This is a genomic window from Sphingobacterium paucimobilis HER1398, assembly GCF_000416985.1.
In the GTDB taxonomy this organism is placed as follows: domain Bacteria; phylum Bacteroidota; class Bacteroidia; order Sphingobacteriales; family Sphingobacteriaceae; genus Sphingobacterium; species Sphingobacterium paucimobilis.
The window spans coordinates 57672-115342 of the sequence record NZ_ATDL01000001.1; the positions used below are offsets into that span (position 1 = coordinate 57672).

The following is a 57671-nucleotide window of genomic DNA, read 5'->3' on the forward strand; positions in this document are numbered from 1 at the left end:
AGACACCCCACTTTTAAATGATTGAAAATAAGGATTAAGATGTTGAGGATTATAATCCGAGTACGAATAGCCCAACCCCACACCTAGCTGCTTTAGTCGACGATTGATCCGCTGAACCAATTGCACTGTTCCTCTACGGTTCCCTGGGAAATAGCCTGTACTATAATAATTGTCGCTACTAAAATCCCATCCCCGACTACGTTTGTTCAACTTCAATCCGCCTGCAAACGAAGGCATACTTTCTTCATTATAATATACGCCATGATATTGTTGTACACCTGCTCCTATAAAACCCTCTAATCGTATCGCATCAGCTCCCGATGGACGAAGAATATCAAAACGATTAGTCCATAAAATAGAACTAACACTATCCATCCGATTATTGTCAAACAGAATCTGACCTTCATATCGCTTTCCCTCTAAATGCCCCTCCCCCAACTGTAACCTAGCAAATGCAGTCAAACCAGGGTTATGGTTTCCATAACCTCCAATCAAGTCAGGCCTACGTTCTACTGCCCCCACTGAAATACGCTGTCCCAAAGCCGTATCCCGATAAGCATATGTCCCACCTCGTCCATAAAACGGAGCCTCTAAGCTTTCCTGTATGTTTCCTACGGTCACATTGTGGGCTCCCTTTTCATACTCTAAAAAAGTATTGTTGACATTCCATCGTGAATCTCCTCCCCAACGGTTTATAGCAGTTCCATATCGAATACGTCCTCCCATCAAACGATAGGTACCTTCAGAGAAAATATTATACGACGGCTGTTCATCCAAAATATTAGATGCACGAAACTCCACATAGTTCGGATTATAGCTAAACGACGAACGATCAGGAGCAAAAATCTGCTGAAAATTTCGACTCGATGCTATATTTGCATAAAGAATTCCCAAATTCCCAAAAACATCGTTGTTATCATAGATACCGGCTACACGTACGGTATACTGAGGCAATGTCAACATATAGCGTTCCACCGGAAAAGTATATCTTACAATACTATCCATGCCCGAAGGAAGAGATAGATCGATCTGCTGGAAGACAACTTTACCTATCCGATCTGGAGACGATAATAGAATCCTTACATTCTCATCTGTAGTCCCAGTATTAATCACCCGCAACAACATTTCTACAGAGTCGCCGACCTGACGCAAGTACTGAATACCAGAATTATCCTGAAGCTGAACAGAACGCTTATCGGTCACTTGTAGATTCACTCTTTTCTCCCATATCCGCCCTCTCTCCTTCTCATGCAACAAGACTTTCAGACTTTTTCCTTTAAGTACACCTAGTGCCTGCGGTCGTAATTTGAGCGAAAGAAATCGCTTTTTTCCCGGCGATATAAGTACTGGAATACGCGAAGCACTTAAACTGACCAAATCAGGAGGTAACTCTAACGTTATGTATCCTTCAAAAACAGCTAATCCCTCATTTTGCAGTTCAACTTCCAGGTTGTTAACACCTGCTTGAAGAGCCATATCAGATACAATCCCCCATCGAATCGGGTCAGATACTTGAGCATATGATCGTACCAGAGTCAAGCAGACAAGCAGAGAAACCAATATACCCTGACCGATATATGTATAAATAATCCCAAAACGAGGAAACATCTTCACTATTTAGGCATTAAAAGATACAGTAAAGAAACGGTGTAATTACCCGGACGGGCGGTCAACGACTGTGACCGTGTCAAATTTGCCTCATACTGTATATTAAAAGTTCGTACCACATTTTTATCTTTCGACTGCCCAGCATAGGCTACCTGTTCTATCGTAGACAACTGTATCTTTGGATTAGTAATTGTTCCTGCTCCTCCCAAAGCTGGAATAACCTGCAAAGACAGCAAAGACAGGGGGAGTCCTTCTCCTGTAGTCCTGCGGATTTCAGGGTCCAATGACTTTACGCGGAGTTCATAATCGGTATTCGAATTTACTCGGATAGCATTCTGGACCAATAACTTCACCCCATCAATGTAATGTTGACGGGTAAAAAACTGCAATGAAGCCTCTATCGCCCCCGCATCAACTTGCAAACTATAGTCGGGCTCAACTTCCACGGCTCCACCATCCGTGAGCTTAGGAGGGATATGCAATTGATAGGTAAGAACATGACTTTCTATAACTTTGCGATTAGCTCCATATAAAGTAAATTGCAAAGGAATATCGTACACAATGCGCGTATTCTCACTCACCCCACTCACAAAACCTTCCAGATATTTGCCTTGGGCTATTTTGACCATACCAAATAATAAAGCCGAAGAGTGGTAATTCATTTCCGCACGTAGTGGCTGATTAGACTTTTCAATCAGAAAAACTTCACCGCTATTTGCCAAGAATATGTCATTGCGGCTTGCCCCAATCCCATTCAGATTCAGATGAGCTTGGTTATCGTCTTCTGTCCAACGTAAACTTATCTTATCTGCTGGAAAAGGTTTACCACTTTTATTGGGACCTCCCGAAACGGGAATTATAGGACTCAATAGCCGTACTGACAAAGACCAATTCGGAATATTGATATTACTTTGACTGCCCATCTGAAACTGGAAAGTATTAAACTGGGGAAGAGTGCTCTTCCCTAAATAAGAAGTAAGCTCTATATAGTTGTTGGACCAAGGCCTAAAAGAAATCTGTGCTTTACCAGACAAAGAAGCAGCAAGCAGAATCAACAATAGTATATAGGAACTACATCTTCGGCACATAATCAAATTCGATCTCTGCGATCTTAACGTCATTATCTTCTCCATAAAACAACATTGTTGTCGCCAAATAATTTCCAGCAGTCATTTCTTTAGGAAGCAGTATATACTGCTTACGTTGATCTCCAGGCAAACTATAAAACTGAATATCATCGATTTTATACCGATTTCCTGTATCTTGATTCAAAAATTCAACACGCAATTGCCCCTCGACCCAAGTGTTTCCTCCAGTTTCAAAACTCAGTTCCAAATAGCGCCCAATACTGTCAACAGCTTGGTATTCTAGGTTACTGATCTCTATATCAGCACGAGATCGTCCATTGAAACGCTGATAGATCTTTATACCAGATCGTACTGCCAATCGGATATTCGCACCTTCTCTTTCCTCGCTGATACGAGGGTTGAGTTGGGTGACGAACAACATCGTAGTATGCACAGGCAGTTCTTCAGTATATTTCTTACTCACAGGTACACTCATCTGCAATTGCAAGCGTTTGGTTTCTCCGGGTTTCAATGAAAAAAATGGTTCTGAAACAGTCAACCAGTCGGCACAACTTGTCTTTAGGCTTCCTTTTGGACCCAGAACATTGTCACCCAACACAGAGTACTCCCAGTCCTCGAAAGAAACAGCAAGATCCAAGGGATAGTCCTTACTGGGATTTGTCACATCTACATACTGTGTTTGGTTCTGTCCACCATCCGCAACAAAATAGACACGAGGAGGACCGACGGTAAGCCCTGTTTGTGCATTACCCGACAAAAATATAAATGTATTCAGCAAAAAAGTAAACAGGCAGTATCGCATAGGATGTAGATTTTGTACGGAAAATTAACAAAAATTTTCGATAGCTCAGGTATAAAAACAAACTCTAGGACAATAAAAATGTGTTGACAGTATTCCTGACTTAGACGCGTCTATATATAATCAGAAAAAAGCAAGTGTATATACACTTGCTTTCCTTATTCCTTGTATTTTATAGTCTAGTTTGTCGTTATGGTATACACCACATCAATAGTATATTTGGCTGTAGAATTTGCTTGATTAGTGGTAGTACCAAACATTTTGCCCAACATGTCCGCATTCAATGACTTACCGAAATACTTGACATCCAACTCCTGATCCAATACCGAAGAAGCGCCAGAACCAATGACACCGAAACCAGTAAAAGTCATTTTTGCACCAGCATTTTGCGGCGTACCGTATCCAGCACCACTTTTTGCAATTGCTACCTGCAGAAGATCTTTAGCTTCTACTGTAGGCGCTCCATTACCCAGCTCTTTGCCAAAAACTCCAGACTGACCACTATACATCAAATCCGCTTTGATATTATATCCTGTACCTACAGATGATACTTTCAATTGCTTGGGCACTTCTACTGACACTCCGTTTTTGTAATCATTGACTGTTTTATACTCCAAAGTCACTTGATCAATATCTTTTCCGCTACCAAGTTCAATAGACTGAAACGGATTAAGCACAACATTAACCTTTACTTTAGCTGATGTCACTTGAGCATTTACTCCCAATACTGTTGCGAAAACTGCTGTTAACGCTAAAACTACTTTTTTCATATTTCTTTTAGATAAACTTTTTCTTACTTTTTTTGTGTTCTATCTCATGGAGAACAGAACAAAAGTAGTCACGGAAAAGGGCCATAAAATATGATTTTAGGCGCAAAAGATATGAAAAAATGCAGTAGTTGTTATTTGTAGTTTTTACACTACAAGATGTGGCTTAAAAGCTACAGAAATGGGCTGGTTATCCCTTAACGGGTCTCAATACTGTAAAGAACATCGTTAGTAAAAACGACACTTTTGTTTTGTTCGGCATAGCGAATGAGTTCCTCGCCACCAGGCCCTTGATAAGTCACATCATAGGCGACATCAAATGCAGGTCCAGCTGACGAGATAATCCGTCCACCGACTGTACTTAGCTCACCGGTAGTCAAACTGACCTTTTGACCTGCTGCAACTGGTCTGGCCTTTATCTTTATATGTGGCATAAGCAGTCGGTCGGTCGGTTGTCCCCCTAGCTTTACGAACTCTTCATTGGCAAGCTTGACCTTGACTTCATATGCCCCAGTACTAAAAACAGTCAAATGTGAGTTTTTGACCACCTCAACACCTCTCCTATAATCCTCCAAATCATTATAGGTCAATGTAACTGCATTCTGCTCGGGATGTACAGTAAGATTTTGCACATGATTAAGGACAATGTTAAGACGGACATTAGTCTGGGCACCGACCGTCCCAACAACAGTTGCAAGAAGTAATATCGTGGTCAATAAAGCTTTCATAGTATAGCACTTTGTGTAAAAATAACGCTAAAATCAGACCAAAAAGAATTTTTAACCCATTATTTTATAGACTGTGATACAAATCATAAAATTAAATACGCTTCGCTACTTTTTCCAGTTATTACGATACTTTTTGGGACTCTCCCCTGCTTCTTTTGAAAAAAAAGCGCTAAAATTATTTTCATCAGTATAGCCAAGTTGCCAAGCGATCTGCTTTATACTGAGCTTTGAATTAGCCAACAGACGTTTAGCGACACGCACCAATCCATCCGTGATGAGTTCTTTCGGAGTCTTCCCTGCCACCTCTTTGGTATATGCAGCTAGCTTTCTCGGACTTACCTTAAGACAGTCGGCATAATAGGACACATGTTTCTCTTTAGAAACATGCTCTATGATAAGCTGTTGAAAACGATTCACAACCATAGCGGACTCACTTTCCCCCATGAATCTTGCGCTATCCCGATCTCCCAAATAGACTTCCCCCAGTAATAAGATTTGCTTAATGATATTAAATGCCAAAACATGCTGGATGGATTCAGGACTTTGCTTCCTAGCCATTTCCAGATGCGTACGCACAAATTCATAATAAAAAAGGTATTCATCTGGGACCGACAAAAACCGGTAAGTAGAGCTATCTACTGACGTACTGAAGAAATTTTGAAGAAAGTTACAATCCCATTCACTACGACAAAAAAACGATTCTGTAAAATAAATAAGTACAAATTCCCGAGATTCTTTTGGGTTACTCTTGAGCAAGGTACCGAAAGGAACAAATATTAAGCTATTAGCCGGAAAATCCAAAAGAACCTGATTGAAATAAAGACTACAACCGGCATCCTTAATAAACAATAAAGTATAATGTTCCTTTTTTAATGCAAGATCATTTGCTTTGGGGCTTAAATCCGCCCCCACAACATATCGTATGCCGTATTCCATTAATAATGCTTTTAACAGGTACTGCAAAACCATAAAGGCCTTACATAACATAAAAGTAAAAAACTCTTTTAAGTTTAACGAAAACCAAGCGCAAAATGACAGAAATAAAACCGAGCTGCCGACATACAAGGCGCTTGCCGACATAAAAGCAACAGACCTATCGCCTATCTAGAGCCGCGCATCCACAATCGTGCGATCCAATACAGATTTACAATCAAAGACCACTGCTTTATCCGCTAAAAGAGAGCGAACATCCAAGTCCAAGAACTCCGTGTGTGCAACAGCCAAAATAACCGCATCATAGCACCCTTCGGGTCTAACCAAGAGCTCTATCAAATACTCACGTCTAACTTCTTCTGCATCAGCCCAGGGGTCATACAACATAGGGACGGCTCCATACTCTTTGAGCTCTTCATAGATATCCAGGACTTTAGTATTACGTACGTCCGGACAATTCTCTTTGAATGTGAGTCCCAGGATCAACACCTTAGCATCTTTGACCGCAATATGCTTTTGAGACATCAACTTGACTACTTTAGAAGCGACAAACTCCGCCATTCGGTTATTGACCCGCCGTCCAGAAAGGATTACCTCTGGGTGATATCCCAACTGTGAAGACTTGTGTGCCAAATAGTAAGGATCCACTGATATACAATGCCCCCCCACCAAACCTGGCTTATATTTAAGAAAATTAAACTTCGTCGCAGCAGCATCCAGCACATCATGCGTATCGATTCCTATCCGATCAAAGATCAGCGCCAACTCATTGACAAACGAAATATTAACATCCCGCTGTGCATTCTCGATTGCCTTAGCGGCCTCTGCGACCTTAATTGACGGAGCTTTATATGTACCAGCGCTGATTATGGTACGGTAAAGCGCATCAATCTCTTCGGCTGCTGCAGGTGTCGAGCCAGAAGTTACTTTTACAATCTGCTTCAAAGTATTGATCTTATCTCCTGGATTGATCCGCTCCGGGGAATAGCCCACAAAAAAGTCGATATTAAAACGAAGTTTAGAAGTCTGTTCCAAAATAGGCACACACTCCTCCTCTGTACATCCCGGATACACGGTCGACTCATAGATCACAATATCTCCAGGCTTCAACACCTGACCAATCTCGAATGATGCCTGTTGTAAAAAGCTAAGGTTTGGAGCATTAAACTCATCTATAGGCGTGGGTACCGTGATGATATAAACTTTAGCATGCGCTATATCACGCAGTTCACTAGTAGCTTGATAGCCTCGTCTTCCTGGTTGTTCGACAGCTAGCGCTAACATCTCCCGCAGGAGTAGTTCTTCCACCTCTAGTGTACGGTCTTTGCCCTGATTGAGAGCCTCTACGCGAGCAGGAGAAATATCGTATCCCAATACCGAATAGTAAGCTGCAAAAGCCAATGCAAGGGGTAGTCCTACATACCCCTGTCCGATAACGGCTATTGTATCTGGATACGACATCTAAACTATAACAATGGTGAGGCTCCGTGCTCTAACTCTTCATACAAATGTTTGACATCCTGAGAGGCCTGTTTTTTGACCACAAGAAGAGCATCTTCTGTATAAACCAATATGGTATCCTGTACCCCGACAAACGAGACATACTTGTCCGTTCCTATTACCATATTCCCCGCAGAATCTACAGCATGACCTTTTACTTTAAGATAATCGTACAGTGAGTCGTAAGACCCCATATCAGACCATACAAACTGCGAAGGGATAACCTTGATCCGCTCGCTACGCTCCATCACAGCATAGTCTATACTTTTGGAAGGAATCTTTGCAGAAAGCTCCTCTGATAGTACCCCATGATGCGAGGCTTCAAACACTTCTTTGGAGGCACGAAACACTTTCGGTTCAAAACGGAAAAGCTCCTCCAAGTAAATAGAGGCTTTAAAGCAGAATATTCCCGAATTCCACAGAAAATTCCCTCTCTTTAAAAACTCCTTTGCTGTCTCCAAATTGGGCTTCTCCCTAAAAGACAGCACATAATTATCTTCGTATTCGATATATCCATAACCAGTCTCTGGACGATTCGGCTGTATGCCAAATGTGACCAAATAGTCTTGCTGAGCCATCTCAACCCCTTGCTTCAGTACGGCTTCGTACTGTGTTTGATTTTCGATAAGATGATCCGAAGGGGTCACAATCAAAATATCATCGGGATTACAAGCAAAAGCAGCAAAAGCAATTGCAGCTGCAGTGTTACGAGGACTAGCTTCGACAATCGTCTGACTCTTGTGCTCAGGCAAGTAAGGCTTTGCAAGATCCACGTTTTGTATACTACCGACCATAATGGTACGATCGACAACGCCTTGATTCCGAGCTACAGTCAATTCGAATAAAGACTGCCCCTCAAATAGTGGGATGTACTGTTTAGGGCGTGCCTTACGAGACAACGGCCACAATCTAGAACCAACTCCCCCGGATAATATAACATTAATAATACTTGCCATAATCTGATATAAACTATCCCCCTGAACTATAGTAAAAGTGCTGGAGGAATAAAATCTTGTTTTAGAAAAAGTAAAGCTGATGCCCGAGCATCAGAAAGAGCATCGTGATGTTCCAAAGGAATTCCCATTAACTCACAACAAATACTAAGTTTAGTTTTAACAAATCCTTTCTCACGGTAGATATTACTAGTACAAGCCCAAGTCTCTGGAAGCTTGAGTTTTTTATAATCCAAATTATACAGACTCATGGTCCGTTGTAGGACAGCTCTATCAAAAGACTCGTTGTGCGCAACCATAAATTGCCTAGTGAGCAACGGCTCTAGACTGGGGTACAAATCTAAAAAGCTAGGCGCCCCTGCCGTATCTTTTGCTTTGATACCATGCACGCGGGTTGTTTGCCACATATACTTGTTCTGAGGCGGCCGCACAAGACTATAAAACTCATTACTAATCTGCCCGTCAACGACATTGACGACCCCCACTGCACATACACTCGTATAATCCGAAGTTGCCAACTCAAAGTCAATCGTTGTAAATGTATTCATCTCTGACAAAAGTATAAAGTAATCTGCGAAAATAAAATCAATATCGGTATTTCTCTTTCCATTTCGTCCGCAACGAAAGCCGCAATTTATCTTCAGCAGCATTGTTTCCAGGCTCATAGAGCTTATTCCCCTGGAGCTGATCAGGCATAAATTCCTGCTCTACAAAATTCCCGGGATACGCGTGCGAATATTTATATTCCGTCCCATAGTCCAGTTCCTTCATCAATTTGGTAGGAGCATTACGCAGATGCAGCGGCACAGACAGATCTCCCGTCTGTCGGACCAATGCTTGCGCCTTGTTGATGGCCTCATAAGATGCGTTACTTTTCGCAGAAGAAGCCAGATAGGTAACCGTCTGCCCCAGTATAATACGAGACTCAGGCCATCCGATTACATTTACCGCTTGAAAGCAACTGTTTGCCAGTAAAAGTGCATTCGGATTAGCATTACCAATATCTTCCGAAGCCAATATCAGCAGTCGTCGTGCAATAAACGAAGGATCTTCTCCGCCTTCGATCATTCGTGCCAACCAATACACCGCAGCATTGGGATCAGAACCTCGAATAGATTTGATAAATGCGGATATAATATCATAATGTTGCTCCCCCGTCTTATCATAGCGTGCCATATTCTGTTGCACCTGTTTAAGCACAAAGTCGTTAGTAATCGGCGTATTATAAGGTACCGCAGCATCCACCACCAATTCGAAAACATTCAACAGTTTTCGTGCATCCCCGCCCGACAAGCGCAATAAAGCGTCATATTCTTTTATTACGATATTATCCTTTTTAAGGAACTCATCTTCCGCAATCGCTTTCTGAAGAAGCCCAATCAGATCTTCGGCCTCCAAATTTTCTAAAACATAGACTTGACAGCGGCTCAAAAGTGCTGATATCACTTCAAAAGAGGGATTTTCAGTCGTAGCACCGATCAATGTCACCAATCCACGCTCCACCGCCCCCAACAGAGAGTCCTGCTGACTCTTCGAAAAACGATGAATCTCATCAATAAATAAAATGGGCTGCTCTTGATTAAAATTCATCAATTGATCAGCCTTGTCAATCACCTCGCGAACTTCTTTTACTCCAGATTTGATAGCACTGAGGCTAAAGAAAGGTCGCCCCAACTCTTTTGCAATCAAATTAGCCAAACTGGTCTTTCCAACACCAGGAGGCCCCCAAAGAATCATTGAAGGAATATTTTTTCGCTGCAATGCATGATAGAGTACTGCATCTTCACCTATAATATGTTGTTGACCTACATAATCCTGTAATTTACGAGGTCTAAGCCGTTCTGCCAGAGGTATTCGTGTTGCCATAATCGCTCTATTTTGATCCACAAAGGTACGGAATTTGTAGAAAGGCATAATCATTGCCCTACTTTGACGATTTAACTGTTTTACAATCCAAAGAATTTAATTACGTTTGAATAATGACACATATATATAACGCTATAAAACTGACATTTCTGTCTATACCCCTACTCGGGACTTTAATAGCGACTCCGACATTCGCTCAACACAAACCCTTGGATCCTGCCGGCTTCATACTCAAATACGATATTAACTTTGATGGTATCGGACCAAAGGTATACGTACTGCCTCCTCCACGGACCAAAGAAGAAAAAATAAGAGACAGCTACATGGAGATTGTGAACTTTCAGGACTCTATACAGCGTGCCTTACAGTACCTTAGACTGATCGAGGCGTGGAAAAGTACATCCAATAATGCCACTGTCCTACAACTGTTGACCCCGATGCCACGAAGTACATCCGACTGGAACACGATAGTCAACCAATATACTGAACAAAAGAACTATGCCATCACCACGGGAATCCTCAACGAGTATGCCAAACTACGAGTGCTCAAAAAAGAAACAAGCCAAGCTGTAGGTATATTAGAATCAGCATTACTACAGGCCTTAGCTCAGCAAAACACCAACGAAGTAGGCATAATACAGTCCAATCTATCATCTTTGCTAGTGTATAACCAAAACTATGTAGAAGCTGGAGCCCATGAAGAAGCTTATTATAATCAAGCTGTCTTCAATAAAAGCATTGTCGACCAAGCCAGCTCACTGGTTAAGATCGCTTTAATACAGGCTTACGACAAAGATTACCAATCCGCCGAAAACACAATCATTCGAAAAGCAGTACCTCTTTTCAATAAAGCCAAGTCTTATGAAGGCAAAACCATTGCGTGGCTCATACTGGCTGAAATCTATCAAATGCAGAATAAGCACACTGAAGCACAATGGTTTCTTATTCAAGCCCGCGACCTGGCCGTGAACAAGGAATTTAAAAACGATCTGGCCGAGATAGAGTTCATGTTAGCCTCGTCCAAGTATGTACAAAAAAACCTAAGTATCTCCAAGAAAGAACTAGTCTCAGCCTATGAGTTGGCCAAGAAAGAAGACAACAGATATTTACAACTTGCCATAGTAGAAAAACTGGGGCGAATTAGTTTACAAGAGAATAAAATTGATGACGCTGAAAAACAATTGGAGCACTATTGGAAGATCAGAAAAGAATTATTTTAGAAAAGTCACATGCTTTTTACCTTGTTTATAAATTAATTACAGCAATGAGGCCTCCGCTTGTGTATTTTTTTAACTATTTTTAGCCTTCGCAAGATCTTTACCATTTTTTGCGTTATTTTTTGACGATGAATCTTAATAAAACAATCTATATGTTTAGAAATTTAATAATTGGATTAGCATTGATTTCAGTTGTAGCCTGCGGTTCAAAACCACGCGTACAGCTCGAAGAAGGGGGGATCAAGATCAAACCAACCTTGCAGCATGAGGTTATTGCAAAAGAAGTGGTTGGTATATTAGAGAACTTTAGTTATAAAAAAGTCGGAGCCAGTGATTCGCTTTCCAATATCGTTTTCAACAACTTGATAAAAATGATCGACCAGGGCAAAAATTACCTGCTCCAGTCTGATATTGAAGACATTAACAAATACAAAAACACCATTAGTCAAGACATGAAAAAAGGGGATCTTTCTGCTCCCTTCTATATTTTCAACATTTACTCCCAGCGCTACCTAGATGCTATGGAGTATGCACTGACTCAGGTAGATGTTGTCCATAATTTTGACAAAGACGAAAACTATACCAATAATCGGGAAAAACTGAACTGGTTTAAGTCCGACGCAGAACTCAAAGATCAGTGGCGTAAAAGGGTAAAGCTAGACCTCTTGAATCTTAAAATGACGACTGCGGATGGGAAAAACGAAGATGACAAACACAAAGAGACACTTCGCAAACGATACAATAATTTGATTTCTCAAGCAAAGAAAACGAATGCCAATGATGCATTCCAACTGATCATGTCCTCATTTACAGATGCCATCGACCCTCACACCACCTACTACAACCCTTCGTTTGCACAAGCATTCAATGAAGGCATGTCCAACACCTTGGAAGGAATAGGAGCACGTCTACAAATGGAAAATGAAATGGTCACCATTAAAGAGATCATTGCAGGTGGTCCAGCATTCAAAGAAAAAACCTTAAAAATGGATGACCGTATTATCGCTGTAGCTCAGGGCAATGATGGTGAGTTTGAAGATATCGTAGGCTGGAGACTAGATGCTGCAGTAGCAAAGATCAAAGGCTCTAAAGGTACGATCGTACGTTTAAAAATCCTTCCTGCAGGACAAGATATATCGGCCCAACCGACTATTGTAAAGTTGACCCGAGAAAAAATCGTCTTGGAAGAAGAATCTGCTAAAAAAAGTATTAAAACCGTAAAAGGAGATGATGGCAAAGATTACCGCATCGGGGTCATCAACCTACCTAAATTCTATATTGATTTCGAAGGATATCGTAAAGGAGATCCAAATTACAAAAGCACGACACGTGATGTTCGTTTGATATTAGATTCTCTACGTAAAGAGAATGTAGATGCTGTAGTTTTAGATTTACGCAACAACGGAGGAGGCTCCCTACAGGAGGCTATCGAACTTACAGGGCTATTCATCGACAAGGGTCCTGTTGTACAAGTGCGTAGCACAAACAACCGTGTAGAAGTTGAACAAGACAAAGATCCTGGTGCTATATGGACAGGTCCATTCGGTGTAATCATCAACCGCTTCTCAGCTTCAGCCTCAGAAATTTTTGCAGGCGCAATCCAAGATTATGGTCGGGGGATTATTCTAGGCTCCACGTCTTACGGAAAAGGAACCGTACAATCCGCGGTACAAATGTCCCGCTTTATCAGCCCTACAAATAAGTTGTTATTAAAAGCTGCAGGCGCTGACAAAGATGCAGACACGCCAACAGGCGCTCCCGAATTTGGGCAGATCAATGTTACTATTGGCAAGTTTTACCGTGTTAACGGAAGTAGTACACAACATAAAGGAGTCGATGCTGATGTCACATTTCCTACCCAATATGGAGCGGAAAAGTTCGGCGAAAGCTCAGAACCAGCAGCTCTTCCTTGGGATCAGATCAAAGGCACGACATTTAACAAGCTTGCAGACCTGAAAGGCACAACCAAACAACTTCAGGATATCCATATGAAACGTATGGAAAAATCTCCAGAGTATAAGTTCTTATTAGAAGATATCGAAGAATTCAACAAATCTGACTCTATAGCGCAGATCAGCCTGAATCAAGAAAAACTCAAGAAAGAACGTGATGCCAACAAGGTAAAAAACAGAGCGCGTATCAACAAATTATTGGAAATACACAACATGCCACTTTGGAAAGAGGGACAGCCACAGCCAAAAGTCGAATTTGATTTCATATTGGACGAGAGCATGAAAGTGATGAAGGATTATGTACAACTTGTAAAAAAATAAAGTTAAATCTCATTTATAGCGAAAAGGGCATTTTCTGAAAATGCCCTTTTTTTATCGTGTTCTTCTCAACATAACAAATCCATATGACTAAACCCGCTACAACTACTAGCCAAGTAAATATTGCATCATCTACAATTATATATTTTATTTTTTTAAAAAAAATATATACTTTTGACAAGGAAAGAAGGTTCCAAAAGGCAAACAATGAGCATTCCTAGGCACCTATATGAAAAACGTATATTATTAACTACTTCGTTTATTTTTTGAAGAGCGATATGCAAAGAGTGCGCATATGTAATAACTACATGATTATACTTACTTTGCTATTATACGGGCCCCAGATGGGGCGTGGGCAAACAAGAGCGTATTTGACTGGAGCTGTAAACCCTAGCAGCAATAGCGGAATATACAACAGCGGCCTGTTAGGCACTGGCGGGGCTAAATTAGATAATCCTGAACATGCTGCCAACGCAACAGAAAATACATATGCATCCTTAAGAGCAGAGAAGGTGATTGCGTTAGGTTTACCTCTAGGACAAGGTGATGTGAGACTCCATATAAGAAATACAGGTAACAATCATCTACAAATCAATAAGCCAGTTTATTTTAAGCTGAAGGAAAAACCAACAACACAAGGTCTTTCTATTGACTTGGGTACTTTATTAGGACTCGTCGAAGGGGTTTCAATAAAAGGTGAATTATTTGCTGGTGCTACCAACCCTACTTCAGGCATTTTTCCCAACCCTAATTTTGGTACACCTCTGCCAAACACGAAAGATCAACTCTTGATAGATAAACATGGTGAATACTATCTATCGGTCATTCCGCCAATGGGACAGACATTTAACGCCGCTCGTCTAAGTGTAGAAATGCCAAATACTGTTCTTACGGTGGTAGATATATCATCTACTACACTTAGAGTATACAACGTATTTCAACTTGAAACAGGAACAGTTTGTGATCTTAAACCAATATTCACCGATCCAGGAGAACAAAGTGGCCTCAATGTTAATTTATCTGCTATAAAACTATTGAATCTTGGTAAAATTCTAACTAATCCATCAAACGCTATTGATGACGATAAAACCTCGTTTTCAGCATTAACCCCTGGATTATTATCTGTTGGCAACTACGTTTCACAAACTTTCTTTTTCAATCATTTAGCAACTGCTATTGACAAGGTGAGGTTTAGAGTGTCATTACCAGTAGGCTTGTTGAATGTTGCTCTATTAAATAGCATTAGCTTTCAGGCATACGATGTTGAATCATCAGTTGGATCGCCAATCCAATTAAGTGAAGATATTCTTGGATTAGACTTGTTGGGTATTCCTGTATTAGGTGATAATTATACCATTCCTATGGAGTTTACTATTAGACCAAATCAGAGGTTTGATAGAATAAAAGTCAGATTTAATACAACATTGGACATTGGAGGTGGCATTTTAGCCGGAAGTTTGAGAATCCACGATGTTTCTCTTGCTCCCTCTGCACCAGAAGTTTCAGGAATGGAATCCGCTCAACCTAAAAACACCACTATATGCGAAGGAGATCAAGCAAAGTTCTCAGTTATTGCTGTCCAAACAGGAGACAGAACACTAACCTACCAGTGGCAATATTTAAATGAAAAAACTTGGTCAGATATCTCTGGAGCGAATTTACAGGAAGTAACATTGCCTAATGTGTCATTAAGCGATGATGGAAGAAGGTACAGAGTAGCAATTACCGGAGGGAATCAAAGTTGTCCGCAAACAATTTACTCCGCTGATGCTGTGCTCAATGTTACTCCCAAGCTAGGCAAACCGCACGTTACTATAACAAATGTAATAAACTAAGACATTACCAAACTTCAAAAATAACCCCTATGAAAACAATGAAAATGATTAAAACAGGGCTAGTGGCTTTGTTTTTATCGACAACAGGTAGCACCTTTGGACAAACAAACAACGGAACAATTGATAAAGGCCCGTTAAAGGTTGGCCCGACATCTCCACACGGAGCTACTGAAAGAGAAACATTATTAGGATTAAGTGGTAACGCTTCAAATGCAAATTTCACTAATCAAACAAAAAAACAATATGAGGAAGCAAATGCTGTACTTTTCTATAACCCAAATAACCCTGGCTCGGGATTGACGCTCGTTGCTAGTAGACAGGAAGATTTTACTGGAATTACGCCGGCGCCGACGAGAGCGGCACAGGATTTTACGCATTATCGTTGGACATATATGGGACAGGATAATAGTGTAATAAAAGATGGAACAACTTATAATGCAGAACTTAATGCAACAGAAGGTTGGCTGAAAGAATATTTAGCTACAAATGACAACAAACTTTCTGTTACAGGCTTAACACAAGGCTATCATTATTTCAAAGTGCAGGGATATATTGTTCCAGCTGGAACTACTCTAAATGAAACCTGTATGCAATACTCAGAAACATTTGTAGTATTCGTTCTTCCGCAATTAACAGTTGATGCCAAGCGTGCTGATGGAGGAAAGGGTGTCTTACAATATTGTGAGACAGAAGCTTCAGACCAAGACAATGTGGAGCTCCAAGCAGATATTAAATATGATGGGTATACTGGCTCTCCTACTTTAGAAAGCTTCGAATTAAAATATACTTGGTATTCTGTAAAAGCGGATGCTAGAGGAAATTACTCTACCATTGATGCCACCAAAGTTGATCTTGCAGGAGCTGAACAACGAGCAAGCAATGATGTTACAAGTATAAGTAATAGCTTCTCTCCTAGCATAGCAGAAGTGGGAAAATATAAATTTTTTGTGGAAGTAGAATACACAGTAAAAGAAAGGACTTATGATGGGGCTGAAACATCTAATGCTCGTAAACGTACTTATGCACTTTACCGTGGATGGGTCGGTGGGACTGATCAAAATAGCGCGACCGAAGTATTTGTTACTCCTGCTCCAGGTAAACCACACATTACTATTGAAGCTGTTCAAGATTAATACTGCACTTCAATTCTAATTTACTATATGCATCGTCTGTCCTTAATCCTAAACATTTTGATACTGCTATTTTTAGCAGCATCAAAATGCCTTATGGCACAACAAGGACAGACCCTGCGTATTATAAAAGGTAAAAAAGTAACCCTGCGTGCAGATGCCACACATGCGGCCTCCTTCATCTGGTTCAAAAATGGTGAACCTATAAATGGTTCGCATGACCAGCGTATTATCGTGACTGATGCCGCTATATATACCGTTATTGCTCTCGGTGAAGACTGCAACTCCGATATTTCCGATCCGGTTGAAATCATCTTCGACCCTACAGAAGAAGAAAAGCTAGTCGACATCGAGATCCGTAATCTTCCCGACAAGACAACTATATGGAAAGATCAATCCTTCAACCAACAGCTACTAGTGCTGAATAACAGTGACAACACCGCCAATGAACTGATTGTTGAATTCGAAATCCCCAAGCAGTTAGTCTATGTGGATGCTTTGTCTGTTCTAGGCACCTCCATTTCTTTCGATAACCAAAGAGGTCGGTTAGTTTGGAAAATCGATGAGCTCAAAGCTCACGCAGCCCTTAGCCAATGGATACAACTAAAAGGTGTGCAGGCTGGTGAAGCCATAACTATAACTAAGGTAAGCGCTAAGCAAAAGGAAGGTAACCTCAACAACAACCAATCACACGCTACTATAAAAATAGTCAATTTCTTTATCCCCAATGTTTTTACTCCGAATGGTGATGGCAAAAATGACACCTTCGAGATTATTGGTCTTGAATTGTTCAAAACAGCTGAATTACGCGTTTTTAACCGATTCGGGTTCGAAGTATATTACGCTCAAAACTACAGAAATAATTGGAACGGGCAGGGATTGAATGATGGAACTTACTTCTATTACCTAAAATTTGAAGATGAAACTAGGCAAACCCACATCAACAAAGGATACGTGACCATACTTCGCGATCGATATTATTAACCTCTCTAAGCGAATCACACTGACAACACATGGCTTCTGACAGAAAGCCAGATGGCATTAGAGTCTTATTGAAATTAGCTAAAAGTAGCTGTTAAAACAAAAGAGAGAACTAGCTTAAAGAATCAGTATATACCAATAAGTTTAAAACAAAAGCTCCAACGCTAACACTTATCACTGGAAAGACATATTCAGGGCTTACCGCCTAACATAACTACTTACGCTGGGTTATGGAAAGGCTTGGACGAAAAATCCACCGAGGCCCTTTAAAATTAATTTATATAAAACTAATCCCTCCAACTCTTATATTGGTTAATAAGCCCGTTGGTTGAACTGTCGTGACTAGACACTTCTTCGTCCGATTTCAATTCAGGAAGAATCGTATTCGCAAGTTGCTTACCCAACTCCACTCCCCACTGGTCAAAGCTGTAGATATTCCAAATAACTCCCTGTACAAAAATTTTATGCTCATAAAGAGCGATCAGAGTGCCTAAAGAACGTGGTGTGATCTTCTTCAATAGGAAAGAATTCGTTGGTCTATTCCCTTCGAAAACTTTATAGTTCTTCAACGCTTCTATGGCTTCCTTATCCATACCTGTTTTCTCAAGCTCGGCCACGACTTGGTCTTCCGACTTTCCATTCATGAGAGCTTCCGTCTGCGCGAAGAAGTTTGATAATAGCAACTGATGATGGTTACCTATAGGATTATGCGAAATCGCAGGCGCAATAAAGTCACAAGGAATTAGTTTCGTCCCTTGATGTATCAGCTGGTAGAAAGCATGTTGTCCATTAGTCCCCGGTTCTCCCCAAATAATAGGCCCCGTCTGATATTCAACCCGATTACCGTTACGATCGACATATTTCCCATTACTCTCCATATCACCCTGTTGAAAATAAGCGGCAAAGCGGTGCAGATACTGGTCATAAGGGAGGATAGCATGGCTCTCTGCATCGAAGAAATTATTATACCAAACACCCAAAAGACCTAAAACTACTGGAATATTCTGTTCGAAATCAGTATTTTTAAAGTGTTCGTCGGCCACATAGGCTCCTTCCAAAAGATGTTCAAAGTTTTCAAAACCTATTCCCAATGAAATCGACAAACCAATAGCAGACCATAACGAATAACGTCCACCTACCCAATCCCAAAACTCAAACATATTGGCTGTATCAATCCCAAAGGCAGCTACTCCCGATGAATTGGTACTCAGTGCTGCAAAGTGCTTGGCGACATCCCCCTCTTTCGCCCCAGATTTCAGAAACCATGCTTTGGCAGACATCGCATTGGCCATAGTCTCTTGTGTGGTAAATGTCTTGGAAGCAATCAAGAATAAAGTTGTCTCTGGATTCAATCCCTTCAAAGTCTCTGCCATATGCGTACCATCAACATTAGAAACAAAATGGATATCAAGCCTTGTTTTATAAGCTTTTAAAGCCTCCGTCACCATTACTGGTCCCAGATCAGATCCTCCAATACCAATATTAACGACATCGGTGATCTCCAGCCCCGTATACCCACGCCATTCTCCAGAGAGAATTCGATTGGTAAAGTCTTTCATATGAGCCAATACCGCGTTCACTTTGGGCATCACATCTTCACCTTCAACCAAAACAGGACGGCCAGACTTGTTCCGCAATGCCGTGTGTAACACCTCACGTCCTTCCGTTACGTTTATCTTTTCTCCGCCAAACATAGCCTTAATAGCCTCCTCCAGGTTACACTCCTTAGCTAGCTGGACCAACAAAGCCATAGTACGCTCATTCACCCTATTTTTAGAATAATCCAAAAGGATGTCCTCTAAGCGAAGAGAAAACTTGGTGAACCGTTGTGAATCCGCGCCAAATAAATCCCGTAATGTATATTCATTAATAGATATATAATGATCCGCCAGATATTTGTAGGCCTGTGTCTGAGTAAAGTTGATTTTCGGGAACATAAGTCTGCTTTTTTTGTTACTCCCAAACTTAGATAAAATGGCTCTAATTCTCGAATACAGAATTGCTTTTTTTTAATTACACACCCTCCATTAATCCTTAACCATTAACAATTAATCCTTACCTTTGAATCTATGACCAGAGAACAAATTCAGGACTTGAGGGATAGAGTAACTTCCCTAAGGAGGCATCTTTGACATCGATGTCAAAAAAGCAGAAATAACAGATGCCACAGAAATAACATTACAACCAACTTTTTGGGATCACCCAAAGGAAGCAGAAAAAGTGCTTCACGGGATTAAAAACCTAAAAATATGGACAGACCATTTTGACCAAGTCTTGGCTTCTGTCGAAGACCTCGGCATTATGTTTGAATTCTTCCAAGCGGGTGATGCCAGCGAACAAGACGTACAAGAACAATATGAGATCGCATTAAACAATGTCGAGGAACTCGAGTTCAAGAACATGTTAAGTGCAGACGAAGACCAATTGGATGCCATTCTACAGATTACCGCTGGTGCTGGTGGAACCGAATCCTGCGACTGGGCCGCTATGTTGATGCGTATGTACATTATGTGGGGAGAAAAACACGGCTGCAAAGTCACAGAGCAAGACTATCAGGAAGGTGATGTAGCGGGTATAAAAACCGTAACATTGCAGTTTTCCGGCAACTTCGCCTATGGATATCTCAAGGGAGAAAATGGCGTACATCGGCTAGTCCGGATCTCACCCTTTGACTCCAATGCCAAACGCCACACTTCGTTTGCCTCCGTGTATGTCTATCCTCTTGTTGATGACAACATCGAGATCGACGTAAAAGACTCTGAGATAGAATGGGACACGTTCCGGGCAGGCGGAGCCGGAGGACAGAATGTCAACAAAGTGGAAACAGCGGTAAGATTACACCACAAACCAACAGGCATCATCATCAAAAATCAAGAGTCCAGATCGCAGCTACAAAATAAAGAGAACGCTTTTCGTTTACTAAAATCTCAACTCTATGAAATAGAAATGCGAAAACGTCAAGAAGCAACCGCTGCTATCGAAGGCTCGAAGAAAAAAATAGAATGGGGATCGCAGATACGCAACTACGTACTACATCCCTACAAGCTCATTAAAGATCTACGCACCAATACAGAGACATCCAATACACAGGCTGTACTCGATGGTGACCTTGATGAATTCCTAAAAGCTTATTTGATGGAATTTGGAGGATAAAGATGCGGAAGGATGCTAAAAAGCATTCTTCCACATCATACTTTCCACAGGACGGATCGTCTTATTGTTATACTTAGCATTACCTTTGCTATTGTAGAATGTTTCTATATCTCCCTCTACAACAAAGTAAATCAGCTGCCCTATAGGCATTCCCGCATAAACGCGGACAGGCTGTGCAACCGAGATCTCTAACGTCCACGTATTGCAAAAACCCACATCACCTTTTCCCGCGGTAGCATGTATGTCGATTCCAAGGCGGCCCGTACTTGACTTACCCTCCAAAAAAGGCACATGCCCATGCGTTTCTGTATATTCTATAGTAACCCCTAGATACAGGGTGCCCGGCTCTAGGACATATCCCTCTTCGGGGATCTCAAAATGAGTAATCTCATTATGCTTTTTCGCATCCAGCACCGTGTCTTTATAAGTTGCCAAATACTTGCCCAGATGTACATCGTACGAGTTTGTACCCAAACATTTACGATCAAAAGGTTCGATAACGATGGTTCCGTTTTCGATTTCCTCTAATATTCTTTTATCCGATAATATCATATAGAATTGTCAAACAGTCAGGATTACCGACTGGACACCAAAAATACGGTATTGCCTGACATCTAGCAAGTTTTTTCCGATAGACTTTTACAAGAAGACTCTTGCTCTTTATTTTTTTACTTCCTACTTTTGATTTCTAACCCCTAATTTTTAAAATATGGCTTTGGTATATCTCCGTGAATTAGACAGTGCGACAAAGTTTGCAATATGGAAAATTGAGGAATCCGCCGAGGAGCTATTAAGCAAATTGCAGCTGGATGACAATGAAAAGGAACGCCTCCGCAATTTAAGTAAAGGAAAAAGAACACTACACTGGTTAGCCACGCGTGTATTATTGCGTTACCTTTTACAAACCGATGAATATATACATTGTCCCTCAGACTCAAACGGCAAACCCTATCTGCCAGATTATCCGTACAAAGTTTCACTGACGCATTCCTTCGACTATGCAGGAGTCATGCTCAGTACCAAAGGCGAGTGCGGCATGGACCTCGAAATTGTAAAAGACAAGGTACTCCGTATAAAAGAGAAATTTTTAAAACCAAACGAACTGACCTTCATCAGTACAGAGCAGGAAATCTTACAGCTATACGCTTGCTGGTGCGCAAAAGAAGCAGTCTACAAGCTTCAGGGCAATAAAGGAGTATCCTTTTTGCACGATATGACAATACGCCCGTTCAATTATAAAGCACAAGGGGTAATGACCCTTGATTTACATAAAGACGGTAAGACATCTACCTTTCAGGTATATTACGAACAGTTTCAAAATTATATGTTAGGGTACGCTGTAGGATAGGATTACTCTAATCTTTCTTCCAGTATCTTCTTCTGCAGAGATAATCGCTTATTGGCCTTATATATTCTTACAGCAATCAGAAAATAGGCCAGTAGCAAAGGGCCGTATACCAAGCCCATAATACCAAATAAAGGAATACCAATAATAACACCTACAATCGTAATAATAGGATGGATATCCCCAACCCTCTTCGCAATAATCAGACGCAGCACATTATCAATATTGATAACCAACCCAAATCCCCACACCAGCATGCCGACCCCTTGCCAGGCGGCTCCCTGAGACCATAAAACCGCAGCCGCCGGAACAAAGATCAATGGTGGTCCTAACAGTGGAATAAACGACAGGATGGCACAAATTACACCCCAAAATAAACCATCTTTAACACCAAAAATATAAAAACCTATAGCTAGACAAATCCCCTGTACAATAGCAATAAAAGTCTGACCTATAATGTTAGAATAAGTAATATTCTTTAATTCTTCACCAAAGACAGTGGCACTAGCATCATCAAATGGCAGATAATGTATTAAGCTGCTCTCAAATCCCTTGTAATTCACAAATAAGAAATAAAGTAAGAAATACATGACCGATATCTCCAAAAAAGCATTAGCCGCCCCACCAATAATAGCCGTCAACATCCCTCCAAAATAGGCCGCACTCTCTTGAATTTGTTCTTTCAAGAAATCAGGTTTCCCCAATTTATCACCCGCAAATGTATTGATCGCATTAATAATATCATTGATCCAAGCGGGATTCCGTTGCAATTCAAGCGCTTTATTGACCAACATCGTCCCGATCCCAACAAAAGGAAGAACAATAATAAAAACGGATAGTATTATTACGACCACTGAAGATAATGGCTTCGGCCATTTCCATCGCTCAATCAAAAATATATTCAAGTTACGGAACAGGGTATACATCACCATCGTACCCAATATCGCACCAAAAATACCCTTCATGGCATATAAAATAATCGCACCCAATACGAGTATGATTATTAAAATGATAATATTCCTCTCCTTCTGCGAAAAAACGTCTTTACCAATCATTATTCTATTCTTTACCGCAAATAATACCTTCCTAAAAATTAGGTTTTCTTTTTTCTAAAAATGCTTGAATACCTTCCTTCGCTTCGTCGGTATCGAACGAAGCTCCAAAAAGTGCTATCTCCTGCTGAAACCCAATTTGCGGCTCTGCTAAACCTGTATTTACAGCCTTGATCACCTTTGCAATCGCTTTGGGAGAACGTAGATACGTACGTTCCAGTAATGTAAAACATTTTTTGAGAAGCTCTGATTCTTCCGCCACATAATTGACCAATCCATAATTCAGCGCCTCTTCTGCTCCGATCATATCTCCCGTCATAATCATTTCAAGGGCTCTCCCCTTTCCAACAAGCTGTGGTAATCGTTGTGTACCGCCATATCCCGGTATCAACCCAAGAGATACCTCTGGAAGTCCTAGCTTAGCACGGGGACTGGCAATACGTATATGAGCAGCTAGCGCCAGTTCAAGCCCCCCTCCAAGTGCAAAGCCATTAATAGCAGCCACAATCGGTTTCGAATAATCAGCAATCTTATTCATTACCTTTTCTTGCCCTTTCGCAGCCAGCTGTACCGCTTGAGATCCGTCCATTCCAACGAATTCCTGGATATCCGCACCGGCAATAAAAGCCTTATCGCCAGCTCCCGTAATCACAATTCCCCGTACATTGTCTTCTCCTGCCAAGCCATCCAAGGCATCGCTCAAATCCGAAAGCGTCTCGGCATTAAGCGCATTAAGCTTGGAAGCCCTGTTTATCGTAATAATTGCTGTATGTCCTTCCTTCTCTACTACAATTGTATTGTAAGTTACCATAATTCTAAAAATCAAAGTTTAAGGATAATTTAAATCTTTCTTTACTTATGCTAGGGTGTTCGCGGTAATTAAAACGGTAGTAATACTGCACCCGAAATATACTTAAAATATTGTCCAAGCCCACATACCCTTCCCAGTACGGATTCTTACCCAGCACATGTGTCATTGTATGCCCTTTCTTATGAGTATCAAAATAAACCACACCATCACCTGTGTAGGGATTATTATCTTTCGATAATTGCCCGTAAAACATACGCGCTCCAAAGATTTCTCGGAACCGCAGCTTTTTAAGCAATGGTAATTTATTAAGGATGTACCCATTCAACTCATGATCATAAGAAATCTTTAAAAATTGGTCAGCCACAAATTCCATAGAATTGGTCATATCATACGAAATAGTGTGCCGATCCCTTGTCTCCTGGATATTGGGCATCTCCAATAAAGGGTAAGGCAATACACCCCAGATCTTGCCAGCAGTCATCGTCACATCCCCAAAACCAAGCTGATTCATAAAGAAACGCTTAGAGACAGATAAGCGTAACGCATCATAATCATATCCAGCTCCAATAAATCCTTTGATTCCTTTATTATACTGCAAACTAAATACAGGATAACTTTCTATAATAGTCCTTCGCTGTAGGTTTCTGTAATAAAACTTTTCGAAAGGAGCCCATCTTAAGGTGACTTCTATATCACTGGTATTAATCTGCGCTAAGGACTGTGTACTGTCAACAGTCAAAGGGAACCGTAAGTCACCGATTGCTCGCCGTCGCTGGTGCGTAATGTTCGTAGCCACACTGACATGGTTTCCAAACTCGTACACGTGTCCCAACTTATAAGCCTCCGTCTCCAACCACTTCGTAGGCTTATTGGAAACAAAACTTCGAAAGAAACTATCCCCTTTGAGGTATCCAATTGCTTTTCCTGGCTCAAAAATATCGTACTGAGTGGATGCCTCCAGATAATGAGCAGGAAAGGTAGCTACAGACTTCCCGTTCAAAGCCATAGCTGTACGCAAATAGTACTTAAAACGTTCGTCCCGAAAACCATAGGCAAGATAGCCCTCCATATACACCTTATCGGATAGAGCCGCAGTAGTACGTCCTCCCAGCCGTAATCGCTGACCTTCCATCTCATTCATGTGATACAAATATTCCAATGGGCCAAATTCAATTTTGCCTACAGGAAAGTACCCCTGAGCCAAAAGATAGCCCACAGCCAGTAATGATTTAAACGATTTTAAATCGTTAAGGCTATCAATGTTCGTATAGGTTCGCTGTTCATGTGCATTCAGTGCAACAGGTCGTCTATCCCGAATGTCTTCGCCTGTAGACAAACGGACCTCGATTGGCGAACCGTTAAACACAGTATCAGGAATCACCCGTTGCGTATCATAGCGATATTGCACACTACTTCGTTCGCCAAAAAGCGCATCCACCTTTCCTCGACCAAACACAACAAAAACACGCGAAGTATCCTGCAACATTATCCCTTCGGCATTCTTAAAATAAGAAAGCGAAATATTAAAATCATTCACCCAAGATATATTCGCCTTTTTGTCAACCTTCAGTTCTACATTTTTCACTGCATAACGTCCATCCATAGAAATGACAAGTTGACCATGAAACAGCAAATCGCTACTGTTTCGAGGTTCGAAACGCAACCGGACAAAAACATCCCTTTCCGTTTTTAACGTGTCTACAACAAAGTATTTATAATACATCTTCGCATTATCCGCAATAGGGCTCAAGAACAGCTTGTTGAGGAAAAAGATACTCTCATCATATATATCGACAGGCTGAAAAAGATAATTGAGATAAGAACTTATATTTGGATTATTCACATAACGGGAATCAAACTCTGTCTTGTGCTGATTGCGAATGATTCGTTTGGTACGACTCGGCTGTTGCCTCACATAATTGTCCGATATATCCTCCTGCAGGTAGAGTGTCAACAGTTCATGTCCCTTTAACGAGGCTGTATCTACATCTTTAAAGAAGAAACTCATATCCCCGAGCTTGGTTTTAAATCCTGGCTTAGGATCCACCATCCCAAATTTGATTTTGTCGTATTGTTGAAAGTAAAGACTGTCTTTCTGAGCGAGCCTATTTTTACGTTTATGCGTTATTACTAAATCGATAAGCTCTGTCGCTGGATTACGATTTTTATATCGTCCTTTCTTAACGATATCTACAGTCTCAATCAACTGGTCCTCCTTTTCAAGATACACCATCAGCGCGCTGTCCCCTTCGAGCAGAGCAATACGTCTATTTTGATAGCCCAGCGCAGAGACTGTAATCTCTGTAACAGAGGAGTCTACCCGAATATGAAAACTACCACGATGATTTGTTGAAGTACCCTCAGGATGCGCTACACATTTGATACTCGCTCCAACAATAGGTCGTTTACTCACCGCATCCCGAACTTCCCCCTGTAAAGAGGTCTGTGCTACCATCGAGTCGATCGACAATAGCATAACGATACAAAGTGCAACATGTCTGCTCAATAGCACAATTAATCTTCTCATAATCAACTATGACCCTTTATAAAGATACAACTTGTGGCCAAAGTTCAAAACACATTACCATAAAAAACATAGTTCTTATGGTCACCATAGCCTTAAAAAAACAGAAAGCCCTTAAAAAAGGGCTTTCATCATGAATTTATAAAACAATTATAACAGTCGAATAATACAATCGGGATAAATACCGATTATCAGCGTGAGTAGCATCGTCGTTGCTAAAACAACTTTAAAGGTCCATGGTAAAACGACAGTACCTTCTTCTTCTGCTGATTTAAAATACATATGCACCACTACACGCAGATAATAATATACGCCAATAGCCGCATTCACCACCGCCAAAAGGAGCAGAATAATGTGATAATCCTGCATCGCTGTATTAAACATCATAAATTTACCGATAAAACCTGCAGTCAACGGGATTCCCGCTAAAGACAGCATTGCTATCGTAATCACAAAGGCTAAAAACGGATTTGTTTTTCCCAAACCATTAAATGCGATAAATTGATCTGACCCTTTGGCACGCTTTACCAAAATAAGACCTGCAAATGCAGCCACAGAAGATAGCGAATAAGCGATAGCGTAAGTAAAAATGCTAGCCGTTGATGTAGCTCCTAAAGCCACAATTGCAAACAACATATAGCCTGCATGCGAAATACTAGAGTAAGCCAGCATCCGCTTGAAGCTTGCCTGCATCATTGCTGTAATGTTACCGATGAACAATGTAATAATAATCACCACCAGAAGAACAGGAGTCCAAAAGTCGTGTAATGGAACAAACACATAACTAAATAAACGCAAGAAACCCGCAAACGAAGCGACCTTTACCACGGTACTCATATAGCTTGTAATCAGTATCGGAGCTCCCTCATAAACGTCTGGCGTCCAAAAATGAAATGGAGCAGCACCGACTTTAAAACACAATCCTATTAATAGCAATAAAACACCCCCATAAAAATAAGGGGATATCTGCTGCGGATTATCAATCAAATATTGACGCACGCCTGTGATATCGAAGGTCCCAGTAGCACCATAGAGCAGCGTAATCCCAAACAACAAAAATCCGGTAGAAAATGCCCCCATAAGGAAGTATTTAAGCGATGCCTCATTCGAACCAAAGTCCGTCTTTCTAATACCTACCAAAATATACAAAGCCACCGACATCACCTCAATACCAATAAACAGCATCGCAAAGTTATGGTAGGAACTGACCATGAGCGCTCCTGTTAATGAGAACAGAATCAAGCAATAATACTCCGCTACATTATTACTAATAGAACTAAAATAAGCTTTAGATAGCAACAATATCAATCCTGTAGTAACAATACACAATATAGAAAAAGCAAGCGCAAAATTGTCAAATATTACCATCCCATTATACAAAGGTTGAGCATCTCCATTCCAAAGCGCGAGCTCAAAACCTAAGGCAATCAACAAGCCGATAAGTGTAACGGGCAGCAAAGCAGACTTTGCTTTGAACAATCCCAAATACAATACTAAAATCCCTAATAACGAAAGCGTAATAATCGCACCCATAATATATTAACTTATACTTGCTTTAAAATTTAACCTGCTGTAACAGTTGCGCCACCGACGCCTCCGATAAATGCAACAACCCATTTGGGAACACTCCTAAGTACAATACAAACGCCGCGACAACCAACAACAAAACAACCTCATGACCTTTGATATCTAAAACAGCATCCTGTGCAGGAGAACCTGCACCCAACATCGTTCGCTGAAATAACCGCAACATATATACCGCTCCAAAAATCAGTGTCAATCCACCAAAGACAGCATAGAATATGCCTACGCCGTAAATACCTTTAAGCAATAAGAACTCCCCAATAAAACCATTGGTCAACGGCAATCCCACCGCACCCATAATAATAAGCAAGAAGAAAACAGCTAGCTTAGGCATACGTTGTGCAAGACCTCCGAGCTCACTTAAGCTACGGGTACCTGTCCGCTGAGCAATAATATCCAACACGAAAAACAAACCGACAACACTGATACCATGGTTTACCATCTGCATCATTGCGCCCTGCATACCTTCTTGGTTCCAAGCAAAAATACCAGCACCGATTAAACCAACGTGAGCAATCGATGAATAAGCCACAAGTCGCTTAGCATCCTGTTGCTTAAATGCAATAATGGAAGCGTAAACAATACCTATGATACATAAAATCAGTGCAAGTTGTCCATAAGCAACTACCCCTAGTGGAGCAATCGGAATCAACCAACGAATCAAGCCATACGTTCCCATCTTAAGCATTATACCTGCAAGCAGCATCGTGCCTGCTGTAGGAGCATTTGTATACGTATCCGGTTGCCAGGTATGAAAAGGAAAAATAGGAATCTTAACCGCAAAAGCGATAAAGAAAGCCCAGAAGATCCAACGTTGCGTACCGTCCTGAAGCGTCAATGAAGCAAAAGACTGCCATTCGAAATCTTTAGTCGCTGTTTGCTGATAAAGATATAAAATAGCAATCAGCATCAATAAAGAACCAAAGAACGTATAGATAAAGAACTTCAGATTAACACGAATACGATCCCCTTCTCCCCAAAGTGCACAAATAAAATAGATTGGAATCAAGGCAACTTCCCATCCTACGTAGAAAGAAAAAGCATCCAGTGCTACGAAAACCAAAATCAGCCCTGCCTGCATGAAAGATACCAAGGCATAAAAATTTCCCTTTAGAGTCTTACTAAAGGTAGAAAGAACAATTAAAGGGATCAATCCATTAGTCAACAGGAGCAAAGGAAGGCTAATACCATCCAATCCGATATGGAAGCGAATCCCTAAACTCTTTATCCAATCAAATGATTGCTCAAACTGAATAGTGGCATCGGGTACAAATTGACATAGAAAAGGAATCGTCAGTGCAAACTGCAACACCGACAAGCTCAAAGCGGCCCACTTGGCAGAAGTCGAAGACTTCACAAATGCTAAAACTAAAGCACTTACAAGCGGGAGTAACAACAGTATAAATAGGTTATTCATGGATTACTTCGATTACAAATAGCTATACATTCAAAAAACCGTACAAAAGGATAGCAATAACCCCAATGACCATCATAAAAATATAAAAACCAACATGTCCAGTCTGCAGTTGACGGATTCCTCGGCCGGAAGACATAAAGAAACTTCCAACACCATTTACAAAACCATCTATTCCTGCTTTGTCGACAATACGGTACAAAAATTTAGAAAGCGCATTTAACGGACGGACGAATAAGATATCATATAGCTCATCTACATAAAGCTTATTATAAGAAAGCTTATATAAGAACCCCTGTTCTTGGCCATCGGCTCCAGGAATTCTCTTTTTCTTGACATAAGTTGAATAAGCTATAATGGCCATAACCAACGCCGCTAGGGCTGAGGCCCCCATCAAAATATACTCCGTATTATGATCAATATGAACCGCTTCTACACGACTATTGCTATAAGCAAATATTGGGCTCAGGAAATTCGCAAGCCAATTGCCCCCTCCGAGTGCTTCAGGTATATTGAGCATCCCGCCACCTCCCGCAAGAATCGCCAACACCACAAGAGGCAGTAACATCGTCACAGGAGATTCATGCAGATGACCTTTTTGATGTTCAGTCCCCCTAAACTCACCGAAGAATGTAAGGTACAACAACCGAAACATATAAAAAGCAGTGAATAGCGCTCCTAAGAAGCCCAGTCCCCACAATAAAGGATTGGAAACAAATGCATGGGCCAAGATTTCATCCTTAGAGAAAAATCCAGATAAAGGAGGAATTCCCGCAATAGCTATAGTTCCTATCAGCATCGTAAAGTAGGTTATAGGCAGATTCTTTTTAAGACCTCCCATCTGACGCATATCCTGCTCATCACTCATCGCATGAATGACCGATCCCGCGCCTAGGAAAAGCAAAGCTTTAAAGAAAGCATGGGTCAATACATGGAAAAAAGCGTCCGTAAATGCACCAACACCCAATCCCAAAAACATATAACCAAGCTGAGAAACAGTTGAATACGCTAATACTTTCTTAATATCATTCTGCGTAATAGCAATAAAAGCAGCTACTAGTGCTGTACACACACCGATCGCAGCAATGATTTGCATCGTAACAGGTGATAGCGTAAACAGAATATTCGACCGCACAATCATATAGATACCTGCAGTGACCATAGTTGCCGCATGGATCAGCGCCGAAACTGGAGTCGGTCCCGCCATCGCGTCTGGCAACCAAGTAAACAAAGGAATCTGTGCCGACTTACCAGTCGCAGCAACAAATAATAATAAGGTAATCAACAGGAGTGTAGAGTCACCTATCGGAAAACTGGACGCTTGCTGAAAAATAGCATCAAACTCCAGGGATCCAAATGTAGCAATGATTGCAAAAACAGCAATAAGGAAACCCAAGTCCCCAATCCTGTTCATCACAAAAGCCTTCTTAGCAGCGCTTGCATAACTTGAGTTTTTATACCAGAAACCTATGAGTAGATAAGAACACAACCCCACGCCTTCCCATCCAATAAACATTATCAGATAGTTAGAACCTAGCACCAAGAGCAACATAAAGAAAATAAACAGATTCAAGTAAGCAAAGAATTTACCAAAACCTGCATCGTGACTCATATAACCTATCGAGTATAGATGGATTAAAAAACCTATACCCGTAATAATAAGCAACATTAATGCGCTCAACGGATCAACCAAGAAAGAAAAACTAATATCTAGGCTTCCAACGCGAATCCAATCAAATAAATTATATGCAAAAGCGGACTCTTGTCCTGCATTCCGAGCAGCCAAGACGTCACCAAATACCATACAGCTCAATATAAAGGACACCAATACCACACCACTGCCAAATATTCCAATAGCACGCTTAGGGAGAAAGTTCCGCCCCATTCCATTGACTACAAATCCAATTAGGGGTAGTAAAGGTATCAACCAAATTAGTTCGATCATATAACTAGTTCTACTTAATTTTTACCAACGTAATTTACTCAACGACTCTATATCTACTGATTTCGTATTCCGGTACACCATGATAACAATAGCTAGCCCTACAGCTACTTCTGCTGCTGCCAAGGCCATGATGAAGAATACGAACACCTGCCCACTGGCATCTCCACGGTAGGCAGAAAATGCAGCCAGCAATAAATTAACCGAATTGAGCATCAGTTCAATCGACATCATAATGATAATAACATTACGACGAATCAACACACCAATAACACCAATTGCAAAAATGACACTGCAAAAAATCAAATAATGATTCAATGGTATCCCTTGTATATTTTGAATAAGATTATCCATTATGCTTCTTTCGTTTCTTTTTTAGCCAACAATATAGCTCCGACCATCGCTGTTAACAACAATATGGAGGATAGCTCAAACGGCAAGAGGAACTCATCAAATAAAACCTTGCCCAGATTCTTCACAAGCCCCACATCCGTATTTCCTGTTACAAATTCATTACTGCTCTCGAGCACCTTAAAGGCTCCCAAAAACGTCGCCAGCATACACATCCCTGCAACAGCCCCCATAACCTTTACTACGTTGGACTTCATAGGTTCTATATCTTTATTGAGATTGAGCAGCATCAAGACAAATAAAAACAAAACCATAATCGCCCCCATATAGACAATGAAGTTGACAACAGCTAGAAACTGTGCATTTAACAAAATATAGTGTACCGTAAAGGTGAAAAAAGTGACAACCAAATATAGTACGCTATGTACAGGATTCTTTGTGAAGATCGTCATCAGCGCAAAGAAAATAGACAAAAAGGCAACAAAATAGAATATAGTCATTTGCTTAAACGTTTTCTCTGTTTAGTTTCGTAATATCAAATTTGGATTCCACCAATTTATCTTTACCATATATAAAATCCCGTCGTAAATACTCCGCCGTCACATGGGGACCATCCAAGTATATCGCTTCTTTAGGACAGGCTTCTTCACAAAGCCCACAAAAAATACAACGCAGCATATTGATTTCATAAACAGAAGCATATTTTTCTTCACGATACAAATGCTCTTCGCCCTTCTGGCGCTCAGCCGCAGTCATGGTAATAGCCTCAGCAGGACAGGATAGTGCACAAAGCCCACAAGCGGTACAGCGTTCACGGCCCTGCTCATCACGTTTTAAAGAATGCTGTCCTCTGAAATTTTTAGAATAAGGACGTATTTCCTCCGGGTATTTAATCGTTGGTATCTTCCTAAAAAAATGTTTAAGGGTAATAGATAGCCCCTTGGCAATAGCCGGCAAATACATGCGTTCCCATATATTCATTGGCTTCTGCTCAATTACCTTCTTTCTATTGCTTAATGATTGCATAACTGTTGTTTTGTTATCAAGTTATCGTGTTAACTTGTTATCCTATTAACTTGATAACTCGTTCACCTGATAACTCTTCCTAAAAATAAGTATCCTTGACTAATGTAATTACTCCGGTCAGTACAATATTCGCTATAGCTAAAGGAATAAGGACTTTCCACCCAAGGTTCATCAATTGATCATAGCGGAAACGTGGTAATGTCCAACGTATCCACATGAAGAAAAATATAAAACCGAATATTTTTAAAAAGAAAACGATTACACCAATAATAGTAATCCAATTTTCAGACAGACCAAGTTCATACATAAATGGAAAATTATAACCACCAAAATACAATGCAGCCATCAACGCCGAGGACACAAACATATTGATATACTCCGAGAACATATAAAGTCCCAGCTTCATCGATGAATATTCGGTATGGTATCCGCCCACCAGCTCTGTTTCACATTCAGGCAAATCAAATGGCACCCGGTTACACTCCGCAAATGCACAAGTAATAAAAATCAGGAAGCCCAGAGGTTGCACCCATATGTTCCAATTCACGAAGCCCGATTGTTGCGCTACGATATCCTCCAATTGCAGTGTACCCGTCACCATCAATAAAGCAATCAGAGACAATCCCATTCCAATCTCATAACTGATACTCTGAGAAGCAGCACGAATAGCACCCATCAAAGAGAATTTGTTATTGGAGGCCCAACCACCAAGCATGATGCCATACACGCCCAACGCAATCACACCAAACATATAAAGCACACCGATGTTGATTCCTGAAGCGACCTGTAAAGAGATTACCTTTCCATTAATAGTCAGGTCCTGTCCCCAAGGGATGACAGCCGAACTGATACACGCGGTGATAATAGCGATCACCGGCCCTAGAATAAAAAGAGGTTTGTGTGCACCTGACGGGATGATTTCTTCTTTAAAGAAAAACTTACCGCCATCGCACAAAGGCTGCAACAGGCCAAAAATACCAGCTCTGTCCGGACCGTGTCGATCTTGCATAAAACCAGCAATCTTACGTTCCGCGAGAGTAGAATACATCGCGATCACCAATGTAATGGTAAACACAATTACTACTAAAATCAATTTTTCTAAAATAAAAGCTACTTCCATCGCTGATTTACTTTAACCGTTCTGTTCTAGCCAACTGTTCTTCATTGGCTAACTGCAATTTTTTATTTTCATGAATCACCGATGGTGGGTTGAATGCCAAGTAATGATTGGCTCCAATCACCGACTCGTGGTCTATCGGCGTAGGCTCTTCTAGCGTCCAGTCCGAAGTATGTTTGGTTTCAAAACGGCAAGTATTACAGATAAAGTCTTCTACTTCTCCATATTCATCTTTTCTGCCCGTAACCCGTAATACCTCATCCCCTTTGTACCAAAGAGTCACTTTGCCAGCACAAGTAGGACAATTCCGATGAGCATCGACAGGTTTTGTAAACCATACACGATTTTTAAAACGAAACGTCTTATCCGTCAAAGCTCCCACAGGACATACGTCGATAACATTACCCACAAAATCGTGATCCAATGCCTTTTCTATAAAAGTCGAAATCTCTGAATGATCACCTCTATTCAACACACCATGCTCCCGTTCCTCTGTCAGTTGGTTGGCCACGTATACACAACGGTAACATAGAATACAACGATTCATATGTAACTGTATCTTATCGCCAATATCAATACGTTCAAATGTACGGCGCTCAAATTCGTAACGTGTTCCCTCATTACCATGCTCATACCCCAGATCCTGTAATTTACACTCTCCAGCCTGGTCACATACCGGACAGTCCAAAGGGTGATTGATCAAGAGCATCTCCACAACTCCTTTTCGAGCTTCAACAACATCGGGAGACGTGATATTCTGTACCTCCATGCCATCCATGACAGTCGTACGACAAGATGCTACGAGCTTAGGCATAGGACGCGGATCCTTCTCAGAACCCTTAGACACTTTGACCAGACAAGTACGGCACTTACCCCCAGTTCCTTCCAACTTAGAATAGTAGCACATCGCGGGTGGAACAATATCTCCACCGATCTGACGTGCTGCATTTAGAATAGTAGTCCCAGGATCTACCTCTACAGGTATACCATCGATCGTTACTTTAAATTTTACAACTTCTTCAGCCATCGTTTCTGCTTTCTACTAGATAATAATCCCTTTACTGCATTACAGGTTTTATAGGATCCGCATAGTGTGCCAATCCATAATTCCGCGATTGTGACTCTCCCGAATGAAGTACATGCCATTCGAATTCATCCCTAAAGTGCCGAATTGCCGCAGCAACAGGCCATGCCGCAGCATCACCTAGCGGGCAAATAGTATTCCCTTCTATTTTGCGTTGGATATCCCACAACAAGTCAATATCCGCAATAGTGCCTTGTCCGTGCTCGATTTTATACAGCACTTTCTCCATCCATCCTGTCCCCTCACGACAAGGCGAACATTGTCCACAGCTTTCGTGATGATAGAAGCGCGTAAAGTTCCAGGTATTGCGGACAATACATTGATCCTCATCAAATACAATGAAACCACCCGATCCCATCATCGTACCCGTTTGGAATCCACCGTCCGCTAAAGACTCATACGTCATTAAACGGGCATCACCGTTGATCGTCTTACAGATCAGGTTAGCAGGCAGGATCGGGACGGAAGATCCTCCAGCGACCAAAGCCTTTAACCGTTTTCCATTGGCGATACCTCCACAGTACTCATCCGAGTAAATAAACTCCTCGACAGGTACACCCAACTCAATCTCATACACTCCAGGATTTTTCACATTTCCCCCCGCGGAGATCAGTTTCGTTCCTGTACTGCGTTCTATACCAATCTTTGCATACTCTTCGCCTCCATCATTTATGATCGGTACAACAGAGGCAATAGACTCAACATTATTTACAACCGTAGGACACCCCCAGAGGCCAGCAACTGCCGGAAATGGCGGTTTAATACGTGGATTACCACGCTTACCTTCCAACGACTCCAAAAGAGCCGTCTCTTCTCCACATATATAAGCCCCACCACCCGGCTGTACATAGATTTCTAAGTCATAGCCTGTACCGAGTATATTCTTACCTAAAAGTCCTGCAGCTTTCGTCTCGGCTATGGCACGTTCTAAAATTCGAATCTGCGGCATCATCTCCCCCCGCACATAGATATACGACGTATTGGCACCTAGCGCATAACTCGAGACAATCATTCCCTCAATTAATGCGTGGGGGATATGCGTCATCAAATATCTATCCTTGAAAGTTCCTGGTTCCGATTCGTCCCCATTGCACACCAAGTACCGAGAAACACCTTCTGGTTTTGCCAAGAAACTCCACTTCATCCCCGTAGGGAACCCAGCGCCGCCACGTCCACGTAATCCAGATTTCTTAACTTCCTCTACGACATCGTCAGGAGACATGTTTTTTAATGCTTTTTCTACAGCACGGTATCCCCCTTTTTGGCGATAGACGTCAAAAGTTTGAATACCTGGCTCATTGATATGCTCTAATAATAATTTACGTCCCATATGTTTTAAGCTTGCTGTTTAGCCTTATTTCGTAAAGCATCGATCAACTCATCGACACTCTCTTCTGTTAAATTCTCGTAAAAGGTATATTCCGGTCCTATCTGCAGTACCGGTCCATAACCGCAGGCAGCCATACACTCCACGCCACGCCAAGAAAACAAGCCATCCGTCGTAACTTCCCCTTCTTTCACTCCCAAACGATTCTCAATATGCTGCATAATCTTTTCCGCTCCGACTAGGCAACAAGGCCCTGTCCGACACACTTCCAACATGTATTTGCCCTGAGGTCTTAAAAAATACATTGTATAAAAAGTAGCAACCTCATATACCTCAATGGGCTGGATATGAAGATAAGCTGCCACCTTATCCATACTAGCTGTACTCAACCATCCATACTCCGCTTGCACGAGATGAAGGATAGGCAACAATGCTGCCTTTTGGCGGCCTTCGGGATATCGAGAAACGATCTCTCCAAACTGCTCTAAAAGTGCCGCAGAAAATTCTACCGGTTGGTTCTCTTGTATACTAAGCATCTAATTCTCCCGCTATTACATTTAAACTACTCATATTGATAATCGCATCCGATATCAACATACCGCTACTCATTGGCGCAAACATCTGATAATTGATAAACGAAGGCCTTCTGAAATGAAGTCGGTATGGAGTCCTTCCTCCATCGTGTATCAGATAAAACCCAAGTTCTCCGTTCGCCCCTTCTACCGAATGGTATACTTCAGATTTTGGAGTATCCCATTCACCCATCACGATTTTGAAGTGATAGATCAACGCTTCCATATTATTATACACCTGCTCTTTTGGAGGTAGATAAAAATCAGGAACGTCTGCATGAAATATACCTTTTGGCTCTTTCTCTATTTTTTCCAATGCCTGTTGGATAATACGCATAGACTGCCACATCTCCGCGTTACGAACCATAAAACGGTCATAGACGTCTCCATTTGTCCCTACAGGAACATCAAACTCAAACTCTTCGTACGAACAGTAAGGCGCCGTTACACGTACATCATAATCTACACCGGTAGCACGCAAAATCGGACCGGACCAACAGTAGTCCAAAGCCTGCTCCGGTGTGACCGCTGCCACCCCCGAAGTCCGTTCTATAAATATACGGTTGCGCACAAACAGCTCTTCAAACTCACTCAAAACTGGAGGGTAGCGCTTTAAAAACTCTCTAATTTTATCAAAGGCTACTTCATTGAAGTCGCGTTCAAATCCACCTATACGTCCAATATTTGTAGTCAATCGAGCGCCACATATTTCTTCAAATATCTCATAGATAAATTCCCGCTCCTGCATGACATACAAAAAGCCCGAAAACGCCCCTGTATCAACCCCCAAAATACCGTTACAGATAATATGGTCGGCAATACGGGCTAGCTCCATGACGATAACACGCATATATTGTACGCGTTTAGGGATCTCGATATCCAACAGCTTCTCGACGGTCATATGCCACCCCATATTATTGATAGGTGACGAACAATAGTTCAAACGATCCGTCAATGTTGTAATCTGATAAAAAGGACGGTGCTCCGCTATCTTTTCAAAAGCACGATGTATATAGCCTATCGTAGAGACACCACTCACGATTCGTTCCCCATCGATCTGCAATACATTCTGAAACACACCATGTGTCGCCGGATGTGTAGGCCCGAGATTGAGCGTTATCAACTCATCTTGCGGGTCATTATCAAAAAAAACAGGGCTGTTTGGGGTTATCTTGGTTATTCGGTTACTCATCTTATCTACACTTGAAGTTAACGGCCAAAATAAAAATCTTTCTTATCTATTCGATTGGGGTCTTCTAGCGGATATTCTTTCCGCATGGGGAAAACCCCTAAATCGTCCATGTTTAAAATACGCCTCAAATCTGGATGCCCTTCAAAATGAATCCCAAAGAAATCATAGGTCTCACGCTCCATCCAATTAGCCCCACTCCAGAGGGAGGTAGCCGAAGGTACCGTAGGGTGTTCACCGCCGACAAACACCTTAATACGAATGCGTATATTCTGAAAAAGATTATGCAGGTGATATACTATTGCATATTGCTTGTTTTGATTCGGATAATGGACAGCTGTAATATCGGTCAAATAGTTTAACCGAAGCATTTCATCATTCTTCACGAATGCAAGCAACTCCAAAATATCAGTAGCCTCCGTCTCTATGGCCAATAGACCGTGCGGCTCACCTAAAAAACGAACCCTATCGTTAAAAACAGACTGCAGCCGATCGATTATGACTTGATTATCCAACTTACTCATTGTTTGCTTCTATTCCGTACTTCTCTAATAATGCCTTATACTCTGGAGTATTTCTTCGATTTAAGGACTCGCTTTTAACAATTTCTTGAAGCTTCAGCACACCATCTAAAATAGCTTCTGGGCGAGGAGGACAACCGGGCACATATACATCTACAGGTATGATCTCGTCTATACCCTGCAAAACAGAATAAGTGTCAAAAATTCCTCCGCTAGAAGCACAAGCACCGACAGCAATCACCCATCGAGGCTCCGCCATCTGGGTATAGACCTGCCTCAGTACTGGGGCCATTTTTTTGGCAATAGTGCCCATCACCAACAGCATATCTGCTTGACGAGGAGAGAAACTAGGTCGTTCTGCACCAAAACGAGCCAAGTCATAGGTGGAACCCATGGTCGCCATAAATTCTATACCGCAACAAGATGTCGCAAAAGGCAGAGGCCATAACGAATTAGCTCGAGCCAAACCAATGGCTTTATCTAAGGAAGTGGCAAAAAATCCAGCTCCTTCTACACCCGGAGGCGCTTCGGCTAAGGTAACTTTGCTCATAATTAGTTTATCTTCTTTCCGTAGTTTATTTCTCGCTCAATATAATATTTTTAATCCTGTATTGAGACTTAGGATCGCTATTTAGAACCGTTCTAACCCCAGTCGAGTGCTTTCTTTTTGACCACATAGATAAAGCCCAAAAGCAGCATTCCCATAAAGATAAACATCTCTATCAGTCCTTGTATTCCAAACTCTCTAAAGTTGACTGCCCAAGGATACATGAAAATAACCTCGATATCAAAAATCACAAACAAGATAGCTACAAGAAAATACTTTATCGAGAAAGGTTGTCGAGCGTTACCTATAACTTCCACTCCAGATTCGAAAGAAGAAAGCTTCTTTTCGGAACGGACTTTCGGCCCTAAAAGATGGGTTCCAACAATAGTAAGAACACCAAAACCTGTAGCTACTGCTAATTGAATCAGAATAGGCAAATAATCAACTGGCATATTCTCTATTTGTACATTTTCCATGATAAGTTTAAGTCTCAGTTATATACACAAAAATATGAATTTTATCCCCAAATAAAAAGGGGAACTGAATGACAGTTCCCCTTTTTATTATTTGTATCTAGAAATTTAACTCTTTAAGTATTCCAAATACGCTTGAGCGTTTTCGTCTGCTGGATTGTACTTAACAGCATTCTCCATGTATTCTAACGCTTTTTTATTATCGCCCTTCAAAATGTGGAAAAAACCAACATTTGTATAGCCATCTGCCAATTTCATTTTGTCATCCTCAGTCAATTCTGCACCAGTAGCCTCTTTATCCTTCAACACCTTGATCAATTGATCAAAAGCAGGGACAAACAAACCTTTGCATAGCTCAGGGTGCTCGGTATCAACAACATCCAATTGTAGATTTGCAAAACCTGTCATATACAATGCTTGAACTAAATACTCATCATATACTTTTTGGTCATTAGATTTTGCAATAATATCAAATGCTTTAACCGCATCGCTCAATTCTTTGGTTGCATCTTCTTCCTTCTCTTTCTTAGCAGCGCCGGCACGGAAATTAGCCATACCCAAGAAGTAATTTGCCTCGTAATAGAAATCTGTTCCTGTTTTTTGTGCAGGGATATTGAAGATCGCTGCGGCTACGTCGTATTTTCCCTGTCCAAAAGCGACCATACCGGCAGAACCGATCTCCGGCATCATTTCCGGATTCATATCTAACGCTTTCTGTAAATTAGGAAGACCTTTTTCTACATTACCAGATTCGATATAGGCTAGACCAGAGAAAAGATAATCGATATCAATCAAGCGGTTTTCCTCAGCACCAGCAAATAATTTTTCAAAGTATTCAACACCTTTTGCATAATCTTTATCCTGATTGACAGCGATTAAACCTAAATAACGGAATACTTTAGCATCTACCCCCGGTACATTCGCTAATTTCTCAGCTACTGTCTTTAATTCGTCATATTTCTGTCCATATACCAAGAAGTCAGCATAGCGTACATTCGCTTCTGGTGACATATCTCCCGTAACTTGTAGATACTTTTTGTAACTATCCACCGCTTTTGCAACCTGCGCCTCATAAGCAGCTTTTTCCTCATCGGTATTGTCAGGCATACGTTTCGCCATTTGCAACTGTGTCTCTGCTATTTCGCGATATACCGGACCGTAGTTAGGGTATTCTGATGCAATATTATTATATTGCTCCAAAGCTTCGTCAAAAGCAAATGCACGTCGTGTGATTAATGCCTGCTGAACCCTTGCTTTTACCAAGTTAGGATCTACATTTAATGCATCGCGATAGCTAACATATGCTTGGCTATTGTCTTTCAAACCTAGAAACGCATCACCTAAAGCCACAGGTACCATAGCATCTTTAGCATTTTTAGCTTTGGCCTGAGTCAAATAATCTACTGCTTTTGCATAATCTGGTTTTGGGGCATCAATATAGGCACGACCGATATAGTATAGTGGCAAATAATCTTTTTTTCCTAAAGAAGCTGTAGCTGCTGCAAATTTCGATTCTGCACCTGATGTGTTGTCCTTCATCAAATCAACAATACCTAAACCAACACTGTTTAGCTGCTCTTTAGGTGCATTTGTAAGACCATTATTAAAAATAATTGCCGCCGAATCGACCTTTTCGTTAATCAAATAGATTTGTCCAAGGTAAAAGTAATTCTCACCGTCTTTAGCCTTCTTCTCGACCAAATTTTGCAAAATACCTTTAGCCTTATCGTACTGCTCGGCATCAATTGCTTCCCGAGCATCCTTCAAACTTTGAGCACTCGCTGTACCAACCACAGCCCCAGCTAGTAATAAACTCAAAAATAATTTGCTTTTTGTCATAATTCTATCTTGTATTCTAGTTGTTTACTAATTTATTTTATCTCTAACTATTATCTCCCTACCTGGCATGGTATAGGGTAACAATCCCGATTTCAAAACTATACGTTGCCCTCTATCCCCAGTCATAAAAGCTGAAAAACCGACTCCCAACCCCATATTTGGCTGGTAGTTCAAGACGAAAATCTCTCGCTTCAAAGGGTATTCCCCTGTAGCTAAACTCGTTTGAGAAGGCTTGATAAATTTCCTCTCGCCCGACTCTTCGTTAACTACGCTCAAGATACGAATTTTATCTTTTTCTGAAAAAGAACTTTTTAAAGATAAAAATTGATTGTAACTAATCAAACCTACTTTTCCTTTATTTTCGGCTATCTCTTTCAGAACTGCCTCAGCGCCTGCTCTTGCTTCTACATAGGTGTTAGCTGCCTTTTCCATCTTTCCTAATTCTTTAAAATAACGAAAGATACTCGAGTTTAGGTTATCAAAAACCAGCGAATAATCCTTTACATTATTACCCTTCATCAGTTCTAGAATGTCAGACACATTAACGCTCGTATCCACATCCGCTATATTCCCTACCAAAATAATGCCATCATAAGCAACGCTATAAATTCTAGGTGTAAGAGACCTCGCTTTAAACCCGTTCTGCTCCTCTTCTGTCAGCTGCCTGGTCAATACCGCAAACGCCACATCTCCGTTCAGAAGACTGTTAACCACTTGCACTTCAGGATTGGCATGCTCTTCAATCTTAGCATTATAGTACGAACTCTCAAAAACTTCTTTCTGCTCCAAAAATAAAGGCAAGACAGTCTCGTCGACAGCAACTTGCAAGACTCCCGTCAGAATATCGTCTTTCTTCTCCTTTTTAGCATTAGAGCAGCCTGTCAAACCAAGAACGGTCACGCTTATCAACACTGAACAAAAAAACAGTCGTATATTCATATGTGTATAATTATTTCATGATCCGTCATCTGGCGGATCGATTTGATTTTTTCTACCAGTATCTCGCCCCGGTTCGTCGGGATGGAATACGCACAAATTTTTGCACTTTACTGCCTATGAGTACTTCAATAAGATTCAAAGATTAACAGAACGATTAATCATTTGATGATTTTTTTAACGCAAAAAATTGTTTTGCCAGAGTCTAGCAAACCGCATAAAAGAATACACGATAAGTAAGCCGCCAAACATATTTTTATACGTCTTGTCGATTTCTAATGGAAACTCCTTCCAAAAGATAATTAATAGGCCCAAAATAAAGTAAAAGAGAAACATACATAGGCCTAAAATGGACAGAAATCGCTGTGTCGGCGATTTCTGTCTAAATTTATTGTTTCGTGAGTTGTTGTTCACAGGCATTACATATTTGTTAAGTCCAAACGAATAGGCAATGTATAAGCAACACGTACGGGGCGTCCGTTCTGAATACCTGGACTCCACTTCTTCGCTTTGGCCAACAATTTCTTAGCCGCATCTCCTGTGCCATAGGACAAGTCACGCACTACTTTTATATCTGTCAAAGAGCCGTCTTTCTCCACAACGAATGAAACTTGAACAGTCCCTTTTACGCCTGCATCAATTGCCCCTGAAGGATACTGATAGTTGTCTCCAATCCACCTACGGAATGCAGCCATACCACCAGGTGGCTCTGGTTGGATCTCTACGGACTCGAAAATCTCTTCACCCGTACCTGTTCCACCTTCTACACCTTTAGTACTACCTGTAGCTGAACCAGCTACATCTTTAGTACCCCATTTACCTTCTGTCGTAATACTTCCACCCTTCATGCCTTTCATTGCAACAGGGCCGATAAGTTTTTTCTTATCTGTAGCTTCCTCTGCAGTTGCTACTTCCTCCTGTACAGCCTTCTCTTTAGGAACAGGCTTAATCTCAGGTAGAGCTACGACATCCAATGCTGGTTTAGATTCCGCAATTTTAGGAGCTTCCTCTTGCACAGGTGGCTTTTCTTCTTCTTCAGGAAGTTTCTCTGCCAAATCCTCTAAAGTAACTTCTTCCGTAAAAGCAATTTCCTCTTTAGGAGCCTCCTTACCCGAGAAAAGCTTTAGATTCATTGCCGAAGGAATACTGAAAACAGCAACAACTGCCGTTACAATCAGTAACGCGGTGTTGGTCGCTTTCGGTCCCAGCTTACGAAGCTCGTAAGCTCCGTAGGCCTTGTTCCTGTTCTCGAAGACAACATCAAGCCACTCCTTTCTAAATATATTTAATTTTTCAAACATATTAATTCTGTTTTATGATAACTATATGTGGCGACTAGTCGTTATATAAGTTATCTTTTTTCAATAGCTCAACTTCATCGTTCATGATACGGTTAGATATCATATAACGTTTAACATCTACGATCTTCATCTCGTCCAACGCATCTACGATATTTCTAGTTACTGATTTTTCACTAGGACGTATCACTACAATCATATCTTTACCACCTGCCTGCTGAGGAACTGTTTGTTTCATCTTAATAAGTACGGCACGTAGACCATCTTTACTATAATCAACAACTGTCGGTCCTTGAAGCGGCTTTTTGACATCACCCTGATACCAGATAAGCTTGTCATCAGAACCCAATACTAAAGTCACACTACGATGCTCATCCACATCTACATCTGTCTGTTTATCGGTCTCGACATTTTTATCAGGCATAGCGACATCCATCGCTTGAGGCTTATTCAAGGAAGTGGTCAACATAAAGAACGTAATCAGTAAGAACGCCAAGTCAACCATGGCTGTAAGATCGACCTTACCACCATCTTTCTTGGTTCTCCCTTTTTTACTTTTCTTACCAGAGTCTTGATTTAATTCTGCCATTTGTTTCTATTCTATTTAATCAGCTTTAAGACCAGTTACGAAACTGAACTTGTTTTGCTTCTGATTACGTAATGTTTCAATTATTAAATTCAAACTAGGAAACTTCTCATCAGCATCTGCCTTGATTGCTACGGTCATTAGCTCAATATCATCCGGATCGCCACCACTTTCAATAGCTTTATCTCTCAATATTTTTGCTGATGCCAATCTAGCCTGTTTTACCCATGATGACAATTCATTTGATGCATTTGTCGTCGAATCTACAGGGATACCTTTTTGCTTATCTGCCGTTCTATCGCCTGATTCTGCAGCCAACAATGTTTTCATTGTTTTCATTGACACCCCAAAATCTTCCATCGATTTGAATTTACCGTATTCCTCTGGTGTAAATTCAATGCCATACAACGCACCCATTTGCTGTAACGCTTGTACGCGTACGTTTTGGTCTGACATATGAAAGAAGACTTTCCCTTCATCACCTACTGTGATCATCGCTACGTTTCCATCAGGCAATTTTGCTTCCGAATACGAGTGTGGTGCGTCAACTATCAGTGACTCTTGTTGTCTTGCGGTTGCTGTAAGAACGAAGAACGTAAGAAGCAAGAAAGATACGTCACACATCGCCGTCATATCGATCGATGTACTGGCTCTTTTTACTTTTGCTTTACCCATTTTCTTTAATCTTTTTTAATTAACAACTCTTCTTTACTTAATGATGCTTACATATTTCAATTTCCATAAAAAAATTGAAATTTACTCAAAGCATCTTATTTGTGGTTAGCCGCGTACGTTTGTACGATAGAGAAACCAGCCTCGTCGATAGAGTAAGTTAATTTGTCGATTTTTGCAGTCAAGATGTTGTACATTACAATCGCAAATGTAGATGTAGCGATACCTGTAGCTGTATTGATAAGGGCCTCGGAAATACCGTTTGCTAATTTAGCTGAATCCGGAGCACCACCTGTTGCCAACGCCGAGAAGGCCTTGATCATACCTGTTACCGTTCCCAATAGACCAGTCAATGTACCGATAGAAACCAACGTAGCCAATACGTTTAAGTTTTTCTCCAACATAGGCATTTCTAATGCTGTAGTCTCTTCAATTTCTTTTTGGATAGCCAAAGCCGATTTTTCTGAATCCAAGCCTGGGTTAGCTTCAACATCTTTGTATTTTAACAAGCCTGCTTTGATCACGTTAGCAACTGATCCTTTTTGTTTGTCACACTCTGCGATAGCTGTATCGATACTTCCTGTTTTTAATAAGGACTGTACTTTTCTTACAAAGTTACCTACATTACCAGTACCTGAAGCTTTTCCGATAACGATAAAACGCTCAATAGCGAATACCCATACCATTAAAAATAATCCCAATAGAACAGGAACTACATAACCAGCATGATAAACCATACCACCATAGTTACCTGGAAGTGGTTGATTTTCCTGTTTTCCATCAATAAAGTTTGACGGATTACCCATCACATATTCCCAAATCAAATAACCAATGATAAAACAAATAACGATAGATAAGCTCGCAAATAAGTTACCTGAATTGCCACTCTCTTGTTTTGCTGGGCTAGTAGTTTTTGGTGCGTTTGCCATTTTTACTAAATTTTAGATTTTACTGTTGTTTAATTATTTATGTTTAATTCAATTTTCTGCAATACTTGCCGCTTCATTTTGACGTCTGTCAAAACAAATATACTATTTTGTTACAAAAGTCAAATTTTTTAGCATTTAATTTTATACTCTTTTTAATGTGCTTGACGGATGAGCATCAGCGGCAATCATATCCTCAATACACATATAAATTAAATGTTTCCATCTTGTGAATATTATGCAATAAAAACTATTTTTTTTTTGATATGCAAATTAATAAATAGTTAACTGAAAAAAATAAGTAAGCTATCACTTACTTTACTTGTTCCAACATATTTGCGTGTTACTGCATTTTAAGCTCCTAAGCTCCTTGTAGTAACGCATTTATAAAGCAAAAATTGCCCTACCCACCAACCTGTTTGACAGAATAGCCACCAGAGATCAGTATATCAAAAACTTTCTGCTTAAAATCTCCTTGTATCAAAATTTCGCCCTCTTTGGCAGATCCCCCCACCCCACATTTCTGCTTTAACAATTTAGCGAGTTCCTGTAAATCGCTGTCTTTCCCGACAAAACCTTCTACAACAGTGACGACTTTCCCTTTACGGGATTTACGGTCCAAAAGGACCTTCAACCTTTGCTTCTCATTCGGTAGCGTGTCTGTTTCTAAATTCAGACCCTCCTCATAACTAAAGGAGCTATCCGTCGAATAGACAATACCTTCGTAACGCTGTTTTTTTTGCTTTGACATTTTTATTTAAAAGTTATAGAAGTTATAAAAGTGGTTTTACAGCTTCGCGATCTTGCTCCTCCTTTATTAACATATTATTTTCAATGAACTCGGTTTTACTTCTATCTGTAAATTGCCAGGGAGCGCTAATGGTTCGCCATCCACATGCACTGGTCCTGCATCATCGCGCTCAATCAATATATTTCTACCCGGAATAATCTCAACATACTCAGACTGGTCTGCCGAGCGGTTGAAAAGGTGATATACCATCATAGGCAGGATATAGAGAGGAAACTTATGCACGATACATACGTCCAGCACACCATCGTTGACAGATGCATTAGGGGCGATATAGGCATTATTCCCATATTGAGGAGAGTTTGCAACAGATATCATAAATGCTTCACGCTCGTATTTTTTCCCGTCGATTGTCAAACTATAATGGCAGGGCTTGTATTTACTCAATACATTGATCACAGATCTCAAATACCCAATAGGACCTCGTATAGAGTCATTAGCAAAGCGGTCACTCACCGAAGCATCAAACCCAAGCCCAGCAATATTGAAAAAAGGCTTACCATTCACCGTCCCGCAATCGACATCCGTTGTTTCGAATCGATTCAGCCGGCGAATAGCTGCAGTCTCATTCATAGGAATCCCCAGGTATAGCGCCAAACCATTCCCAGAGCCCTCCGGAATAATTCCCAAAGGAATTCCTGAACCTACCAATGCTGCCCCCAATTCGTTGATCGTCCCATCCCCCCCCACAGCAATGACCGCATCGTATTTGTCTTCTATTGCCTTTTTACCCAATTCATAAGCATGATTGGGCTTTGTCGTCTGTTGAAAAGTTGGATTAAACTTCTTTAAATCAAGAACTTCCAAAACCTTCTTATTGAAGGCCGTTTTCTTTTTCCCCCCCGAAATAGGGTTTATCACAAAAAGTATCTTTTTTTGATCTTCCATAAAATGCATACTGTCACGTCTGTAAAGATATAGATTACATTGCAATTAATAATCGTCCAAATCTTGGAATAACTAAAATTAGCTTTTAATAGTTATAAAAGAGTTGTAGCTTTGTCCCGTCAAAAAAGGTGGACTGATTTGCATTTTACTTGAACAGTAAAAAGGGAGATTGCAACCACAGAAAAAAAGTGCTAAAACCATTCATTTACTCGTTTTTCACTTCTACCTGTATTGCTTTTTTCTAACTAAGGTACAATACAGTTCCCACAAGGTAATATTATACAAAAACAACTATTGTAATATGGCATATTTATTCACATCCGAATCGGTATCGGAAGGCCATCCAGACAAAATTGCGGATCAAATATCTGATGCATTAATTGATAACTTTCTAGCGTGGGACGAAGATGCCCGCGTGGCTATCGAAACTTTGGTCACTACAGGTCAAGTCGTATTAGCCGGTGAAGTGAAATCTAAGATATATTTGGATGTTCAGAAAATAACACGAGCAGTCATTGAAAAGATCGGCTATACGAAATCGGCATACATGTTCGAAGCGAACTCATGCGGTGTATTATCAGCCATTCACGAGCAATCTGCTGATATCAATCAGGGAGTAGACCGTAAAACGAGGCAAGAACAAGGCGCAGGAGATCAAGGGATCATGTTTGGTTATGCAAACAATGAGACCGATAACTATATGCCATTAGCGCTGGATTTATCCCATCGCTTACTTTATGAATTAGCCGCTTTACGTCGCGAAAACAAAGAAATCTCTTATTTACGCCCCGACGCCAAATCGCAAGTTACCTTAGAATATAGCGACGACCATAAACCCTTGCGTATCGACACCATTGTAATCTCTACACAGCATGATGATTTTGACAACGAAGATACTATGCTTGCAAAAATTACAGAAGACATCAAAAACATTTTGATTCCTCGGGTCAAAGCACAGTTGAAACCGGAGCTACAAGCATTATTCAACGATAATATAAAATTCCATGTCAATCCTACGGGTAAGTTTGTAATCGGTGGTCCACATGGAGATACCGGATTGACAGGGCGTAAAATCATCGTGGATACCTATGGTGGTAAGGGAGCACATGGTGGTGGAGCTTTTTCAGGAAAAGATCCTTCAAAAGTAGACCGTTCGGCGGCCTATGCAACACGGCATATTGCCAAAAACCTAGTAGCTGCTGGTGTTGCAGACGAAATACTAGTTCAGATTTCGTACGCTATCGGTGTAAAAGATCCTATGGGAATCTACGTAAATACATACGGAACAAGTAAGGTGAAATTCTCAGATTCTGAAATTGCAACGAAAATTTCTGAAATTTTCGACATGACACCATACGGTATCGAAACACGCCTGGGGCTGCGCAATCCTATATATTCCGAAACTGCAGCTTATGGACATATGGGACGGACACCAAAGACCGTCACGAAAACATTTGAAAGTTCTAATGGCGAAACCAAAACGGTGGAAGTAGAGCTGTTTACTTGGGAAAAACTTGACTACGTGGATAAAGTCAAAACGGCTTTCGGAATTTAAACTGTAAGCATACAAAACAGCACTCGAAAAATTGAGTGCTGTTTTTTTTCGCCATCCGTATCTTTGATAGTGTAAACCTTGTAAACAAGTACAGCTATCTAAGAGATGAGACATACAAAAAGGCCCTTGAATCCATGTTGAGTCCGAGTCCTCTCCGTGTTGGCAGCGAGTAGTCCCCGGCACCAATTCGCTCCAATCTAGCAAGCAGGTCGCACACAGTCACCTTCTTAATAGGATCTCAACTACAGCGATACTATATCTATACTGAAGTTCTCGGCACTAGAACGTCACCAAAACGTAGCTTATATCAAACCTCTTGCTTTAACCTCTAGATACTTATTAATCGCATTGATGCTCAAATCCTCAGGTGCAGTATATATCGTCTGCAATCCATTACGGGCGAGCTCTTGAATAATCAGGTTTTTCTCATAGACAAACTTCTCAGCTATAATCTTATTGTAGATATCAATTGTTTTGACAGCCTCGTCCCGAGCCATTTCCAGCAGCTCCGTATTCTTAAAGACAACCACCACCACGATATGGCTTTTGTTCAACATCCGTAAATAAGGCAGCTGCCTATCCATCGCCTCTAGCGTTTCGAAATTGGTGTAAATAAAAATAAGCGAACGCTTATTGATATGTTTTCTAGCAAAGGCATACAAACCGCCAAACTCGGACTCTTCAAACTTTGTGGTGATACCATACAACTTGTCAGAGATCAGCTTCATCTGCTTATTGTTCTTCTCCGCAGGAATATGGTTACCTACTTCTTTGGAGAAGGTTAACATCCCTGCCTTATCCTGTTTGAGTATCGCCGCACTGGAAAGGACCAGAGTGGCATTGATGGCATAATCCAATAAGGTCATTTCCTGAAAAGGCATACGCATGACACGCCCCAAGTCAATAAAGGAATAAATCGGTTGGGATTTTTCTTCTTGATACTGGTTTATCATCAGCTTATTATGCTTGGCAGAAGCTTTCCAATTCATGTGTCGATATTCGTCCCCTTTTACATACTCCCGTATATGGTCAAACTCCATCGTAGTTCCTATTCGACGGATCCGCTTAACTCCCATCTCTACGAGCCTATCCGTCGTAGCCAACAGTTGGTATTTGTGCATTTGTATAAATGACGGATAACAGGGAACATCAAGCATACCTTCCAACACAAATTTTCGCTCAAAAAGCCCCAGATGACTGACCAGCACATTACACTTTCCAAAAGAATATATACCTCGGCTTTTAGGACTTAGTTCAAAATCGATGAGATGTTCTTTATGAGGCACCAATCGCAATAAAAACTCATTCTGTCGCATCTGCAATTGCACCGGCATCTCTTCTAATACTCGGGCTTTCATCCCGATAATATAACGACTGGCAACAAGCAGGGAAAATGTATTGATATCCCCATTAGACATTTTTTCGGGATACCTACGCTCGATGGAAATAGGCTTTTTGGGCAAAAACAGAAATAACAAGTCCCAAACGCATACAAGCAATAACACCCACAAAAGAACGGTACATAAGATACGTAAAGGTTCCACGTAAAACGACAACGCAAAGCCTCCTGCTAATCCTAAGAGCAGAAAGAAAAACAGGTTCTTAACATATAACCGTTTTATCCAGTTCATTATCGCGGAATTTCTACAGACTCTACCAATTGGCGAATAATATAATCGGCAGAAAATCCTTCCATTTCTTTTTCCGGGGTCAGCTGCACACGATGGCCTAAGATTGCTGGCGCCACATATTTCACATCCTCTGGTGTCACAAAGTCCCTACCTTGCAAAGCAGCAGATGCTTTTGAAGCTTCTAATAAAGCTATGGTCGCCCTAGGTGATGCGCCTAAACTCAAATTGGGATTACTGCGTGTCTGCACCACGATCTGTGCCATATACTGCAACACGTCATCATGGACATACACCAACTTCACCAGTTTCTGAAAATCAACTATTTCTTCTTTAGACAATACCGTCTGGACAAGATCCTCCTTATTGCCGTCCCGTTGCAAGTGATGTTCCTTTAAGATATTCAACTCTTGCTCAAATTCGGGATAATGAACATCAATCTTAAATAAAAAGCGATCCAACTGAGCTTCGGGCAACCGATACGTACCTTCGTGCTCAATGGGGTTTTGTGTAGCAAATACAATAAACGGGCTGGTCATTTTGTACGTGTGACCATCAACAGTTACCTGCTCTTCACTCATACATTCAAACAAGGACGCCTGTGTTTTTGCGGGAGCCCGATTAATCTCATCGATTAAAATAATATTCCCGAATATAGGTCCTTTTCTAAACTCAAACTCATTGGTCTTCAAATCCAGAATAGAAGAACCTGTCACATCCGAAGGCATTAAGTCTGGTGTAAACTGAATCCGCTTAAAATCGCTAGCTATTGTCTTCGCAATAAGTTTAGCGGTTAATGTTTTGGCAACCCCAGGAAGACCTTCGATCAATGAATGTCCGTCCGCAAGAATCGATATCAATAACATATTAATCACACGGTCTTGTCCGACGATAACTTTCTTAATTTCCTGTCTTACGGCATCTAACTGCTGCTGTAGGGCAGACAAATCAATCCGATTTTCGAAATCCGGCAAATAACGGTTTGTTACATGATCTTGTTCGCTCATATCAAATTGGCTTTACTTTTAAATTCTTCTATTTTTCTATTAACATCTCTAACATCTTCTATGGAAAAACTATGCTGTTCGCGACACCTATGAAGAAAAGAGAATAATGCGGTGGTCTCCTCTAAATTCACTGCAGATTTAAGCGATAGCTGCCGCAGAAATTTACGATCTAAAAGATCCATCGTTTCCAAATGGTAACTGTGTCTTATGGCATAAAGAAAATAATCAATCTTTTTATGGACAATATTTCCAGGATCTCCATTTTCATAATACAACGTACCGATAGTCTTTGCAAACTCTTTGGAAAGATTAGGCTCAGGTCGTACAATTTTTACTGCGCGTTGCTCCCGCTTACTTTTAAACACAAGCAAAACAAACAGACCAAACAACAACAAATACCACGCTTGGTTAAAACCCGGACTTGTCAAAATAACACGTAAAGGCGTAGCTGATTCCCCAGATTTGAAATAATAGTCAGAAAACAATATCTTCTTGCTTTTAATCTGTTCTAGAGCTCTTGCCACGTATTCATATCCATCTTGCTGTAATAGGTGATAATTCGTAAACACTTCGGGGAGCAAATGCAAATATAGACTTCCTTCTCCATGAGACACACGTATGAAATTGGGGATGGCTCGCCCTCTCGCATGTAACTGTCCCAGAATCGTGCAGGTCCTTGCATTAAGCTTAGAGAATACATTGAAATCATTTATCCTATCCAAATGAAGTCGCGCTGTATCCTGTCCCAAGGAATAGCTGACGTTTTTGTCCGTAGGTACAAACAGTTTATACTGTAAAGACTCTGCTTTTATCCCTAGCGTATCCAATAATTGCTTACCAATATAGGTAGAAGCTATAAATACCTCGCCTCCTCGATCCACAAAATCCAATATTTTCTTAGCATCGGAATCACTATAACTAACTTGTTGGTATACGTCTAGGAGTGCCGTTTCGTAACCTTTAACGCTATCTAGACGGTCCACCAATTCGTATATAGTCTCTCCGAAATCTGCATATACACGGTCAGCTCCCAATATATGCGGCACCTCATTGCGAAAAACAAATAAGCCGTAGGGTATCTTATCCCTGAAGTTATAAGTCTTCGTCCAATTTATAGGACGCTTTGCTCCGGCATCTATCAGCGCAATGCCAATAGCAACACTCAGCACCAACAAAAATCCTATCCATATACTTTTTTTCAAGACCACCTCCTTTGAAATTGGACAAAACGTTCTTCATACTTAGCATAGGAGCTCTCCGTAACTTCAAAACCTCCAAACCATACATAATCAAATAACGAAGCACAATCTAGAAAATCATTCTTTAGCTCGGCATTCTCAACTTCTTCCATCAGTTCACCATTCGTCTTGGATTGATTCCACTCTACAATTCCTTTTCGGCCCAAGAGCTGAATATTCATCAGATGCAGATAGCGGATAGCCAATGCATAATTCTTTTGCTCCAATGCCACTGACAGATAAGCGTCTACATCTATCTGCATGAGGTTTCTTTCTACAAAGTCTACCTGTTGCACTTCTTCCTCTTCAACTTGGTGATGTATATAAACTCGATTTCGAGACATAATAAATTTGTAGACCAAAAAAACAAAGATGATGCCACCTACTATCGCTAGGATATTAAAAATCCCTTCATTAAAATCGGTTTTTGGAGCAGGAAACAAGCTCGAGAAAAAAGCTTCTATCTGGTCAAATAACTTGTCAAAAAAACTCAACTTGTCTGAAATACTCTCTGCATATTCAAACTCTTTGCTTTGATACCGAGCCAACATAGCGTCAAAGGAAGAGATCGTATCCAAAGCTATCATCTTGGCCTTTGGAATAGAGTCATAGTAGCCCGATTTCCAATATTCGTAGCTAGGCGCATCAGCTGCAATAACAACCGTATCAGTAAATACCTCTCGTAGATTACTAGACATTATCCCTCCTTCCTATCCTGTGGATTCTGTCAAAAACATCTTCTCCGAAACGAAGCTCCTTGGCTGTTTCATAGATAATGCCATAACTGATTACCGACAACATGTAGTATATAATAAAAAACACAGTCAACACTGTACTCCCAAAGGTTACTAATATCTTTCCGATATAGGTTTCAAAAAAATCATTGTTGAAACCTACATAATTATAAGCAACTAAACCTATGATGATAAAGGGGACTACACTCGTCAAAGTGATCAGTGACCGAAACAAGAAGGTAACCACATAAGAAGCCAATCCATATTCGCCTATCTTTTCCTTCAGCAGTGAAAAAGCTGACGTATAAGTATCGAATAAGTCATAGTAATTCTCTCTGTATAACATAAAAGCTGTAAAAAACCACAATCCTAATATGGAGAAAACTATTCCTACAGCAATCGACCCAACAAGAGGTATCAACGCTGAAATAAATATTGCAAATCCAATTGGAATAAAGAGAATCACCCCAACCACGATGCTCGCCAGTAAAAAACGTATATACTTGTTACGCTGATCTATAAATGATCGCCATATGTCTTTATAGGAAAACAGGAGATCCCGCCTATTTCTCAGAAGGATAAAATACTCGATGGTAAATCCAAATGCCAGCACTCCGATCAGCAACATAAAAAGTCCGGCAAAACCAAAAATAACCAACATGTCTACAATTTCGCCAGAACTGTAATCGACATTTAAATTTAATTGGGTTGAAATGTAATAACCGACAAGCATCATCATACACAAAGGCCCTACCAACAGACGAAGTAACTCCCGTGTCATATGCCCCCAGATGATTTTGAGCAAATTGATAAAGTCCTGTACAAACTCTCCAACCTTGCGCTCTCGCTTAAATTCGAATTCGCTTAACTCCATTTATACCTAAGTGCTAGTTGTCGCGGTCTAATGATGTAACAATAAATAATAGCAATCGCCGAAACCAAGATAATACATGCACATAGCCAAATAGAAACTTGGTAATAACGGGTCACGAACCCCTCCAATGTACCTGCGATAATGAAAAAGGGCACCGTACTGATCAGAACTTTTGCAGCCTGCTTTGTCACAGCTTTGAAAGAATCCAATCGACTATAGGATTTAGGAAATAGGATGCTATTGCCCATAGCTAGACCGCAACCTCCTGCAATGACGATGACAGAAAGCTCTATTGTACCGTGTATCCATATTGCGGATACCGCCTCCTGTAATACATCGTACTTGTGAAACAGATAATGAAAGGTTCCTACCATAATTCCATTGCTGAATAGAATATAGCCTGCACCCAAACTAAAAAAGGCTCCGAATATAAAAGCATAAAAGGCTACTTTCACATTATTAATGGTTATAGCCAGTGCTCCCCCCCAGTTGCTTCCATCCTGGTAGACACCGGCAGGATTGCCGGCTTTAATATTTTCGATCGTCATATTGACATAGTGATCTCCTAAGATAAGACGGACAAACCCTTCGTCATATTGAGCAGAAACAAAACCAATGAGACTGGCAAATATAAAAATCAAGAGAGAATACAATAAAGGCCGCCGAATAGACCAAATAGCTTCGAATACTTCAACCTTAAAAAAATGGGATACTTTATTATTCGATGACTTTTGATCCTTGTAGATCAGTTGATGCGCACGAACAGAAAGCTCATTGAGATATTGCCTGGTCTTACTTTGGGGATAAAAGGTCTGCGCATATGCCAGATCATTCGTCAGTTCGATATAGTTAGACGCTAACGTATCGGGATTGACATCACCTTTATTCGTCAAATTATTTTCTATTGACAACCATTTTTCTTTATTTCGTTCTATAAAGGATGCTTCTCGCATAAACTTAAGATTACAGCTCGCTATAAACTTAGATAAAATGCTTGGTATTCTCGAACACTAAAAAAAATTAATCTGTCAAAATCTTGTAATGACACAAAATAAATCACCCTATATAACCGAGTAACTTTATAACTCCGTAACTTCATGTCGCTATGAACAGATTATTAATCAATACTCCCCAAAACGTAAATTTCGAGTATAAGCTCGCGTCTGTCGGTTCACGCTGTATTGCGTTTGGCCTAGATTATGGAATTATGATACTCTATGCAATCTTTACGATCACACTTCTTTCCAAAACGGGCGTATTCAACTCGGCGGATCCTTGGCTTAGTTGGGGAGTCACTTCCTTTGCTACCTTGCCTATATTTCTGTACCCGCTCCTACTGGAAACGCTAATGGAGGGACAGACTATCGGAAAACGGATTATGAAAATAAAAGTTGTTAAGATCGATGGCACTCGTGCTACTTTCTATCAATATTTTATACGTTGGGTCTGTAATGCAATCGACATATTCATGAGTATGGGAGGTTTAGGACTCACGAGTATCATCCTAACACAAAAAAGTCAGCGTATTGGAGATATTGCCGCTGAAACAGCCGTCATCAATATTAAAGAGGATATTGGCTTAAAAGAAACACTATTTGAAGAAATTACGGCTACCCACGCTATCGTATATCCTGAAGTAATCAAACTGACCGATCGGGATATCAACGAGATTAAAGAAATATACCATACCGGATATCGCAGAAAAAATTATATTATTATCCAGGCTTTAGCTGCCAAAGTGGAAATCCTACTGGGTATAAAAGCAACTATACACCCAGAGGATTTTATAAGTCAAGTCGTAAAGGATCACTACTACATGTTCAAAGAACAGAGTTAATGATTAAATCTGCCTAAACTTTTCACCAATTACTTGCCACTAGTCATTGATAACCGCAGATGAAGTTTGCACCTGTCTATCGACCTTTTTCACAAGCCCTTGTAAGACATTTCCTGGTCCAACTTCTACGAATGCCTCAGCACCATCGGCCAGCATATGCTGGACAGTCTGTGTCCATCTCACGGCTCCTGTTAATTGAGCAATTAGATTTTCTTTGATCTTGGCAGGATCTGTATATGGCTTGGCATCTACATTCTGATAAATTGGACAAGTTGGAGCGTTAATAACCGTAGCCTCAATAGCAGCCTGCAACTCTAACTTTGCGGGCTCCATCAATGGAGAGTGAAAAGCTCCGCCCACATTGAGTTTCAATGCGCGTTTTGCTCCAGCTTCGGTCAATAAGGCACAAGCCTTGTCTATTCCAGCAATTGATCCTGAAATCACCAACTGCCCAGGACAATTGTAGTTAGCGGGGACAACAACATCTTCTACCTGCGCACAGATTCGCTCGACGGTCTCATCATCCAGGCCAAGAATTGCAGCCATAGTGGATGGCTCGACTTCACAAGCTTTTTGCATCGCGTTTGCTCGTTGTGCCACCAGCTTTAAACCATCCTCAAACGATAAAGCTCCTGCAGCAACCAATGCCGAAAACTCACCTAAAGAGTGTCCTGCTACCATCGCTGGTTTAAAACTATCGCCTAATGCCTTTGCTAGAATTACAGAGTGCAAAAATATCGCTGGCTGTGTTACTTTCGTCTGTTTAAGGTCTTCATCTGTACCGGAGAACATAATGTCCGTAATACGAAAGCCCAAAATATCGTTTGCCTGCTCAAACAGTGCTTTTGTTTCCGCATTCAGGTTATAAAGATCTTGTCCCATTCCAACAAATTGGGCTCCCTGACCAGGAAAAATATAAGCTGTGTTCATATTATGTATAATTATTTATGAGTATTTGATGTCGATCTTGTGATCCGTCAAATGACAGACCTGTTGATATGATTAAAGATAGTTACTTTTCGGGCATAAATTTTAAAGAAACCAAATGCTTATCATCGAAGAAAATATTTGACAACTCGAAGAGATCCGCTGTAGTGACCCTATCGATGCTGTTCAACACGTCATCCAAAGAAATAAC

General features: G+C 40.8%; 54 protein-coding genes (2 of these 54 cut by a window edge). 9 read left to right on the plus strand and 45 right to left on the minus strand.

Going from position 1 to position 57671, the window contains the following annotated elements; genetic code table 11:
- The 10 genes from M472_RS23570 to M472_RS23605 all read right to left on the minus strand — a co-directional run.
- Positions 1-1614, minus strand: partial view of a hypothetical protein gene (locus M472_RS23570; RefSeq protein ID WP_158499849.1) — the 5' portion only. It extends 1233 nt beyond the left edge of the window; only the first 1614 of its 2847 coding nucleotides appear in the window; it begins with the start codon at positions 1612-1614; the stop codon falls past the left edge of the window.
- On the minus strand, positions 1614-2741 hold the full coding sequence (locus M472_RS23575; protein WP_158499850.1) for a hypothetical protein: 1128 nt from the start codon (positions 2739-2741) through the stop codon (positions 1614-1616). The genes M472_RS23570 and M472_RS23575 overlap by 1 nt, the downstream gene beginning before the upstream one ends.
- On the minus strand, positions 2680-3498 hold the full coding sequence (locus M472_RS23580; RefSeq protein WP_021068260.1) for a fimbrial biogenesis chaperone: 819 nt from the start codon (positions 3496-3498) through the stop codon (positions 2680-2682). The genes M472_RS23575 and M472_RS23580 overlap by 62 nt, the downstream gene beginning before the upstream one ends.
- Before the next feature lie 176 nt (positions 3499-3674).
- Entirely contained in the window at positions 3675-4265 is a 591-nt protein-coding gene (locus tag M472_RS44275; protein WP_021068261.1) for a hypothetical protein, read from the minus strand.
- Between the two features lie 194 nt (positions 4266-4459).
- Complete coding sequence (locus M472_RS23585) at positions 4460-4990, minus strand: hypothetical protein (protein WP_021068262.1); 531 nt, start codon at positions 4988-4990, stop codon at positions 4460-4462.
- A 105-nt stretch (positions 4991-5095) separates the two neighbouring features.
- Positions 5096-5926 (minus strand): helix-turn-helix domain-containing protein, encoded by an 831-nt coding sequence (locus tag M472_RS44280; protein WP_158499851.1) that lies wholly within the window; start codon positions 5924-5926, stop codon positions 5096-5098.
- Positions 5927-6094: 168 nt separating this feature from the next.
- Positions 6095-7384, minus strand: coding sequence for a nucleotide sugar dehydrogenase (locus tag M472_RS23590; RefSeq protein ID WP_021068264.1), 1290 nt, complete (start codon positions 7382-7384; stop codon positions 6095-6097).
- Positions 7385-7389: 5 nt separating this feature from the next.
- Positions 7390-8379: a mannose-1-phosphate guanylyltransferase gene (locus M472_RS23595; protein ID WP_021068265.1), complete on the minus strand. Its 990-nt coding sequence runs from the start codon at positions 8377-8379 to the stop codon at positions 7390-7392.
- A gap of 26 nt (positions 8380-8405) precedes the next feature.
- Positions 8406-8924 (minus strand): exonuclease domain-containing protein, encoded by a 519-nt coding sequence (locus M472_RS23600; RefSeq protein WP_021068266.1) that lies wholly within the window; start codon positions 8922-8924, stop codon positions 8406-8408.
- A 37-nt stretch (positions 8925-8961) separates the two neighbouring features.
- Entirely contained in the window at positions 8962-10242 is a 1281-nt protein-coding gene (locus M472_RS23605; RefSeq protein WP_031301218.1) for a replication-associated recombination protein A, read from the minus strand.
- 113 nt (positions 10243-10355) lie between these two features.
- Between M472_RS23605 and M472_RS23610 the strand changes: the two genes are divergently transcribed.
- The 5 genes from M472_RS23610 (at position 10356) to M472_RS23635 (ending at position 17678) form a co-directional block, all read left to right on the plus strand.
- Positions 10356-11462: a tetratricopeptide repeat protein gene (locus M472_RS23610; protein WP_021068268.1), complete on the plus strand. Its 1107-nt coding sequence runs from the start codon at positions 10356-10358 to the stop codon at positions 11460-11462.
- A 149-nt stretch (positions 11463-11611) separates the two neighbouring features.
- Positions 11612-13732: a carboxy terminal-processing peptidase gene (locus M472_RS23615; RefSeq protein ID WP_144062604.1), complete on the plus strand. Its 2121-nt coding sequence runs from the start codon at positions 11612-11614 to the stop codon at positions 13730-13732.
- 341 nt (positions 13733-14073) lie between these two features.
- The gene (locus M472_RS23625) at positions 14074-15564 is read left to right on the plus strand and encodes a hypothetical protein (protein ID WP_021068271.1); all 1491 of its coding nucleotides are present in this window, start codon (positions 14074-14076) and stop codon (positions 15562-15564) included.
- 29 nt (positions 15565-15593) lie between these two features.
- On the plus strand, positions 15594-16697 hold the full coding sequence (locus M472_RS23630) for a hypothetical protein (RefSeq protein WP_144062605.1): 1104 nt from the start codon (positions 15594-15596) through the stop codon (positions 16695-16697).
- A gap of 93 nt (positions 16698-16790) precedes the next feature.
- On the plus strand, positions 16791-17678 hold the full coding sequence (locus M472_RS23635; protein WP_021068273.1) for a T9SS C-terminal target domain-containing protein: 888 nt from the start codon (positions 16791-16793) through the stop codon (positions 17676-17678).
- Between the two features lie 284 nt (positions 17679-17962).
- Here M472_RS23635 and pgi read toward each other — a convergent pair whose 3' ends face one another.
- Entirely contained in the window at positions 17963-19612 is a 1650-nt protein-coding gene (gene pgi / locus M472_RS23640; protein WP_021068274.1) for a glucose-6-phosphate isomerase, read from the minus strand.
- Between the two features lie 132 nt (positions 19613-19744).
- On the opposite strand from pgi, the gene prfB reads away from it, so the two are divergent.
- Positions 19745-20828, plus strand: a protein-coding gene (prfB, locus tag M472_RS23645) for a peptide chain release factor 2 (RefSeq protein ID WP_144062606.1) whose coding sequence is annotated in 2 segments (ribosomal slippage) — positions 19745-19804 and positions 19806-20828 — 1083 coding nt in all. Because the reading frame shifts where the segments join, the coding sequence is not laid out codon by codon here.
- Positions 20829-20843: 15 nt separating this feature from the next.
- On the opposite strand, the gene dcd is transcribed toward prfB, so the two are convergent.
- Positions 20844-21380, minus strand: coding sequence for a dCTP deaminase (gene dcd / locus M472_RS23650; protein WP_021068276.1), 537 nt, complete (start codon positions 21378-21380; stop codon positions 20844-20846).
- A gap of 157 nt (positions 21381-21537) precedes the next feature.
- Between dcd and M472_RS23655 the strand changes: the two genes are divergently transcribed.
- Positions 21538-22176, plus strand: a complete 639-nt coding sequence (locus tag M472_RS23655; protein WP_021068277.1) for a 4'-phosphopantetheinyl transferase family protein — start codon at positions 21538-21540, stop codon at positions 22174-22176.
- Positions 22177-22178: 2 nt separating this feature from the next.
- Here M472_RS23655 and M472_RS23660 read toward each other — a convergent pair whose 3' ends face one another.
- The 25 genes from M472_RS23660 to M472_RS23785 form a co-directional block, all read right to left on the minus strand.
- Positions 22179-23228 (minus strand): AI-2E family transporter, encoded by a 1050-nt coding sequence (locus tag M472_RS23660; protein WP_021068278.1) that lies wholly within the window; start codon positions 23226-23228, stop codon positions 22179-22181.
- 31 nt (positions 23229-23259) lie between these two features.
- Complete coding sequence (locus M472_RS23665; RefSeq protein ID WP_021068279.1) at positions 23260-24036, minus strand: enoyl-CoA hydratase-related protein; 777 nt, start codon at positions 24034-24036, stop codon at positions 23260-23262.
- A gap of 4 nt (positions 24037-24040) precedes the next feature.
- Entirely contained in the window at positions 24041-26563 is a 2523-nt protein-coding gene (locus M472_RS23670) for a DUF5686 family protein (RefSeq protein WP_022829228.1), read from the minus strand.
- Positions 26564-26710: 147 nt separating this feature from the next.
- Positions 26711-28093, minus strand: a complete 1383-nt coding sequence (locus M472_RS23675) for an NADH-quinone oxidoreductase subunit N (RefSeq protein WP_021068281.1) — start codon at positions 28091-28093, stop codon at positions 26711-26713.
- Positions 28094-28115: 22 nt separating this feature from the next.
- Entirely contained in the window at positions 28116-29561 is a 1446-nt protein-coding gene (locus tag M472_RS23680; RefSeq protein WP_021068282.1) for a complex I subunit 4 family protein, read from the minus strand.
- Positions 29562-29583: 22 nt separating this feature from the next.
- The gene (gene nuoL / locus M472_RS23685) at positions 29584-31503 is read right to left on the minus strand and encodes an NADH-quinone oxidoreductase subunit L (RefSeq protein ID WP_022829229.1); all 1920 of its coding nucleotides are present in this window, start codon (positions 31501-31503) and stop codon (positions 29584-29586) included.
- 21 nt (positions 31504-31524) lie between these two features.
- A complete protein-coding gene (gene nuoK / locus M472_RS23690; protein ID WP_021068284.1) occupies positions 31525-31854 on the minus strand; it encodes an NADH-quinone oxidoreductase subunit NuoK in 330 nt (109 codons plus the stop codon).
- Complete coding sequence (locus M472_RS23695) at positions 31854-32351, minus strand: NADH-quinone oxidoreductase subunit J family protein (RefSeq protein WP_021068285.1); 498 nt, start codon at positions 32349-32351, stop codon at positions 31854-31856. The genes nuoK and M472_RS23695 overlap by 1 nt, the downstream gene beginning before the upstream one ends.
- 4 nt (positions 32352-32355) lie before the next feature.
- Positions 32356-32877: a NuoI/complex I 23 kDa subunit family protein gene (locus tag M472_RS23700; RefSeq protein WP_021068286.1), complete on the minus strand. Its 522-nt coding sequence runs from the start codon at positions 32875-32877 to the stop codon at positions 32356-32358.
- A 79-nt stretch (positions 32878-32956) separates the two neighbouring features.
- On the minus strand, positions 32957-33997 hold the full coding sequence (gene nuoH / locus M472_RS23705) for an NADH-quinone oxidoreductase subunit NuoH (RefSeq protein WP_021068287.1): 1041 nt from the start codon (positions 33995-33997) through the stop codon (positions 32957-32959).
- Between the two features lie 7 nt (positions 33998-34004).
- Entirely contained in the window at positions 34005-35021 is a 1017-nt protein-coding gene (locus M472_RS23710; RefSeq protein ID WP_021068288.1) for a 2Fe-2S iron-sulfur cluster-binding protein, read from the minus strand.
- Between the two features lie 31 nt (positions 35022-35052).
- Entirely contained in the window at positions 35053-36408 is a 1356-nt protein-coding gene (gene nuoF, locus M472_RS23715; RefSeq protein WP_021068289.1) for an NADH-quinone oxidoreductase subunit NuoF, read from the minus strand.
- A 5-nt stretch (positions 36409-36413) separates the two neighbouring features.
- On the minus strand, positions 36414-36941 hold the full coding sequence (locus M472_RS23720) for an NADH-quinone oxidoreductase subunit NuoE family protein (protein ID WP_021068290.1): 528 nt from the start codon (positions 36939-36941) through the stop codon (positions 36414-36416).
- Positions 36934-38169, minus strand: a complete 1236-nt coding sequence (locus M472_RS23725; RefSeq protein ID WP_021068291.1) for an NADH-quinone oxidoreductase subunit D — start codon at positions 38167-38169, stop codon at positions 36934-36936. The genes M472_RS23720 and M472_RS23725 overlap by 8 nt, the downstream gene beginning before the upstream one ends.
- A 17-nt stretch (positions 38170-38186) precedes the next feature.
- Entirely contained in the window at positions 38187-38690 is a 504-nt protein-coding gene (locus M472_RS23730) for an NADH-quinone oxidoreductase subunit C (protein WP_021068292.1), read from the minus strand.
- Positions 38683-39237: an NADH-quinone oxidoreductase subunit B gene (locus M472_RS23735; protein ID WP_021068293.1), complete on the minus strand. Its 555-nt coding sequence runs from the start codon at positions 39235-39237 to the stop codon at positions 38683-38685. Before M472_RS23735 ends, M472_RS23730 begins: the two co-directional genes overlap by 8 nt.
- Before the next feature lie 92 nt (positions 39238-39329).
- Positions 39330-39710 (minus strand): NADH-quinone oxidoreductase subunit A, encoded by a 381-nt coding sequence (locus tag M472_RS23740; RefSeq protein ID WP_021068294.1) that lies wholly within the window; start codon positions 39708-39710, stop codon positions 39330-39332.
- A gap of 105 nt (positions 39711-39815) precedes the next feature.
- A complete protein-coding gene (locus M472_RS23745; protein WP_235049473.1) occupies positions 39816-41525 on the minus strand; it encodes a tetratricopeptide repeat protein in 1710 nt (569 codons plus the stop codon).
- A 48-nt stretch (positions 41526-41573) separates the two neighbouring features.
- Positions 41574-42485, minus strand: a complete 912-nt coding sequence (locus tag M472_RS23750; RefSeq protein ID WP_022829230.1) for a PstS family phosphate ABC transporter substrate-binding protein — start codon at positions 42483-42485, stop codon at positions 41574-41576.
- A gap of 416 nt (positions 42486-42901) precedes the next feature.
- Positions 42902-43783, minus strand: coding sequence for an energy transducer TonB (locus M472_RS23760; RefSeq protein WP_021068298.1), 882 nt, complete (start codon positions 43781-43783; stop codon positions 42902-42904).
- A 34-nt stretch (positions 43784-43817) separates the two neighbouring features.
- On the minus strand, positions 43818-44369 hold the full coding sequence (locus M472_RS23765; RefSeq protein ID WP_021068299.1) for an ExbD/TolR family protein: 552 nt from the start codon (positions 44367-44369) through the stop codon (positions 43818-43820).
- A 15-nt stretch (positions 44370-44384) separates the two neighbouring features.
- Positions 44385-45041, minus strand: coding sequence for an ExbD/TolR family protein (locus tag M472_RS23770; RefSeq protein ID WP_021068300.1), 657 nt, complete (start codon positions 45039-45041; stop codon positions 44385-44387).
- A 95-nt stretch (positions 45042-45136) separates the two neighbouring features.
- Positions 45137-45967, minus strand: coding sequence for a MotA/TolQ/ExbB proton channel family protein (locus tag M472_RS23775; RefSeq protein ID WP_021068301.1), 831 nt, complete (start codon positions 45965-45967; stop codon positions 45137-45139).
- A 400-nt stretch (positions 45968-46367) separates the two neighbouring features.
- Positions 46368-46715 (minus strand): translation initiation factor, encoded by a 348-nt coding sequence (locus tag M472_RS23780; RefSeq protein WP_021068302.1) that lies wholly within the window; start codon positions 46713-46715, stop codon positions 46368-46370.
- Positions 46716-46781: 66 nt separating this feature from the next.
- On the minus strand, positions 46782-47660 hold the full coding sequence (locus M472_RS23785) for a diacylglycerol/lipid kinase family protein (protein WP_021068303.1): 879 nt from the start codon (positions 47658-47660) through the stop codon (positions 46782-46784).
- A gap of 301 nt (positions 47661-47961) precedes the next feature.
- Between M472_RS23785 and metK the strand changes: the two genes are divergently transcribed.
- The gene (gene metK / locus M472_RS23790; protein ID WP_021068304.1) at positions 47962-49215 is read left to right on the plus strand and encodes a methionine adenosyltransferase; all 1254 of its coding nucleotides are present in this window, start codon (positions 47962-47964) and stop codon (positions 49213-49215) included.
- A gap of 302 nt (positions 49216-49517) precedes the next feature.
- Here metK and M472_RS23795 read toward each other — a convergent pair whose 3' ends face one another.
- From M472_RS23795 to M472_RS23820, 6 genes are read right to left on the minus strand one after another with little or no spacing between them, the layout of a single operon-like run.
- Positions 49518-50846 carry a DUF58 domain-containing protein gene (locus tag M472_RS23795; RefSeq protein WP_021068305.1) on the minus strand — a complete coding sequence of 443 codons (1329 nt, stop codon included), beginning with the start codon at positions 50844-50846 and terminating at the stop codon, positions 49518-49520.
- Positions 50846-51850: an AAA family ATPase gene (locus M472_RS23800; protein ID WP_021068306.1), complete on the minus strand. Its 1005-nt coding sequence runs from the start codon at positions 51848-51850 to the stop codon at positions 50846-50848. Before M472_RS23800 ends, M472_RS23795 begins: the two co-directional genes overlap by 1 nt.
- Complete coding sequence (locus tag M472_RS23805) at positions 51847-53052, minus strand: DUF4350 domain-containing protein (protein ID WP_021068307.1); 1206 nt, start codon at positions 53050-53052, stop codon at positions 51847-51849. Before M472_RS23805 ends, M472_RS23800 begins: the two co-directional genes overlap by 4 nt.
- The gene (locus tag M472_RS23810; protein ID WP_021068308.1) at positions 53049-53786 is read right to left on the minus strand and encodes a DUF4129 domain-containing protein; all 738 of its coding nucleotides are present in this window, start codon (positions 53784-53786) and stop codon (positions 53049-53051) included. Before M472_RS23810 ends, M472_RS23805 begins: the two co-directional genes overlap by 4 nt.
- Positions 53779-54696 (minus strand): hypothetical protein, encoded by a 918-nt coding sequence (locus M472_RS23815; RefSeq protein ID WP_021068309.1) that lies wholly within the window; start codon positions 54694-54696, stop codon positions 53779-53781. Before M472_RS23815 ends, M472_RS23810 begins: the two co-directional genes overlap by 8 nt.
- A complete protein-coding gene (locus M472_RS23820) occupies positions 54687-55649 on the minus strand; it encodes a stage II sporulation protein M (RefSeq protein WP_021068310.1) in 963 nt (320 codons plus the stop codon). The genes M472_RS23815 and M472_RS23820 overlap by 10 nt, the downstream gene beginning before the upstream one ends.
- 152 nt (positions 55650-55801) lie before the next feature.
- On the opposite strand from M472_RS23820, the gene M472_RS23825 reads away from it, so the two are divergent.
- Positions 55802-56533 carry an RDD family protein gene (locus M472_RS23825; RefSeq protein WP_021068311.1) on the plus strand — a complete coding sequence of 244 codons (732 nt, stop codon included), beginning with the start codon at positions 55802-55804 and terminating at the stop codon, positions 56531-56533.
- A gap of 39 nt (positions 56534-56572) precedes the next feature.
- On the opposite strand, the gene fabD is transcribed toward M472_RS23825, so the two are convergent.
- Both fabD and M472_RS23835 read right to left on the minus strand, forming a co-directional pair.
- Positions 56573-57463, minus strand: a complete 891-nt coding sequence (fabD, locus tag M472_RS23830; protein WP_021068312.1) for an ACP S-malonyltransferase — start codon at positions 57461-57463, stop codon at positions 56573-56575.
- Between the two features lie 82 nt (positions 57464-57545).
- Positions 57546-57671, minus strand: partial view of a M16 family metallopeptidase gene (locus M472_RS23835; protein ID WP_021068313.1) — the 3' portion only. Its footprint extends 1107 nt past the window's final position; the window shows 126 of its 1233 coding nt (coding positions 1108-1233); its start codon lies off the right edge, out of view — the gene reads right to left on this strand; its stop codon occupies positions 57546-57548.

Coding starts and splice junctions, on each gene's coding strand:
- M472_RS23575 (WP_158499850.1), bottom strand. CDS start 2,741: ATGGAGAAGATAATGACGTTAAGATCGCAGAGATCGAATTTGATTATG.
- M472_RS23580 (WP_021068260.1), bottom strand. CDS start 3,498: ATGCGATACTGCCTGTTTACTTTTTTGCTGAATACATTTATATTTTTG.
- M472_RS44275 (WP_021068261.1), bottom strand. CDS start 4,265: ATGAAAAAAGTAGTTTTAGCGTTAACAGCAGTTTTCGCAACAGTATTG.
- M472_RS23585 (WP_021068262.1), bottom strand. CDS start 4,990: ATGAAAGCTTTATTGACCACGATATTACTTCTTGCAACTGTTGTTGGG.
- M472_RS44280 (WP_158499851.1), bottom strand. CDS start 5,926: ATGGAATACGGCATACGATATGTTGTGGGGGCGGATTTAAGCCCCAAA.
- M472_RS23590 (WP_021068264.1), bottom strand. CDS start 7,384: ATGTCGTATCCAGATACAATAGCCGTTATCGGACAGGGGTATGTAGGA.
- M472_RS23595 (WP_021068265.1), bottom strand. CDS start 8,379: ATGGCAAGTATTATTAATGTTATATTATCCGGGGGAGTTGGTTCTAGA.
- M472_RS23600 (WP_021068266.1), bottom strand. CDS start 8,924: ATGAATACATTTACAACGATTGACTTTGAGTTGGCAACTTCGGATTAT.
- M472_RS23605 (WP_031301218.1), bottom strand. CDS start 10,242: ATGGCAACACGAATACCTCTGGCAGAACGGCTTAGACCTCGTAAATTA.
- M472_RS23610 (WP_021068268.1), top strand. CDS start 10,356: ATGACACATATATATAACGCTATAAAACTGACATTTCTGTCTATACCC.
- M472_RS23615 (WP_144062604.1), top strand. CDS start 11,612: ATGTTTAGAAATTTAATAATTGGATTAGCATTGATTTCAGTTGTAGCC.
- M472_RS23625 (WP_021068271.1), top strand. CDS start 14,074: ATGGGGCGTGGGCAAACAAGAGCGTATTTGACTGGAGCTGTAAACCCT.
- M472_RS23630 (WP_144062605.1), top strand. CDS start 15,594: ATGAAAACAATGAAAATGATTAAAACAGGGCTAGTGGCTTTGTTTTTA.
- M472_RS23635 (WP_021068273.1), top strand. CDS start 16,791: ATGGCACAACAAGGACAGACCCTGCGTATTATAAAAGGTAAAAAAGTA.
- pgi (WP_021068274.1), bottom strand. CDS start 19,612: ATGTTCCCGAAAATCAACTTTACTCAGACACAGGCCTACAAATATCTG.
- dcd (WP_021068276.1), bottom strand. CDS start 21,380: ATGATATTATCGGATAAAAGAATATTAGAGGAAATCGAAAACGGAACC.
- M472_RS23655 (WP_021068277.1), top strand. CDS start 21,538: ATGGCTTTGGTATATCTCCGTGAATTAGACAGTGCGACAAAGTTTGCA.
- M472_RS23660 (WP_021068278.1), bottom strand. CDS start 23,228: ATGATTGGTAAAGACGTTTTTTCGCAGAAGGAGAGGAATATTATCATT.
- M472_RS23665 (WP_021068279.1), bottom strand. CDS start 24,036: ATGGTAACTTACAATACAATTGTAGTAGAGAAGGAAGGACATACAGCA.
- M472_RS23670 (WP_022829228.1), bottom strand. CDS start 26,563: ATGAGAAGATTAATTGTGCTATTGAGCAGACATGTTGCACTTTGTATC.
- M472_RS23675 (WP_021068281.1), bottom strand. CDS start 28,093: ATGGGTGCGATTATTACGCTTTCGTTATTAGGGATTTTAGTATTGTAT.
- M472_RS23680 (WP_021068282.1), bottom strand. CDS start 29,561: ATGAATAACCTATTTATACTGTTGTTACTCCCGCTTGTAAGTGCTTTA.
- nuoL (WP_022829229.1), bottom strand. CDS start 31,503: ATGATCGAACTAATTTGGTTGATACCTTTACTACCCCTAATTGGATTT.
- nuoK (WP_021068284.1), bottom strand. CDS start 31,854: ATGGATAATCTTATTCAAAATATACAAGGGATACCATTGAATCATTAT.
- M472_RS23695 (WP_021068285.1), bottom strand. CDS start 32,351: ATGACTATATTCTATTTTGTTGCCTTTTTGTCTATTTTCTTTGCGCTG.
- M472_RS23700 (WP_021068286.1), bottom strand. CDS start 32,877: ATGCAATCATTAAGCAATAGAAAGAAGGTAATTGAGCAGAAGCCAATG.
- nuoH (WP_021068287.1), bottom strand. CDS start 33,997: ATGGAAGTAGCTTTTATTTTAGAAAAATTGATTTTAGTAGTAATTGTG.
- M472_RS23710 (WP_021068288.1), bottom strand. CDS start 35,021: ATGGCTGAAGAAGTTGTAAAATTTAAAGTAACGATCGATGGTATACCT.
- nuoF (WP_021068289.1), bottom strand. CDS start 36,408: ATGGGACGTAAATTATTATTAGAGCATATCAATGAGCCAGGTATTCAA.
- M472_RS23720 (WP_021068290.1), bottom strand. CDS start 36,941: ATGCTTAGTATACAAGAGAACCAACCGGTAGAATTTTCTGCGGCACTT.
- M472_RS23725 (WP_021068291.1), bottom strand. CDS start 38,169: ATGAGTAACCGAATAACCAAGATAACCCCAAACAGCCCTGTTTTTTTT.
- M472_RS23730 (WP_021068292.1), bottom strand. CDS start 38,690: ATGAGTAAGTTGGATAATCAAGTCATAATCGATCGGCTGCAGTCTGTT.
- M472_RS23735 (WP_021068293.1), bottom strand. CDS start 39,237: ATGAGCAAAGTTACCTTAGCCGAAGCGCCTCCGGGTGTAGAAGGAGCT.
- M472_RS23740 (WP_021068294.1), bottom strand. CDS start 39,710: ATGGAAAATGTACAAATAGAGAATATGCCAGTTGATTATTTGCCTATT.
- M472_RS23750 (WP_022829230.1), bottom strand. CDS start 42,485: ATGAATATACGACTGTTTTTTTGTTCAGTGTTGATAAGCGTGACCGTT.
- M472_RS23760 (WP_021068298.1), bottom strand. CDS start 43,783: ATGTTTGAAAAATTAAATATATTTAGAAAGGAGTGGCTTGATGTTGTC.
- M472_RS23765 (WP_021068299.1), bottom strand. CDS start 44,369: ATGGCAGAATTAAATCAAGACTCTGGTAAGAAAAGTAAAAAAGGGAGA.
- M472_RS23770 (WP_021068300.1), bottom strand. CDS start 45,041: ATGGGTAAAGCAAAAGTAAAAAGAGCCAGTACATCGATCGATATGACG.
- M472_RS23775 (WP_021068301.1), bottom strand. CDS start 45,967: ATGGCAAACGCACCAAAAACTACTAGCCCAGCAAAACAAGAGAGTGGC.
- M472_RS23780 (WP_021068302.1), bottom strand. CDS start 46,715: ATGTCAAAGCAAAAAAAACAGCGTTACGAAGGTATTGTCTATTCGACG.
- M472_RS23785 (WP_021068303.1), bottom strand. CDS start 47,660: ATGGAAGATCAAAAAAAGATACTTTTTGTGATAAACCCTATTTCGGGG.
- metK (WP_021068304.1), top strand. CDS start 47,962: ATGGCATATTTATTCACATCCGAATCGGTATCGGAAGGCCATCCAGAC.
- M472_RS23795 (WP_021068305.1), bottom strand. CDS start 50,846: ATGAACTGGATAAAACGGTTATATGTTAAGAACCTGTTTTTCTTTCTG.
- M472_RS23800 (WP_021068306.1), bottom strand. CDS start 51,850: ATGAGCGAACAAGATCATGTAACAAACCGTTATTTGCCGGATTTCGAA.
- M472_RS23810 (WP_021068308.1), bottom strand. CDS start 53,786: ATGTCTAGTAATCTACGAGAGGTATTTACTGATACGGTTGTTATTGCA.
- M472_RS23815 (WP_021068309.1), bottom strand. CDS start 54,696: ATGGAGTTAAGCGAATTCGAATTTAAGCGAGAGCGCAAGGTTGGAGAG.
- M472_RS23820 (WP_021068310.1), bottom strand. CDS start 55,649: ATGCGAGAAGCATCCTTTATAGAACGAAATAAAGAAAAATGGTTGTCA.
- M472_RS23825 (WP_021068311.1), top strand. CDS start 55,802: ATGAACAGATTATTAATCAATACTCCCCAAAACGTAAATTTCGAGTAT.
- fabD (WP_021068312.1), bottom strand. CDS start 57,463: ATGAACACAGCTTATATTTTTCCTGGTCAGGGAGCCCAATTTGTTGGA.